Source organism: Sporosarcina sp. ACRSM (genome assembly GCF_022346545.1).
Lineage (GTDB): Bacteria > Bacillota > Bacilli > Bacillales_A > Planococcaceae > Sporosarcina.
The window spans coordinates 115,343-173,013 of record NZ_JAKRNU010000005.1 but is presented as its reverse complement, the minus strand read 5'-3'; the positions used below and the strand labels follow the sequence as shown (position 1 = coordinate 173,013).

Genomic DNA, 57,671 nt, shown 5'->3' with positions numbered 1-57,671 from the left:
AGAGCGCGGAGGGCATCCGGTCGAGCGCCGTCCGATGCGCCAATGGGTATTGCGCATTACTGAATATGCCGATCGTTTGCTAGAAGACCTTGACGAACTGGATTGGCCAGAAAGCTTGAAAGATATGCAACGCAACTGGATCGGTCGTTCAGAAGGGGCGCAATTGACGTTCGACATCGATGGAACAGATTTATCATTCGAAGCATTCACTACACGTCCGGACACGATTTTCGGGGCGACATACGCAGTGCTTGCGCCTGAACACAAGCTCGTTGAAAAAATTACGACAGCCGAACAGAAAGCGGCAGTCGAGAACTATTTGAATGAAGTAAAAATGAAAAGTGATCTTGAACGTACCGATCTTGCCAAAGAGAAGACGGGCGTATTCACAGGTGCCTATGCTATTAACCCGGCGAGCGGCGAGAAAATGCCGATCTGGATTGCAGATTACGTATTGGCTACATACGGAACAGGTGCCATCATGGCGGTTCCAGCTCATGATGAGCGGGACTATGAGTTTGCAAAAGAATTCGACCTGCCGATCATTGAAGTGGTTGCGGGCGGCGATATTTCACAGGAAGCTTATGTAGGAGACGGAGCTCATATCAATTCTGGTTTCTTAGATGGGCTAGGTAAAGAAGAAGCGATCGAAAAAGCGATTGCTTGGTTCGTGGAACAAGGTAAAGGCGAGAAGAAGATCACATATCGCTTGCGTGACTGGTTATTCTCCAGACAACGTTATTGGGGCGAGCCGATTCCAATCATCCATTGGGAAGATGGCACAATGACTCCGCTTGACGAATCTGAACTACCGCTGAAATTGCCGGTCACTGACGATATTAAACCGAGTGGGACAGGCGAATCACCACTTGCAAATATCGAAGAGTGGGTGAATGTTGTACATCCCGAAACGGGCATGAAAGGTCGCCGTGAAACGAATACGATGCCGCAATGGGCGGGTAGCTGCTGGTACTACTTGCGTTATATCGATCCGAACAACGACGATATGATCATTGATCCGGAATTGGCAAAACGTTGGTTACCGGTTGACATTTATGTCGGAGGTGCGGAACACGCGGTGCTCCATCTTCTATACGCACGATTCTGGCATAAAGTGCTTTACGATATCGGTGTCGTTCAAACGAAAGAGCCGTTCCAGAAGTTGTTTAACCAAGGGATGATCCTTGGAGAAGGCAATGAAAAAATGTCGAAGTCGAAAGGCAACGTCATTAACCCAGACGATATTGTTCATTCACACGGCGCAGACTCACTTCGCTTGTATGAAATGTTCATGGGACCGTTGGAAGGCTCGAAAGCATGGACAACGAACGGTCTCGATGGAGCAAGACGCTTCCTCGACCGCATCTGGCGCCTATTTGTCAATGAAGACGGAACATTGAGCGCGAAAATCGGTGGAGAATCAGGCGGGGAACTTGAAAAAGTGTACCATCAAACCGTGAAAAAAGTGACGGAAGACTTTGAAGGTATGCGGAATAACACGGCGATTTCTCAGTTGATGGTATTCATTAACGAAGGTTATAAAGTCGATTCGATTCCGAAAGAATATGTAGAAGGCTTCTTGAAAATGATTTCACCTATCGTTCCGCATTTAGCAGAAGAACTATGGGAGAAACTAGGTCATACGGATACCATTACGTACGAAGCATGGCCGACATATGATGAATCCAAACTGGTCGACGATACTGTTGAAATGGCTGTTCAAATTAATGGTAAAGTACGTGTGAAAATTGTTGTTTCAAAAGACGCAACGAAAGAAGAACTTGAAACAGGTGTCCTGGAGGATGAACGAGTGAAAGAGCTTCTGGAAGGAAAAGACGTGAAAAAAATCATCGCGATTCCTGGAAGATTGATCAACATCGTCGTAGCTGGGTAATTATATAAAATCCGCAGGAGCAATTATCGCTCTTGCGGATTTTTTAAGTGATGGAAGTTGTTTGTTGGTGATTATTAGTATGGTTTTTAAGAGCGTTTTTTTAGGGGTATGATCGCTTGGAGATTTTATAAAGCGCTGTTCAAAATTAATGATCGTTTGCAGGGAATATAGAGCGCGATACAAAAGTAATGATTACTTGTAGCAGTCAGAGGGCGTCATTCCTCACTCCTAGATACTATAAATAGGAATAGGCGCCGACGAATTTAGACAGGCGCCTATTGCATATGTTATAAACCGGTCGCGTATTCGCCGGCGTTCATTCCTGCGATTCTTCCAGTGACGAGGGCGGATGTGATGTTGTAGCCCCCTGTGTAGCCATGGATATCTAAAATTTCTCCGCAGAAATAAAGTCCATCTTTTTTGCGGGAAGCCATTGTTTTCGGGACGATTTCCTTCACGGAAACACCGCCGCCTGTGACGAATGCTTTTTCAATCGGTTGTGTGCCGTTGACTTTCATCGGAAAAGCTTTCAATAATTTAGCGAGTGAACGGATTTTCTCCGTGGACATGGAGGCCCCGGTTTCAGTGGGATCGATAGCTGCCTGTTCAAATAAAAAGAGCAACCATCGTTCAGGGGCGATTCCTTTCAATGCATTTTTCACCGCTTTTTTCGGGTCTTCTTTCAGTGTAGAATGGAGCAGTTGAAAGGCTTTCTCTTCATTCATGGAAGGGAGTGAATCAATGCGCATTTCAACTGGGCCTTTCCCGTTTTTCATCTGCTCTTTGACGACGAACTGACTGCATCGTAATATGGCAGGGCCGCTTAAGCCGAAATGGGTGAACAGCATATCCATTTGATGAGTGATCACTGTTTTTCCTTTGGCGTTCAAAACGGATACTGCCACATCACGAAGTGCCAGTCCTTGTAACTCTTTAGAGACAATGAAGGGTTCGCTTGATAATAAAGGTACTTCCGTCGGGTATAGTTCTGTCACTGTATGACCTGCTTTTTCCGCCCAAGGATAGCCGTCTCCCGTTGAACCGGTTTGAGGGACCGCCTTGCCGCCGACTGCGACGACGACCGCATTTGATCGGATTTCTTCACCTGAGTCGAGCCGAACACCAAGAATGCGCTCGTCGTCCATTAACAGTTTTTTGACACGTGTCTCGAGTTTCACTTCGACTTTCAAACGGGCCATTTCCGTTAGGAGGGCATCGACTACGTCTTTCGCTTTGTTGGATACAGGGAACATCCGACCGTGGTCTTCCTCTTTTAAAGCGACACCAAGACCTTCGAAAAATCGGATGATATCTTCATTGTTGAAGACAGAGAATGGCCCGTATAGAAATCGGCCGTTCCCGGGGATGTTTTTCACGATTTCTTCCTGCGGTAGCCGATTCGTCACGTTACAGCGCCCGCCTCCAGAGATGGCCAATTTATTGCCAAGTTTTTTTCCTTTTTCAAGAAGGAGAACTTTCTTTCCTTTTTCAGCGGCTGCAATCGAAGCCATCAATCCAGATGGACCCCCGCCGATGATAATAACGTCATACATAGTGGAACCACGCTTTCAGTTTTTCTCTCATTATACACAAATAACAGCAATGCATTGTGAAAAATGTCGACTGAGGGTAAACTGTATAAAGTGGATTTAGCCGCATGAACGGACAAAAAGTGCCATCAACTGTTGAAAGGCAAGGGGTATAATCTGTCAATGTCCGATTCACAGATGCCGATTACAGAGGCTTTGCCGTAAGCTATCTTGCTGTTCGTTTAAATAGGTAGGGGACATGTCCTCACGAATTGGAGTTTCACTTTATGAAGATTGGAAGGATTACATATGTCATCGAATCTTGTCAAAGGCAGTGCCATTTTGACGATTGGGCTCTTTTTATCAAAAGCGCTCGGTCTTTTATATCTTATGCCGTTTTATGCAATTGTCGGAGAGGAAAATATCGGTCTTTATCAATATGCCTATATCCCCTATAATATTGCGCTCTCTATTGCCATTTCGGGGGCTCCGCTCGCCATTTCGAAATTTGTTTCAAAATATAATGCGCTTGGAGATTATGCGACGGGGAGGAAAATGCTGAAGTCGGGCATGCTGGTGATGGCCCTTACAGGCATACTCTCTTTTTTAACGCTGTACTTTCTAGCTGAGCCGCTCGCGCATCTTGTGCGGAGAGACGATGAACAACTCTTTACGGTGGAAGAAATCGCGGGTGTTATCCGTTGGGTGAGTTATGCGTTGCTAGTTGTTCCAATCATGAGCATTGTGCGTGGCTTTCTGCAAGGGAATCATAAAATGATGCCGACATCGGTTTCTCAGTTGGTGGAACAGATTGTGCGGATTGTCGTTGTACTCGTAGGGGCTTTCATCGTCGTCAATTTCATGAATGAATCCCCGAGGACTGCAGTGAATTTCGCTGTCTTTGCGGCGTTCATCGGAGCACTTGCCGGTTTGGTCGTCCTCTATAAATATTGGAGAAGTTACAAGCCTGAATTTGATCACCTGCTCGCCAATAGTCCTTCTGCCGGTAAGGTATCCATCACAGATATGTATACGGAAGTATTTGCCTATATTTTACCGTTTGTCCTTGTCGGGGTCATCAATCCACTTTATCAGTTTGTCGATATGATCACCTTTAACAATGCAATGGCATCGATTGGACTGGCAAATGTGACAGACACCTATTTTGCGATGTTAAATCTCCTTACACATAAGTTTGTCATGATTCCTGTTATGGTAGCAACGGGGTTTTCAATGGCGCTCATTCCCGTCATTACGGGTTATTATGCGAAAAATGATCAGAAGGGAATTACGCGTTCACTCGATCAAACCTATCAGATCATGTTGTTTTTGACGGTTCCGATGGTGATCGGCTTGATCGTGTTGTCAGATGAGCTTTATCAATTCCTTTACAGCAAGAGTGAGGCGGGATCTGAGATCTTGGCAAGCTACGCACCTGTGGCCATCCTGTTCGGTTTGTTCACGGTGACGGCGGCGATTTTGCAAGGGATTGACCGCCAAAAATGGATTGTTTTCACTTCGTTGCTCGGCTTGCTGTTCAAATTGGTATTGAACATACCACTTATTAAATTGTTTGAGACGGATGGAGCGATTGCTGCTACTGCAATCGGGTATTCTATCGCAGTCGGTTTGAATATCGCTGTTATTACAAAAACGCTTCATTATCGTTCGAAGATGGTGTTCAGAAGATTGATCCTTATTGGGTTATTAAACCTGATCATGTTCATAACAGTGGCGCTCACGCTGAAAGGTTTAACGGCGATTAGTGAGGCGGATGGGAAAATGCATGCGCTCCTTTATGTTTTACTATGTGCAATGGTGGGAGCAGCTGTCTACGGTTATCTGTCTTTCAAAACCGGTCTTGCACAGAAACTATTTGGAAATCGTTTGACTAGATTGACGAACAAGCTTGGTTTTAGGAGATGATTGGAATGCGCTTGGATAAATTATTGGCTAATATGGGTTATGGTTCACGGAAAGAAGTGCGGCAACTTTTGAAAAAAGGCGTGGTCCGTGTCAATACCGAAACCGTGAAAGATGCAGCCCTCCATATTGACACAGACAAAGATGAGGTAACGATCCTTGGTGAAAAAGTGGTCTATAAAGAATTTATTTATTTGATGATGAACAAACCGCAAGGCGTATTGTCGGCTACGGAAGATTTGAGGGATCGCACCGTGATCGATCTATTGGATGCGGAATTCCGTCATTTTGAACCCTTTCCGGTCGGGCGGTTGGATAAAGATACAGAAGGCTTCCTGTTGCTGACGAATGACGGGAAGCTCGCCCATAATTTATTGTCGCCGAAAAAAGGGGTGCCGAAAACGTATTTCGCCCATATTGAGGGAATCGTCACAGAAGAAGATGTGGAGCGGTTTGCAGAAGGGGTCATCCTAGACGATGGTTATGAAACGAAGCCGGGTCGACTGGTCATTCTCAAATCGGCTCCTGTCTCTGAGATCGAATTGACAATTACAGAAGGGAAGTTCCACCAAGTGAAGCGGATGTTCGAAGCGGTCGGGAAGAAAGTCGTCTATTTAAAACGCTTATCGATGGGACCGCTCTCCTTGGACAAAGGGTTGGACTTAGGCGCTAATCGGGAGTTGACGGCAGAAGAAATAGCATTGCTTGAGGAACTAGCATGAAGAAGGCTGAGCCGCTTTACGCGATTCAGCCTTCTTCTGATAAGGATATGCAGAAATCAAGAGGTTAGTTTCACTTTTTTTGCTGTCGTCGTCCATTTACCGCGGACCGGGCTCGTGATGAGCTCATTGTATTCTAGGACATTCAAGTCCCGTTGAACGGTACGGTGAGTGATGCCAAATTCTTCGGCCAAGCTTTCTGTTGTAACGGTACCGTTATCAAGAATGTACAGATAGACATCCTTGATACGTGTAAGCATACGATCAGTTGCAGGTTTCAAGTGTTGACCCACTCCTTCATCATCATTTTCCAAAAACATGGTCATGAGACTTATGAATGTTGCCTTAGCTGTACTGAAACTACCCCGACCCTGCACATCCTTTCCATTGGCAATCATGCAAATAATATTGTCAGATCAAATCTTCTGACAATAATAGTATAACATATTTTTTGTAAGGATTACATGAAGTTATTGTAAAAAAATCAATGGCGAAGGTAATTCTTTCTTTTGAGCGCTTTCCGTGTGAAAATAGAAAGATGACGAAAGAAGGTGTGTTGAATAATGAATTGGAAACCGGAAGCATTGAAAAGAGAAGCACAATTGATTCAAGACTTACAGCAATTGATTGCCATACCTTCCGTCCTCGATGAGGATGCGGCGACACCGGATGCCCCATTCGGACCAGAGCCAAAACGTGCGCTTGAATGGTTGCTTGAACAAGGACGCCAAGAAGGATTTGTTGTGAAAAACATCGATAATATGGCTGGGCATATTGAAATGGGAGAAGGAGACGATATCATCGGAATCCTTTGCCATGTGGATGTCGTTCCGGCAGGCGGTAATTGGTCGACTTACCCTTTTGAAGGAACCATTTCGGATGGCAAGTTGTTTGGCCGAGGAGCCATAGACGATAAAGGCCCGACAATCGCTGCTTGGCATGCGATGAAAATCGTGAAGGATTCCGGGAGAAAACTTAATAAGCGGGTTCGCCTTATTATTGGAACAGATGAGGAAAGTGGTTTTCGTTGTGTGGACCGGTATTTTGAAAAAGAGGAGATGCCGACAGTCGGGTTTGCACCCGATGCCGACTTTCCGATCATCAACGCTGAAAAAGGAATTGCAACGCTCGTATTCAAACAATGTGCAGAAGCTCCAGACGGTCAATTATTGCGCTTCCAATCTGGAAATCGGACGAATATGGTACCGGACTATGCAGAAGCACATATTACAGTTGGAATCGAGGAGATTGGTGAACAATACCGGACATTCCTGAATGTCCATGATGTGATAGGTGATTTGCAAGAAGTGGATGGGAAAACGATCATTACGCTCCATGGCAAATCGGCGCATGCGATGGAACCCGATGCCGGCGCGAATGCAGCCGTATTACTTGCATCGTTCTTGAATCGAATCTTCGCGGAAGGATCGTCGAAAAACTTTACCCAATTCATGTCGGAAGCGTTTGGGAGTGAAACGCGTGGACATTTTCTAGGGCTGGCGTTCAATGATGAAGTGTCAGGCGATACGACGCTTAATGCGGGTGTTGTTTCCTTTCATCCGGAAATGGGAGGCGAAGTGCATGTCAGCATGCGCTATTCCGTCAACTACCCTTTCGAAGAAAAAATGACGACTTGTATGGAGCGTCTCTCGGATTCATCGTTCACTGTCGATGTGGAGTCCAATTCATCTCCTCATCATGTCGATGCAGCAGACCCGCTGATCCAGACTTTGCAAGCTGTTTATACCGATCATACGGGTGAGGAAGCGACCTTGTTAGCAATCGGTGGGGGGACGTATGCGCGTGTCCTTGAAAAAGGCGTCGCGTTCGGGATGCTTTTTCCGGGCCGGGAGGACGTCGCACACCAAGCGGATGAATATGTTTATATTGAAGATTTATTGAAGGCGACTGCCATGTATGCAGATGCCATCAATCGACTGGTATAAGAGAACTGGGAAGGAGAATGACGAATGGCAATTTACTTTGTTGATGGTCAATTTACAGAAAAAGAAAATCTGAAAATTTCAGTGGAAGACCGGGGTTATTATTTTGGTGATGGTGTCTATGAAGTGATAAAAGTATATGAGGGCGAGCTATTTACCGCGGAAGAGCATTTGAATCGATTAGTTGAAAGTGCAATGAAAATCAAACTGACAATTCCTTTCACGCAACAACAATTATTGGAAATAGCTAAAAAACTCGTGCAAGACAACCAAATCGGGACGGGACATGTCTATATGCAAGTGACAAGAGGCGCTGCTCCGCGTCTCCATCAGTTCCCGGATCCTACGGTTGCACCTGTTGTCGTCGCCTATGCAGTGAATAATCCACGGCCCGAAAAAGCGATTGACAATGGAGTGGCTGTTAAATCCGTTGCAGATGTACGCTGGCTGCGTTGTGATATTAAAAGTTTGAACCTGCTCGGCAATGTGCTGGCAAAACAGGAAGCGTTTGAAGCGGGATGTACCGAAGCGATCCTTCATCGGGACGGGGTGGTGACAGAAGGTTCGTCATCCAATCTGTTTGGCGTGAAAGACGGTAAGGTGTATACACATCCGGCGACCAATTTGATCTTGAACGGTATTACACGTCAAGTCGTCCTGAAGCTATGTCGCGAACAAAGAATTCAGGTGGAGGAAAAGCCATTTACGCTCGACGAAGCGTTTGCGATGGATGAGTTCTTTTTAACATCAACGACTTCGGAAATTACACCGATTACGTCAATTGATGGACGACCGATCGGTACTGGTAAACCAGGTACTTTAACGGTCAACTTACAAAAAGCGTTTGCAATCCAAATCCCGGCATGCGTTGCAGGTGAATGATTGATAACGCACGGTTGTGAGGAGAGTGGTAAAAAATGGCGCAACTCGTTAAAATGTTAGATTATGTCTCGCGTTATGAACAGGATTTATCCCGTTACCCGACGCAATATATTCGCCTGAAGAAATATCAATGGGAGCGGATGAAATTTCAATGGGAAAACGGAGCGGATTTGACGGAGTGGCATCAGCAAGTGGAGGAGGAACCTGAAGAGCGGGGGAACGGAAAATGGTTTTCCCCGATTTTCCGGTTGTTCGGGCAACGGAAAACAGTGGTGGAAGAAGAACTTGAATCGGAAGAGACGGAAAAGGATGAAGAGCCGGACTTAGGATTTAATCCGAACATCATCTACAATCCAACCACGCTGAAACAATTAAGGAAACTGTATATTGATCAATTGTTCCATTTTCAGATCAAATGGGCAAGCTCCACATTGATGGACAGCTCCCGTGTGGATCCCCGGTTCATGCGGGATTCCTTATTGCGCAGTTTTGCCCAACAGCTTCCGGATAATTATTTGCTGTTCTATTACCCGATTCTATTATTGAAAAAAGCGCCTATTGAACTGGATATCATCATTGTCACTCCCGTTGAATGCATGTGCATCACCGTCCTCGAAGAAGAAGATGTAGCAGCATTTGTCGGGGGAGGGGAACGGTTTTGGATAAAAAAATTCGGAGAAAATGAGACAAAGTTGCTCAATCCGTTAATCGCCTTGAACCGGATGGAAAAAATCATCAGCGGGCTTTTCAAGGCGTCGGATATCGACTTTCCTGTCAAGAAATACTTGTTGTCCCGCAATGGCTTTATCGATTATCCAGGAGCGTCTTTCGATGTCAAAATGATTGACAGACGCTCTTATCCTGAATGGTTTGCCGCTCTTCAAAAGTCGGTGGTGCCGATGAAATTTTCCCAGTTTAAGGCGGCCCAAGCGATATTGGATGTCGGTCAGAGCACTTCGATCAGTAGGCTTTTTGAAGCAGATGAAGAACAAAACGACAGTGAAAAACTAAACAATGAAGAATTTTGAATAGAAAAGAGTGTATGATATGCGTCTTCGAAATAAACCGTGGGCAAGGGATTTCATGGCTGAACATCCCGACGTCCTTCTAGCAGAACCTGAAAAATTGAACAATGGGTGGCATACTTTGTTTGGCAATGACAATCCGATCCATATTGAAGTAGGAACGGGGATGGGGCAATTTATCGTCGGGATGGCACTTGCCAATCCGAATGTCAATTATATCGGAATTGAGCATTTCGATAATGTCATCGTGTCAGCTCTTGAAAAAGCGATTGAGGCGGGGAAACCTTCCAATCTTCGACTTTTCCGTGCGAATGGAGTGGACCTTTTGAATATTTTCCATAAAGGGGAAATTGATCGGGTGTATTTGAACTTTTCCGATCCGTGGCCGAAAACAAGGCATGAAAAAAGGAGATTGACACATGAATCCTTTTTGAAGCTCTATGAAACAGTCCTCGTGCCGGGAGGAGAGATCCATTTTAAAACGGATAATCGCTATTTATTCGAATATTCACTTGTTTCCATGTCCGCTTACGGGATGCGTTTAAAAGCTGTATCACTCGATTTGCATGCGGAGATGCCTGAAGATAATATAATGACAGAATACGAAGAGAAGTTTTCCGCAAAAGGACAGCCGATCTATCGACTTGAATCACAATATATGAACATGTAAAAGAGATAGGGATATTAAATGAAAAAAACCGTTACATGCCGAAAAATTCGGGTATGTAACGGTTTTTTGTATGTTAGCGTTTAACGAGTTCAACGACTGTGCCTGTTTTGGCATCCGCCGCAAATTCAAATTGTTCCAGTTCACCGTTTTTGATGCGTGAAATGCCACCGCGGTATACATCCATTGAAATGACATTATTTTGAAAAGGTTCTGTCTTCATGACGATCCATGATCCGTCTATCGGTCCTTCGTTTTTAAACGCTTCTTTTACAGTGTTTAGAACGGTATCGGCTGGGACATTTTTGTTCAGACGATCAATTGTTTCGCTGACGACAATGCCTGCTGCTACACCAGTCAATACGCCTGCTAGGAAATTATTCACTTTCATTGCTGTATCCCTCCACTATCAGACTTTTAACCAGTGTACCATAAATTTGCTTCAGAGCGGTGCCGGCAGGTGATACAATTTGAAGTTCTTTAGACGAAAAAGTCGGGAAGAAAGTATTTCGGAGGAATGAATGGAACGTTGGATACTATCGGCAATATCGACTACAATAAGGATTATACATAAGAAAGTGGAGGTCTTTTCATGCACAAAGAGACGATGGAAATGTTTAGGACGTTGACTGAATTGCCGGGGGCACCGGGTAATGAACACGCTGTCCGGGACTATATGCGAGGGGAGCTGCGAAAATATGCCGATGAAGTGATTCAAGATAATTTAGGGGGTATTTTTGGTGTCCGAAAAGGACCTGAGGATGGCCCGAGAATAATGGTGGCGGGCCATATGGATGAAGTCGGCTTTATGGTGAGTCAAATAACGGATAATGGCATGATCCGTTTTCAACCACTCGGCGGGTGGTGGAGCCAAGTTTTGCTCGCGCAACGTGTGCAAGTGATGACGGATAACGGGCCGGTCATTGGTGTAATCGGTTCCATTCCACCGCATTTGTTAAGTGATCAAGTGCGCAATAAGCCGATGGATATCAAAAACATGCTGATTGATATCGGTGCGGATGATAAAGCTGATGCGAAGAGAATCGGGATTCGTCCTGGTCAACAAATTGTTCCGGTTACGTCATTCACACCGTTGGCAAATGAAAAAAAGATTCTTGCCAAAGCATGGGATAACCGCTATGGTTGCGGCCTTGCCATCGAATTATTGAAAGAAGTGCACGGCGAAACTTTGCCGAATCAGCTATATTCCGGCGCCAATGTATTGGAAGAAGTTGGACTTCGAGGGGCTGCCGCCGCCTCGACAATGATTAACCCGGATTTATTCTTTGCGCTGGATGCTAGCCCAGCCAATGATGCAAATGGCGATAAAAATGAATTTGGGCAACTAGGGAAAGGCACATTATTGCGTATTTTTGATCGCTCGATGGTCACTCATCGTGGAATGCGTGAATTTATCCTCGATATGGCAGAAACACATCAAATTCCTTACCAATACTTCATTTCACCAGGCGGAACCGATGCTGGGCGTGTCCATATGTCCAACGAGGGTGTGCCGAGCGCTGTTATCGGAATCTGTTCACGTTATATTCATACATCGGGCTCCATCATTCACACGGATGATTATGCTGCGGCGAAAGAACTGCTCGTCAAATTGGTAAAAGCATGTGATAAAACGACTTTGGAAACGATAAAAAGCAACGTATAAATGCCTATGACATAACCGTCCTAAACTGTTGTGGGACGGTTTTTAGTAGGTATAAAAATTAATAAAGAGGTGAAAGCATATGGAATTCATTATCGGATCAACAAATTCGGCAAAACTGAGCGCGGCGAGACGTGTCATTGCACTTCATTTTCCACAGGCCAAAATCGAGGCGGCGGAGGTAGGTTCTGGTGTATCGGAGCAACCTTTCGGGGATGAAGAGACAAGACTTGGCGCGCTGAATCGGGCCTTACGGGCGTCAAGCCTGAAAGAAGGGGCGATCGGCATCGGATTGGAAGGAGGGGTTCGAACACTTGAGGGCCAAGTGTACCTTTGTAATTGGGGAGCGCTGAAGTTGCCTGATGGAACAAAATTTACTGCAGGTGGCGCACAAATACCGCTCCCGCCTGCCATTGCGGAAGAGATGCTGAATGGCAAGGAACTTGGACCGGTCGTTGACAATTATTTTAAAATGAATGGCATCCGTCAAAAAGAAGGCGCAATGGGGATGTTCACTGCCCAAGCTGTCAAAAGGGATGCGTTATTTGAACATATTCTGCAATTGTTAATCGGTCAATTCAAGTATCGTCAATTGGAAGAATAAACCCCGATGGTTGCAACTGCTTTGTAACATCTCTAAAATGGGAATTGGAATTCATCTTAAAGGATGGGGGGAAATCGAATGTCCCGGGAGTGGAAATGGATAATCCTTGTGATGTTATCGGTACTAGTACTTGCTGGATGTGGAAAAACGCTCGATGATAGGGCGGTAGCCGGGATCCGGGCGGCTCAAACGGCATTTCAATCAAATGATAAGAACGTCACAGAAGAAATTGAAGATGTTAAACTATATAAGCCTGCAGGTTTTAGTTTAAGTGAAAACTCGGATGCACAAAATATCATTTTCACGAAACAGGATGAAACCTATATTCTTTTCAATAATCCAAATGAAAAGAAGGATAGCAAATTGTTTTACGAATTACTGCTGGCAGACCAAGAAAAAGAAATTGTCGAGCAGGCCACTTTTGAAGAAGAAGGCGTTTTTGGGTTTGCTGCCGTTATCGCAACTGGCAATGATCGCGTAGAACTGATTGCAAGCGTGGGCGGTGCGAAAATGACGACAATGACAAAACAAAAAAATATTGAAGAAGATTTGACTAGAATGATGGAAATCGTGCGCTCCATTAAGCGGGATTCCTGATTGGAGGCATTCGTGATAAATGAATTCTGAACAATTGATTGAAGTATTGAAACAGCATCTTCCTTCCGAACATTTCCAGTGGCAGTTCGACCGGAAGCATGACAAAGTTCGATTGGAACATGCGCTTTTGAAAAAAGGGATGAGCATCTCTTTACCTGAAATTCTGGCTAAGTATGAACAGAAGAAGGAAGTGGCCATCGATGAGGTGGTCTATACGATTCGTGAAACTTTCCGAGCGATGGAAAAAGAAGAAGCTGAAGGATTTTCTAGTGAATCACTCATTTTTCCTGTTATCCGATCGACGTCGTTTCCGCGTGAATCTACTGCCGGTCATCGATTTATCACAAAAGAACATACAGCCGAAACGCGTATTTACTATGCGCTTGATTTGGGGACAACGTATCGTCTGATCGATGAAAGCATGGTAGAATCAATTGGACTGTCCGTACAGGAAATGACGGAGTCGGCGTTATTCAGATTAAGAGCGTTGCCGACAACGATGAAACGAGACGATGTTTCGGGAAATATCTATTATTTCATTAATAATAATGACGGCTATGACGCAAGCCGGATCTTGAATAGTGCGTTCTTGAAGGAAATGGCAGGGAAAATTGAAGGGCATATGACTGTCTCTGTCCCTCATCAAGACGTGTTGATCATTGGAGATATCCGTAATGATACCGGATACGATGTGTTGGCGCAGATGACGATGCATTTCTTTACAACTGGCGTTGTTCCGGTTACTTCGCTATCATTCATCTATGAAGATGGCAAGCTGGAACCTATTTTCATCATGGCAAAAAATCGGTTGGCAAGAAGGGAAGGAAAGAAAAAATGAATTTGTTTTATAACGTGAACGGTGTCGGGGATGTTTTACTTGTTCAGTTGACAGCTGCCCGTTCACACTCGGTGACAACAAAATCTTACGGGGATGTCACGGCGATTCACGATGAAACATCAGACGAGTTGGTTGCACTGAACCTTTTCCATGCATCTAGTTATGTAGATGTAGAAAAACTTAGTGACGAGTTAACGGAAGAAATCGTGAAGCAACTCCAAGAAGCACTTCATAAGAACGGCGCTGACATTCAGTTGGAGGTTGACTTGTCTCCGAAGTTCGTTGTTGGGCATGTAACGAAAAAGGAAAAGCATCCTAATGCAGACAAACTAAGTATTTGTACAGTAGATATCGGTGATGAAACTGTTCAAATCGTTTGTGGTGCTCCGAATGTCGATGCCGGGCAAAAAGTGGTTGTCGCAAAAGTGGGAGCAGTCATGCCTTCCGGGATGGTTATTCGGGATGCCGAATTGCGCGGCGTTGCTTCTGCTGGTATGATTTGTTCAGCGAAAGAACTTGCCTTGCCGGACGCACCAGAAGAAAAAGGAATATTAGTTTTAAATAGCGATGCAGTTATAGGGGCTCCATTTAAAAAATAATCGCGAAAACGTCCCGTTCTCGCATATTTCAGAGTGTAGACAAAGTGTTTTACTTGTCTACACTCTTTTTGGAATAGTAATTGATTATCAGGACATATACAACTTACGTACGTAGACTACAGTCCTTATTGAGGTAGCCCCTACGCATTTCCTATTTTCACGGATTAAATTGATTTCGTCTTGATATTCCTGTTAAAATAGAGTGATTGAGATGAAAAGAGTGATAGTCTTGAGTTGGTTTAAAAAAATTATGAATCGGTTTGTTGGACCGGAAGAAGATACGAGCACGGAAAGTGTAGAACAACATTATGAAGATGATCAAGTGGTCACGGTTGAAAAATATGAACGGAAACAAGGACCTTCCTTTCGATTTCCCATCATTTCGGATGCGGAAATATACGGTTGGGAGGATGAGCCGACAACGAAACGTGCATCTACTAGAAACGATAAGGATCGAAAAGATACTGAAGATGACTATGAAACGAAGCCGCTATTTGAAAACGAAAGATGGCCGGGCGACAATAGACCCGTCAATGTGTATCGGGTAGGGGATATAAAAAAATATCCGATTCCTGATGAGAAAGAAAAGGAAGTCTTCCCGATAAAAGCCGACGCATTGCCTAAGGAAAGTACTGAAAAGAAAAAAACGAATCCCAAATATTTCAGTAAAACGTTTATACCGTCCTCGGTCCCTTCTCCGATATACGGATATACTCGGCCGAAATCCGTGATGTCAAATGAATTAAAATCAGAAGAATCGAAGCCGGCATTTCTCGAAAGTCGGGAACGCATTGTGGAAGAAACGTCTTTCGCAACAATAAAAGAAGAAGAGACCTCGGTTTATAGAAATGAGGAGCTTTCTTTGCCCTCAGAACGAATGGATGCAAAGACTCCGGATGAGATTGAAACGACAGGAATTGTAACGGAAGAAACTGTACACCCTATGGATAAGCTTGCAGAAATTCCGGAACAATCGCATGAAATCGAGTTTCAGGAAGTGGTAGAAGAACAGTCGGAAGAGCAAGCAGTCGGAGCTCCAACAGCTAGTGAGGAACCGGTGGAACTTATGGAAGAACCTCTAGAAGTTCCTGGACAACTGGATCAAGTGGCGTCCTTAGAAGTGGCAGAAGAACAGATGGCAGAGTATCCAGTTGAAACACCAGCAGCGAGTGAGGAACCGGCCGCATTTGTGGAGGCGCCATTCGAAGTTCCCAGACAATTGGATGAAGCCGAGTCCATGGAAATTGCAGAAGAACAGACAGCGGAGTATCCAGTTGAAACACCAGTAGCGAGTGAGGAACCGGCCGCATTTGTGGAGGCGCCATTCGAAGTTCCCGGACAATTGGATGAAGCCGAGTCCATGGAAATTGCAGAAGAACAGACAGCGGAGTATCCAGTTGAAACACCAGCAGCGAGTGAGGAACCGGCGACACTTATGGAAGCGTCACTCGAAGTTCCTGGACAATTGGATGAAGCCGAATCCATGGAAGTGGCAGAAGAACAGACAGCAGAATATCCGGTTGAAACTCCGCCAGTTAGTGAGGAACCATTGGAACTTATAGAAGCGCTTTTAGAAGTTTCGGAACGATTGGAAGAAATCGAGTCCATGGAATTGGTGGAAGATGAAAGCGCAGAGTATGCAATGGAAGTCCCGGCTTCCATTGAGGAAACTTTCCAATCTAAGGAAACATCGACGGAAATTCTGGAGCAATTGCCTGAAATTGATACGGTAGACACGGTTGACGAAATAGTAGAAGAACATGCTGTTGAACCATCTCTATCCACTGTGGAAATTCCAGAGCCAGTGATTGAACCTGTTGTACAAGAGCCGGAAAAGAAGGCGGAGAAAACCGTTCCTTTCAATGTGTTAATGTTGAAATCGGATAAAGAAAAACTGCAGGCTTCGCAACCACCTACTATCCATGCCTGGTTGGGCAGTACCGAAAGCAAAGAAAACATTTTCCGTGCCGATAAAGAGATCGCTGAACGTGAAGCGATTCAGAAGGAGACCGGCAGTTCTTTCCATGCGGCTGCGAGTGAAGTGGAGGCGACAGTAGAGGAAGAGCCTTATTATGCTATGCCTCCGATGGATTTTCTCATTCCTCCTGAACTTCATATCGAAGATTCGGAATGGTTGGAGTCGCAATCGGAAAAGCTGGAAGTGGCCTTATCCCATTTTTCAGTACAAGCCAATGTCATTGAGGCGGTACAAGGGCCGACTGTCACCCGTTTTGAACTGACAGTCGGACAGGGAACAAAGGTGAGCAAAGTCCGAAACCTAACCGATGACCTGAAGCTTGCACTTGCGGCAGAGGATATTCGGATTCAAGCACCGATTCCAGGTCGCAGTTCCATAGGGATTGAAATACCGAATCGAAAGACAAGGGCTGTTCGTATATCGGAAGTGATTTCGACAGAGAAGTTCAGTGCTTCTACATCTCCGATGGAAGCTGTCCTTGGACTTAGCTTGACAGGTGAACCCGTCACGTTGGATTTACGGAAAATGCCTCACGGAATGATTGCAGGGGCAACGGGATCCGGTAAGTCGGTCTGTATAAATTCCATTTTGGTCAGTCTTCTCTATAAGGCTAATCCGGCTGATTTGAAGCTGATGTTAATTGATCCGAAGATGGTTGAACTCGCACCATTCAATGGCATACCCCATCTAATCAGCCCTGTCATTACAGATGTGAAGGCGGCTACTGCAGCATTGAAGTGGGCTGTTGCGGAGATGGAAAGACGTTACGAACTGCTGGCACACGCTGGGGTCAGGGATATTGAACGTTATAATAAGCTTGCGGTGGAGAATCGACAATTTTCATTGAAAATGCCTTATTTGCTCATCGTCATCGATGAACTTGCGGACTTAATGATGATGGCGCCGGCGGATGTTGAAGTGTCGATTAGCCGCATTGCACAGAAAGCGCGCGCTTGCGGGATCCATTTGATCATTGCGACACAACGTCCTTCTGTTGATGTCATTACAGGTACCATTAAAGCGAATATACCGACACGCATTGCATTTTCAGTGTCTTCCCAAATCGATTCCAGAACGATCATCGATACGCCGGGAGCGGAAAGGCTACTCGGAAAAGGGGATATGTTGTATATTGGCAATGGACAGTCATCGGCCGTGCGGCTTCAAGGTACATTTGTCACGGATGATGAAATTGAACGTATAATAGAACACGTTCAAAACGAGGCGGCTCCAAACTATCTATTCGGACAGGAAGAGCTTCTTGCCACCAGTATCGAAGAAGAGGAGACGGACCCTCTGTTTGAGGATGCCTGCATATTCGTCTATGAACAAGGCGGTGCATCCACATCGTTATTACAGCGTAATTTTAGCATCGGTTATAATCGGGCAGCTAAGCTGATGGACCGCATGGAGAAAAAAGGGTTCATCTCTGAACAGCGGGGAAGCAAACCGCGTGATGTCTTTTTGACAGAAAGTGACATAGAAAAATTGACAGAGCGTCCGGATTATTAAGACAATTCATCGTTTCGCAAAAACGATGTTACAATGAAGTAGCTCATGAACGAGCTTGATTAAATTGGGAACAGAAATGATCCCGGGAGGTTGCACTATGACATTGTTCCATTTTACGGGCATCAAGGGAGCCGGGATGAGTTCACTCGCCCAAATTCTCCATGATTCAGCCAATGAAGTACAGGGATCGGATGTGGAAAAGTGGTTCTTCACTGAAGAACCGCTGCACGAAAGAAAAATTCCTATTCTACCCTTTGACGAAAACAATATTAAACCCGGCATGACGATTATCGCGGGAAATGCTTTTCCAGATAGTCATCCGGAACTGATAAAAGCGAGAGAATTGGGGCTTGAAGTGATTCGATACCATGATTTTCTTGGGAATTATATGGGGAATTTCACCTCGATCGCGGTGACCGGTTCACACGGCAAAACGTCGACGACTGGTTTGCTTGCCCATGTTCTATCCGGCCACTCGGCCACCGCCTACTTGATCGGAGATGGTACGGGAAGTGGACCGGAAAATAGTGAATACTTCGTATTTGAAGCATGTGAATACAAAAGACATTTTCTTGCTTATGCACCTGATTATGCAATTATGACGAATATCGATTTCGATCATCCCGATTACTTTAAAGATTTGTCGGATGTATTGAATGCATTTGGCGAAATGGCATTGCGTGTCAAAAAAGCATTGATTGCATGTGGGGATGACATTCATCTTCAAAAAATCCAAGCGAACGTGCCTGTCGTTTACTACGGTTTTGAGGAATCAAATGATTTTGCAGCAAAAAATATAAAGAAAACGGTCACGGGTTCAAGTTTTGACGTGTTTGTTCGTAATGAGTTTTACCATACTTTTACCATTCCGTTGGCCGGTGATCATGCCATCTTGAATTCGCTAGGCATTATTGCACTTTGCCATTATGAAGGTGTAGAAGCCTCTGTTATCCAGAAGAGACTTTCAACGTTTCATGGCGTGAAAAGACGGTTTACCGTAACGGAAATGGACGATCGGGTCATCGTAGATGATTATGCACATCATCCGACTGAAATCCGGGCGACTTTGCAATCGGCAAAACAAAAATATCCTGATCGTGAAATCGTGGCGATCTTTCAGCCGCATACGTTTACGAGGACCGCTGCTCTTCTGGAAGAGTTTGCATCGAGCCTTTCTGCGGCGGATCATGTTTATTTATGTGATATTTTCGGTTCTGCCCGCGAAAAGGCCGGAGATTTGACGGTTGAGGACTTGGTGAATAAGATACCGGGAGCACAACATTTGCTGTTGGAAGAGAGTCATATGCTGAATACGCATAGAAATGCCGTGTACTTATTTATGGGAGCCGGAGACGTGCAGAAATATATGAATGCTTTTAAAGCCTTTCTTGAAAAGGGGAAAACAGCTTGATCCATATGGATTGGCTGTTTTTTCTTTAGTTAACTTGATTCAGCAGAAGTCCCCTACATCAAAAAGTATTGGATGAATGTCAGAAGGCATTTCAATCGGAGATAGTTCAAACGACCTACTGATTCAAGTTAAGCCTCCGGCGGATGTCACAGATTTTCAGAGGAGCTTTTCGAGCGAGCTCGAAAAAATCTGGACACAATCACGCAAAGGCGTGATTGATCGAAAAGTGGAATGTAAGAAAATGATTTTATTTAAGTGCAGGAAAATGAAGATTGTTGTCGAAGTTGTTGTAGAGGTATAACGTTTATTCTTCATTGAAAAAGGGTAGACAATAGTTAGCAAGATGAAGGAGGCATCGCCATGGAGAATTTATTGTACATAGCGGCAATTGTTGCTGCGATTGCATTTTTGATCCTATGTATAGGACTTGCAATGACGCTGTTCTCGTTGAAGAAAACGTTGAAAAGTGTATCTGAAACGATGGATGAAATGACCGAGCAACTGGAAGGTGTGACGAAAGAAACGACAGAGCTTCTACATAAGACGAATACGCTTGCGGAAGATATTCAACAAAAAGTGGTCAAGCTAAATTCTGTCGTCGATGCAGTTAAAGGAGTGGGTGATTCCGTCACAGACTTGAATTCATCCGTCCGACGCGTTTCAAACTCCATTGCAAGTGAGGCGGAGCGGAATAGCGAGAAGATTGCACAGGTCGTACAATGGAGCAATGTCGTCATTGACGTTGTCGAGAAAGTGAAGAGCAAAAAGAAGGGGAGTACAGGATGGACGGTCTACAAACCTTCCACTGGATCCCAAAATTTACTTTCTCCGTCGGATCGTCATTAAGTTTCTTGAAAAAGGACAAATTAAATATAGAAAGCGAAGATAATAGGAGGAAACAGCCATGAGTGAAAATAGTACAGGAAAGCCGAATTTTAACGATCCAAGAATCCATCATGAATTTAATGGGGGCAACAAGTATTACGAAAACTCTTTCGGAGAACCATCTTATTTGCCAGCAAATTATGACGAACGAAACTATAGAAGTTCCTTTTATGAGGAGGAGAATGATAGTCATGCTGGAAGCTTTCTATTTGGAGCGATTGTAGGTGGTGTAATTGGAGCTGCTACAGCCCTTTTTCTCGCACCGAAAACAGGCAGTGAAATGCGGGAAGATTTTTCCTCACAAGCTAACCAGTTAAAGGCGAAAAGTATTGAAATCAGTTCGGTGGCTAAAGATAAAGCGACGGAGCTCACTTCCGTTGCGAAAGAGAAGACCGGTGGCATATCGAAAACGATCCAAGAGCAATCGGGGCAACTTGTTGACAAAGTGAAATCCATGACATCGAAAACTTCTGTACCGATGGACGACGGCACTGTTTCGTCAGAAGGAGAAGAAGCGATTGAATACACTGGAGGAACAGCTTCTGCTCAAACACAGAAGAACGGGGCGGGAGAGGAACCAGCAACTTCCACGGCCGAAGCACTGAAAGAAGCCGTCATCAAACAGTTGGACCAACACGAAAACACTTCACCTGAAAAGCAGAAAACAGGCAACAGCAATGTTTCTTACAATAATGCCGAAAATATCGGGGACGATAAAATCACCAATCAAAATTATGTCTCAGATATTAACGACGATAAATCAAAATAAAATATAAAGCAGAAAAGCCCACCAAATTTGGCGGGCTTTTCTGCTTGTATAGAAGATAAATTGTTGTTATGTAAAAATAATTTCCAATGCGTCCCCTCCGAAAATGGGTTCATTGAAGCCGATTGGGGAAGTGTTCCGCAGTAATTGATAATTCCCCGAAGTGTTTTTCGGTAATTGATAATCCGAAGTGGTGAAAATATCACTGAATCGAATAGGATCGGCTTGCAGCGTTACGAGGTCGAGCTGATCGCCCACTTTTATAAAATCAGTGGCGGATGCCTGATGACCATTTACCGTTATGGCGATTCGCTGCTTTTGGATAAGAAGCGTTTCTCCATTGAATGTGACAGTTATTTCGTCTGCTATCTTTTTGCCAAGGTGATTGATAACCTCGCCTATCGTCAGTTTGTCCTTTTTTTCGCTTGTGATGCTATCGCCATTTCTCAGCAGATAAGAAGTGTCAATTGTTGTCCCGTTAGCTGTGAATTCTACTTGTTTCAGCGTGTGTGCAACTGGTTTTCCATCCAGTGTAATTGTAAAGGTAGTTAGTGTCAATAGATCATTTCGATTGAGTTTTTCCAATGCTGCAGCAAGTGTATGTTGTTCTTGGATGATTATTTTGTCGCGATCTTGGAGCATCGTTTCTAAAGGTTGGATAACTCCATTGATGGTAATTTCAGGTTCTAATGTAAGGGGAACCTCATCAATCGTTACATCAATGGTTCCGCTGCCTTTGACTACATCTGCCAAGGTGGCGGATGCATGACGGCCTTCTTTTCCAGGAAGTAACTCGATACAATCCCCGTCTGCGATACGGTCTTTCGTATTGGCAATCTGTCCGTTTACTCGCATGATCGATGGCGTTCCATGTTCACCGGGAATGATAAGGTCATGATCATTGACTGATATGGACATCCCGAGCCCAGGTCTGCCATATAATTGGCGCGCTTTAACATTGGCCGCTAGCAAGGCATCGCTCACTGTCATTTCCTTCAATTCGAAAAGTCTGATTGTTTTATCGTTGACCGTTACGGACATGTAGTGAATCGGTGCTCTTCTGGCTGCAATGGCGATGCCGATCGGTGTGACAAGTTCCGGAGAGGAAGGGATATCTGTTGCTAACGTGACATTGGTGAGTGCATCCAACCCTCGTATAGCAACACGGTTTTCCGGAAGCTCCAGACAAGCGCTCAACTCTTTCATCAATGTTGGTGTTAAACTTCCGCCACCTACAACCATGACCGCTTTTGGTGATTGACCGCCATTCAACCGTTTGATTTCATTTGAAATCGATTGGGCCAATCGCTGAATCGCCGGTTGGATAATGGAGATCACCTCATTGGACGGGACGATCTGTTCGAAGCCAAGAATATCCGTCACGACAATATCGCTACCAGAAGAAAGACTTCTTTTGGCTTGTTCGGCAAGTGGGAAATCGAGTAAATAATGATTGCTGAGCGCTTCTGTAATTTCATCCCCGGCAATCGGTACCATGCCATAGGCTACAACGGTATTGGAGTCGGTAATGGCAATGTCGGAAGTACCCGCTCCAATATCGACAAGAGCAACGTTGAGACGCCTCATGGAAGGCGGAATGAGTACATTGATGGCGGCGATCGGTTCGAGCGTCAGTGCCTCCATTTCAAGCCCGGCACGTTTTAAAGCGGATAGTAGAGATTCGACAACAACCCGTGGTAAAAAGGTGGCGATGACGTCCACGGAGGCAGTCTGTCCCGTTTGATCGAGCAAATGGCCGATTTCTTCTCCGTCCAGCTTATAGTGCAGAACAGAATATCCGACACAATAATAGTATTCGTCTTTTGACATTGAATCGGATGATAATAGTTTTTGTTGAGCTTGCTGGACAGCTGCCAGCTCCAACCGGTTAATATCTTCAACGTTCATGAGGGCATGTTCGGAAATATCGATGGTCATCGATCCTTCTGCTGTTTTCAATGCCCGTCCGGCCGCGGCTACGCTCACCCGTTTTAAGGGTCCATGCTTTTTTTCGAGTAGTTCTTTAATTTCTGCAATGACATTGGCAACACTTAAAATATTATGTATTTGTCCGTCGATCATTGAGCGTTCTTGATGTTCGATCGAGACGAGGTCGTCGACGGAGTAGGAGCCGTTACTTTCCTTCAGGATGATACCCACGACGGAACGGGTTCCGATGTCAAGTGCAAATAAGGTTGTAGCCAGAACATTTCATCCTTTCTGTCGTAAAATCAACTTTTTTTTGAAATCTTGCAGAAATAACGTGACTTTTCAAACAGTCTTCATTATACTTGGTCTATTATCTAAAAATGTAACATATATTCCTGACTTCGAAAAGGGAATCATATGTGGGGGAGGAGACGGACAAATGAGACAAAATGAACTTGAAGCACTACGCAGCCAAGTAACTGAGCTGAACGACAAAATTTTGGATCTGATTAATGAGAGAACAGCTGTAGTTCAAGAAATTGGCAAAGTTAAAGAAAAGCAAGGTGTCAATCGCTATGACCCGATCCGGGAGCGCGAGATGCTCAATTCCTTAAAAGAGAAAAACAACGGTCCGTTGCCAAACGGCGTTTTAGAACAGATATTTAAGGGCATTTTCATGTCTGCTCTTGAAATACAAGAAGACGAACAACGCAACGCATTGCTCGTTTCACGTAAACGTAAAAAGGAAGATACGATTGTTGACGTCAATGGCCATAAGATTGGTGACGGCGCACCATCATTCATCTACGGTCCATGTGCAGTCGAATCATATGAGCAAGTATCAGCTGTCGCAAAGTCGATTAAAGCGAAAGGCTTGACGATGATCAGAGGCGGTGCTTACAAGCCTCGTACCTCTCCGTATGATTTCCAAGGACTTGGTTTGGAAGGTTTGCAAATTTTAAAGCGTGTTGCAGATGAAACAGGGCTGTCCGTTGTGACAGAAATCATCACGCCGACTCATTTGGAAGAAGCATTGGATTATATCGATGTCATCCAAATTGGTGCACGTAATATGCAGAACTTTGAATTATTGAAGGAAGCGGGTATGGTCAACAAACCGGTTCTTCTGAAACGTGGTCTGGCTGCTACGATCGATGAATTTATCAATGCAGCTGAATACATTATATCTAAAGGAAATAGCCAGATTATCCTATGTGAACGCGGTATCCGGACATACGAACGCGCTACTCGCAATACATTGGACATTTCGGCAGTTCCGATTTTGAAACAAGAGACGCATTTGCCTGTATTTGTTGATGTGACGCATTCGACAGGTCGTAAGGACTTGTTGTTGCCGACAGCAAAAGCTGCAATCGCAGTAGGTGCGGATGGAGTAATGGCAGAAGTGCATCCTGATCCGGCTGTTGCCTTGTCAGATTCTGCACAACAGATGGATCTGCAACAGTTCGATGAATTTTATGAAGCCATTGAACAATTCATGAATACTCATCAAACAATCTCATGATTCGACGCCGGAACTTTCATGGTTCCGGCGTTTTGTTTATAATGGAGTTAAATCCAGTTAGTTGAAAGGAGAAAAGACAATGGCAGTAACAATTTACGACGTAGCCAGGGAGGCAAATGTTTCGATGGCAACGGTCTCCCGCGTCGTTAATGGCAACCAGAATGTAAAGCCGGCAACGAGAAAGAAGGTTCTCGATTGTATTGAGCGGCTTGGTTACCGCCCAAATGCGGTAGCAAGAGGACTTGCCAGTAAGAAGACTACAACGGTTGGGGTCATTGTACCGGATATTTCAATCAGTTTCTATTCTGAGCTTGCCCGCGGGGTGGCAGATATCGCAACGATGTACGAGTATAATATCATTCTCTCTAATTCCGATGAGCGCACGGTGAGGGAAGTCGAATTGATCGAGGACCATCTAGGGAAACAGGTGGATGGGATGATTTTTATGAGTGATTCGGTTTCTGATGAAGTGCGAAAGGAAATGGCTACGGCCAATATCCCAATTGTCCTTGCGGGGACATTGGATGTTGAAAAGCAATTGCCATCCGTGAATATCGATTATGAAGAAGCAGCTTATATGGCAGTCAAGAAATTGATTGACAGCGGACATAAAAGAATTGTCTTTGCATCAGGTCCGTTTACAAGGGATATAAACCGTGCGAGTAAAAAAGTCGGCTATATCCGGGCGCTTGAAGAGGCAGGATTGCCTGTTGAGGAAGAATTGATTATCGAATTGGATAATTCATATGATACTGCCTATCAGAATTGGCACAGGATTGCTGATTTACCTGGAAAGCCGAACGCCATTGTTGCTACAAATGATCGCATTGCTGTAGGCATTTTGAATGGACTCCGGGATAATGGTCTATCGGTGCCAGAGGACTATGAAATCATCTGTTTCGAACATTCCAATATGGCAAGAGTTGTTCGACCGCAATTGACGTCGATTGTTGTGCCGCTTTACGATTTGGGAGCGGTCGCGATGCGGCTGTTAACAAAACTGATGGATGGGGAAGAGGTTTCCGAGGAGCAAGTGATCTTGCCATTCAGACTCGAAGAACGAGACTCTCTGAAAAAATAAGAATAGAAAGCTCGTTAAGGCTTGCTGTACGTAACGGTTGAGAAAAAGGGAGTCAATCCTACTGGAGAAATCCGGTAGTGATTGACTCTTTTTTTGATTAAGGGGAATTATTTGTTTATTTTTTCGTTACGAATGATATAAAGTGCGCGATTTAACATTTGTGCATTTTTCTCTGTTATTTCCTTCTTTCGCGGAATCGCCTCATAGAGCGGATCTGGATCTTCCCAAGTAGGTATAAGGGGAACTGGTGATTCACCTTGCCAAGAGGTAAGCCAATCAGCTGGAAGCGGTCCAGTGGGCGCAGGAAGCTTTTTCATGGCCAGCCAGATCTGTGCCCATGCTCTCGGTACAACACGCCAAATATCATATCCGCCGCCGCCTACCGCAATCCAGCGACCCTCACAGTACTGTTCGGCGATTTCACGTGCAATCCGTGGGATTTCATTGTAAATGGCCATCGTTCCATACAAGTGGGTCAATGGATCGAAGTAATGAGCATCTGCTCCGTTCTGCGTCAGGATGACATCCGGTTGGAAGTATTCGGCCACTTCCTTTATCGATGTACGATAAACTTCCAAAAACGACTCATCTTCTGTGAAGGCATCGATTGGAAAGTTGAATGAAGTGCCATAACCTTTTCCATTTCCCCGTTCTGTAATATGACCGGTACCTGGGAAAAGGTATCGACCTGTCTCGTGGATCGACAATGTACAAACGTTCGGATCATCGTAGAAGCTCCATTGAACCCCGTCTCCGTGATGGGCATCGGTATCAATATACAACACGCGCGCCCCGTATTTCTGCTGTAAATATTTAATGGCTACAGAGCTGTCATTGTAGACGCAGAAACCGGAAGCCTTTCCGTGAAATCCATGATGTAACCCTCCACCGAGGTTCAATGCATAGTTAGCACGACCGTTCATGACCTCATCGACAGCAGTCAATGTACCACCGACTAGCAAGGCGCTTGCTTCATGCATATTTGGAAAAATCGGTGTATCTTCAGTGCCAATTCCGTAAATGGCCCCAACATTTTCCTGCAATTCGCCTTTGCTCGCTTTTTTTACAGTTTCGATGAATTTGACATCGTGGGCAAGGAGTAATTCCTCCTCTGTAGCGATCCGAGGACGAATAATATCCTCGTCAGTGATCGCTTGCATTTTTTTCAATAAATCAAGTGTCAAAATAATTCGCTTTTGGTTAAATGGATGTGTATCTGAAAAAGAGTAATTCAGTTGGTCTTCGGAATAAATAAAGACTGCATCTTTTTTCATACGTCAATTCCTGGCACATTCGGCCATAACACTTCAAATCCGTTTTGTCTAAGTCCTTGGATGAGTGGAAGCGGATTCATGGAATTGATGCGTATGACAATTATTTTATTGGCAACATTCTCTTTATCAGGATACACGAGTACACTTAACACATTCGTTTGATGATCATGAAACACTTTGGACACTTCATATAGAATACCTGGCACGTTTGGTACGCGGACTTCGATTTGCGATCCCGGCTGATGTGCACCCGTCAATTCGATATATTTATACAATAAATCGGTTTCTGTAATAATACCGACTAATTTGTCAGTGGAGACGATTGGTAGCGCCCCGATTTTGTGCTCGTAAAATAGGATGGCTGCCTCCTCGACAAAATCCATCGGATGACCAAGAATCGGGTTGGGCGTCATAATATCGCCAAGAAGGGAATTGGACAAATCGTGATCGGATCCTCCTATTAGCGTAGGAGGGTCGATATTCTTTAAATCACGGTCCGAGACTATGCCGACAACAGTTCCATCCGACTCTACGATAGGCAGATGCCGAATTTTGTTTTCCTGCATTGTCTGAAGGGCATCCTTGGCTGTATTGGTTGGTGAGAGTGTGATGACATCCTTAATCATAACTTCTTCTAGTAGCATGCAAGCTCCTCCTTTCAGTACATGAATCGGTTCATTAATCGAAGATTATCAAACTGTTGAATGGACTCCTGATCGACACGATTCCCAATTTTCGCCATCAAGCAATTAGCCGGGTGCGAACAGATTTCCGGATCATCGGTTGCAAAGTATTCCAATCCGCCTGCATTCATCATTTTCTCCATTATTTTGCGGTATTCCCATACGTTTAAATTTGTGCCTTTCAAGTCCCAGTGCCAGTAATATTCTGTTGTGAGAATAATATAATCTTCCATTGCGTCATCCATCATGGAAACGCGCAACAGCGCTTTTCCGACTCCGCCTTCCCTGAACTTAGGAATAATTTCGATGGCCCCGAGCTCAATTAAGTTTTCCATGTTTCCTTGCGACCATCTCTCCAGTGGATCTGGATATAAAAACGTGACATAGCCGATGATTTCGTTCTGATTCCGTGCAATCAATATGCGACCTTCTGGAAGATCTGCAATTTCGACTAGAGCTTTATGTTGCTGGGCAGGTGGTCTAAATGCGATAAGTTCTTCATGGAAATCGAGACTTGCTAGCACTTTTGAAGAAATGGGTCCTTCAATAATAAGGTCCCCGTTCTTATGTTTTACTTCCATTGCATTGTATGTTTTTACATGGTTCACGATTATCACCGCCTTACAAAATGTACAGACAAGTCTAGTATACAACAAAACTTTTAAAGAAAACGTAATAGTTCTTTACAAAAATGGAACTATTGTAAAAATAAAATTAGTTAGACATTTCCAGGGGGAATGTTGTAGAATATAAGTCATAAAGTTTTGAAAGGGTGAGAAGTATGGTGATGAAAATGTTACCAGTCATTCAAGGGGAATTTCAACTAGAGGACTATGATCGTACCGTCGAGTCGTTCAATTGGACAGACGTAGAAAAAGATTTCAGTTGGTATGAAAGCGGTCTCATCAATATCGCCCATGAAGCGGTGGACCGTCATACTGAAACTTATAGAAAAAATAAGGTTGCACTTTTTTATAAAGACGCAGATCGGGAAGAGTCCTATACGTATAATGAAATGAAAAAGATGTCAAATAAGGCTGCCAACGTATTGCGCAATCATTCCTCACTTGAAAAAGGGGATCGGATTTTCATCTTCATGCCGCGATCTCCGGAACTGTATTTTGCACTGCTGGGCTCATTGAAACTGGGAGCGATTGTAGGCCCGCTTTTTGAAGCGTTCATGGAAGGTGCAGTCTATGACCGATTGTCCGATAGTGAGGCAACAGCGATTGTGACAACACCGGAATTGCTTCATCGTGTACCAATCGACAAATTGCCACATCTAAAAACAGTATTCCTTGTCGGTGAGGATATCGAAGAAAAAGGAATGTACGTCGATTTTACGAAACATTTGCAAGAAGCGTCATCTCATTTCCAAGTGGAATGGTTGCAGCGGGAAGACCCTACTTTGCTGCATTATACATCAGGGTCTACAGGCAAACCGAAAGGCGTCTTGCATGTTCAAGAAGCGATGGTGCAACAGCTTCAGACAACTCGCTGGGTACTCGATTTGAAGGATGAGGACATATTCTGGTGTACCGCTGACCCTGGCTGGGTGACAGGTACAGCTTATGGTATTTTCGGACCGATGCTTGCGGGCGCTACAAGTTTGGTAGTCGGCGGAAGATTCTCGGCAGATAACTGGTACAAAGCTATTGAGGACTATGGAGTAACGGTCTGGTATAGCGCGCCGACCGCGTTCCGGATGTTGATGGGCGTAGGGGAAGGGCCACTGCGTAGCCATGATCTTTCTTCACTTCGACATATCCTTTCGGTCGGTGAGCCGCTAAACCCGGAAGTCATTCGATGGGGGACGGAAGCGTTTAATCTGCGCATTCACGATACATGGTGGATGACAGAGACAGGCGCACAAACGATTTGTAATTTCGGCTGTTTGCCAATTAAGCCGGGATCTATGGGGAAACCGGTTCCAGGAATTGAAGCGGCGATCGTTGATGATCAAGGGAACGTCTTGCCTCCAAATCGTATGGGGAACTTGGCCATCAAAAAAGGCTGGCCGGCAATGATGCGCCAAATTTGGAATAACCCGGAGAAGTATGATTCCTATTTCCTGAATGGGGAATGGTATGTTTCCGGCGATTCGGCTTATATGGATGAGGATGGATACTTCTTCTTCCAAGGGCGCGTGGATGATGTAATCATGACGAGCGGCGAGCGTGTGGGACCGTTTGAAGTAGAGAGTAAGCTGCTGGAGCACCCAGCAATCGTTGAGGCTGGTGTGATCGGGAAACCGGATCCGGTTCGCGGTGAAATCATCAAAGCATTTGTCGCATTGCATGAAGGATATGAGCCGTCTGAGGAGTTGGAAGAGGATATCCGTGCTTTTGTCAAGAAAGGTCTTGCAGCACATGCAGCCCCACGGGAAATCGAATTTAAGGATAAATTACCGAAAACACGAAGTGGGAAAATCATGCGTCGTGTACTAAAAGCTTGGGAGTTGAACTTGCCGACAGGCGATTTGTCAACGATGGAAAATTGATGGAAAGAAAAAGAGCTTGTCCACTGTAAATCTTGTGGACAAGCTCTTTTTTTATTCGGAATCGTCATCCGCTATGTCAATTTCTTCGGCAGGTGGAGTACCGTTACCGCCGTTGCCATTGCCGGGATTACCTGTTTCCTCATTGGTATCGTCTGGTGCAGTTTCATCCGGATTTTCCTCTGGTAAACTGTTCTCCGGCGTGACGACATTGGACATTTCGGATAGTTTGCCCGTAATATCGACTGCTCGGACGGAATAAGAACCGGAACCGACCGCTAAGGATTTTGACATACCATCCCGGATTGTCCCGATTTTCGAGCCACCTTCATAGATGTAATAGCCTATGACATCGTTGGAAGGCGAAGCGGTCCATGTAAGCGTTGATCCATTGATGACCGCTTGCACGGGTGCCGGAGCACTATTATCCGCATTGAACACGGCTCCAGATACAACACGTGATGCGAAAGCGGAATTTGCAGGAAACAGCTTGGATGCATCGCCTTTCCACGGACCGAGCATCCGGTTGATGAAGGCTTCATTCACCCCTGTCCCGCCTGTTTGGACAAATTCGGCCGGTGTTGTAGGATGCGCAAGGTATCTTGTACCTTTTACCATGACATACGAAGACGAGATGATGCTGTCGTCTGCGGCTGTTGGTAACATCGCTTTTGCGTTGAATAAATCTGATCTGACAAGTCCGGCATTTGAACATGCGGCAGACGGTGCAAGACCGGAAATACCACAAAACGATCTTGTAACGACACCTTCTGGACGTTGAAACTTGTCACTTGCTCCGACAATTTCAGGACTCACTTCGTTGGCTGCATTCATAAGTCGGCCAAACAGCATGCTTGTCCGTGTCGATGGATGCAAGGTCTGTCTTTGGAGCCCATAGTAAAGACTTCGGGACTGTTCCTTATAACCGAGCCAGACACCGAGGGAGACATTCGGATTGTATCCGACAATCCACGCGTCACCATATCCTTGTGTGGTTCCTGTCTTCGCTGCAAGGTCGATATTGAAATTCAGATTCTGTTTAATCAAAGTGCCTGTCCCGCCAGGTTTCAGCACATCGCGCATCATATCGGTAATGATATAACTTGTCTCCGGGCTGAAAACGTCAACGGGTTCGGGTTTGTGCTCATAGATGAGATTGCCGTCCATGTCTTCAATCCGTTCGACGATGTACGCATCGATGAACTGCCCGCCATTTGCAAATGTCGCAAATGCATTGGTGTTTTCCTCCACACTCATCCCTCGGGTCATGCCTCCATAAGAAGTGGAGTAGTTGACATAGTCGCCCGGATCAAGTCTGGAAATCCCCATTTTTGCAAGAAATTCAGCTGGACGACGGTCAATGATATCCCGGTATAGTCTTGCTGTAGCCAAGTTTAATGATTTCGCAAGAGCTTCTCTGGCCGGGATGATACCGAGTTCCGATGTTGCATTATAGTTACTTGGTGACCATGTTGAGCCGTTAGGCTGTCGCACGCTAAATTTCACATCGACAACGGGACTGCCGGCTCCAATGACTCCGTATTCGATTGCGGGTGCATAGACGAGCAACGGTTTCATGGAAGAACCATTTTGCCGGTACGCCTGTGTTGCGTGATTAGTAGCTTCTTGTTCATGATCGCGCCCTCCGATGAAGGAAAGGATTTTTCCGGTACTGTTTTCAATAAGAATGGCGCCGACTTGAACGGGATCTTCTTTTAATTCGATTTCCCCGGAGTGCGGATCTTTCACTTCACGTGTATAGGTGAATCCATAGTGCTCAAATGATTTACCGATCTCATTCATTTTATCGTATAAATTTTTATCGATTGTCGAATAGATTCTATAACCGTCATTTTTCATGGAACGTGTAGCCAGAATGGCATATTTCTCGTAAAGTTTCTTTTCGATATCAAGTCGTTCCGGATCGATACCGTCTTGTTCTGCAATGATCTTTGCCAAGATAGCGACAGTTCGGTTTTGAATTTCTTGCGTTAAGTATGGATAACGTTCACTTGCACGCAGGACAGGTTCACGGAAATCTTTTGTAATATCATAAGTGACTGCTTCGTTATATTGCTGTTCAGTGATGTAGCCTGTCTCTTTCATCCGATAGAGGACGGTTTTCATCCGATCGATCCCGGGTGTTAAGTATTCTGGATCCTTCATGCCGCCACCACTTTTAAACGGTGTATAGGCAAAAGGCGCTTGTGGAACTCCGGCGATGAAAGCGGCTTGTGGTAAATTCAAGTCAATCGCTTTTTTGTCGAAAATGCCTTCAGCTGCCGTCTCGATCCCCGCAATATTTTGACCGTTTGCATTTCGGCCGTATGGGATAATATTCAAATAGGCTTGGAGGATTTCATTTTTATCCATAAAGTGTTCCAGTCGCATGGCGAGAAGAATTTCTTTCGCTTTCCGCTCATACGACACTTCGTTCGTTAACACCTGGTTTTTGATCAATTGCTGGGTTAGTGTCGAACCACCCGTTTGGCTGTCCGAGTTTGTCACGTCTTGGAATAGACCACGGAAAATCGCTTTCGGTACAATGCCATTATGCTCATTAAAATATTCATCCTCGGTCGCCAATACTGCATCGATGACGTATGGAGAAACTTGTTCCAGCTTCGTTTCTTTCCGCTCTATATCGGAATTGACTTTACCGATATAGACACCGCCAGCAAGATAGATTTCGGATGTTTCTTCATAGTTGAAGATGGCGTCGCGCATTTCCGTTTTAGAGCGCAATGGCTCTTTGGAGACGAGCGATGCAAAATAACCTGCCCCGACTGAGGCGGCGAAGATGGATAGCGTCATCCCGAAGATGAGAAATAGAAGAAATAGGTTCCAAAAAACACCTGAAGTAATTCGTAAACCTCTCGCCCATTTTGTTTTGTTTAACGTTTCAAGCTTCTCTTCTATAAGATCAAGTCGTTTCTTTTCCTGTTCACTCAAGTACTTCAACCGTTGCCAAAAACCTATAAAAATCTATAGGCCTTGTTTGCTTCCTGCTTCATCGTGCCTGCTTTTGCCGAAGCGTATACCCGATGTGGTATATGACAAGCATAAGATTTGGCTAACGGCTTTCACCTCCCTCATATCTTTATAGATTTCTGTATATACGGATTGGTTCTTCTTAGCTGGTAGTGACTTGCTGAAATCTAACCCATTATAGCATATTTTGTATTCGCCAATCGAAATTATTTGACAAAGTTAAAATATAGGATAGAATGAGTCTTATATATTTTTTCGCATAATGAAAGAACCGCAGTAGTGGTGTGGGATCCGTATTTAGAGAGGTGACGGTTGGTGAAAGTCACTCGGACCACGATCATGAATTACAGTTCTGGAGTGTGACGCATGCGCAGCGATAGGGCGTGTTGAGCGGAGAAAACTTTTCTCAAGCCGGGTGGTACCGCGTTAATGATAGAATTAGCGTCCCTGCATGATTGTGATAATCGTGCAGGGACTTTTTGCTGTCTTTTTTGGAGTGCTAGAACGGATGGGATATGAGCTTGCCGCTAGAGTCTGTGAATTATTTAGGAGGGATTCAGATGAAAAACGCATTGATGGAAGATTTGAAATGGAGAGGTCTATTGTACCAACAAACAGACGAAGAAGGACTTGAGGACTTGCTGAACAAAGAGAAGATTTCTCTATATTGTGGTGTCGATCCTACGGCGGACAGTATGCATATCGGACATATTGTTCCATTGCTAACGCTTAGACGTTTTCAACTGCATGGGCATCGGCCGATTTTACTTGTCGGCGGAGCGACGGGTACAATCGGGGATCCATCTGGCCGTTCTGAAGAAAGACAGCTGCAAACTATGGAACAGATTGCGAAAAACGTGAGCGGTATTAAAAAACAAATGGAACAGATATTTGATTTTAATTCCGAAAACGGGGCACAAATGGTCAATAACAACGATTGGATCGGGTCGATGAGCATCATCGAGTTTTTACGTGATTACGGTAAATTGTTAGGCGTCAACTACATGCTTGCAAAAGATAATGTCGCATCACGTCTGGAAGGCGGCATCTCCTTTACCGAGTTTTCGTACATGCTCATCCAAGGAATCGACTTCAATCATCTATTCAATCACTATGGCTGCCGAGTACAAGTAGGTGGTTCGGATCAGTGGGGCAATATTACAACAGGACTTGAAGTCATTCGGAAAACACACGAAGAAGAAGTAAAAGCGTTCGGAATTACTATTCCGCTCGTCACAAAAGCAGACGGCACGAAATTCGGAAAAACTGCGGGCGGCGCAGTATGGCTGGATGCGGAAAAAACTTCCCCGTATGAGTTTTACCAGTTCTGGATCAATACAGCAGACGCTGATGTGATCAAATACTTGAAGATCTTTACGTTCAAAGAGCGAGAAGAAATCGAAGCGCTAGAAGTTTCTGTACAAGAAGAGCCACACTTGCGTAAAGCACAGCAGACATTGGCAGAAGAAATGACGCGTTTAATTCACGGACAAGAAGCATTGAACCAAGCGATCCGCATTTCAAAAGCGCTGTTTAGCGGCGACTTGAAAGCATTGACAGCTTCTGAAATGAAAGACGCGTTCAAAGATGTCCCGTCATACGAAATGACGAAAGAAGCTAAAAACATTGTCGACTTTATTGTTGAAGCGGGTGTGTCACCATCGAAGCGTCAAGCGCGTGAAGATGTGACCAACGGAGCCATTTCCTTGAATGGGGAACGGATCACGGACACGGCGTATGAAGTAAGTGGTGCAGACCGTTTGGAAGACGCGTTTACGATTGTTCGTCGTGGTAAGAAGAATTATAAAATGGTGAAATTCGTTTGATTTCTTAAGTAACGAAAAGGCTATTTTCCTGATTGTAAAGGAAATAGCCTTTTTCGGTTTATTTGTTTGCAACCCAATCCGGTAGTTCCAAATTACCGTAAATTTCTGGGTGAATCATATTTCCCAATTTTAACGCTCCTTCAAGCAATCGGGGGGAAGGGCGGCAATACAACGCTTCTTCCATAATTGAGAAACGTCCGCTGCGAATCGCTTCAAGTTCTTGCCAACCTGGTCGTTTCAATACCACTTCTTTTTTCACTTTTTCTGGTCGGACGCCAACCCAGGCAAGTAGAATGTAATCAGGATCCCTTTGCAAGACATCCTCCCAATCGGTTTGGACACTGGCGAGTTCGACATCGCTGAATTCGTTGGAGCCACCTGCAATCGCACTAATTTCAGCGAGCCAGTTGGTAGAGCCCGGTGTGAACACCGGTTTTGGCCACCATTCCCAGTAAAGTCGCGGCGATGTTGCTACGCTTGTAGCACGCGCTTTCATTTTGTCGATAAACGACAAGAACTCATCTCGAATTAGTTGGGCCCGTTCTTCAATGCCGCATGCCTGTCCAACTAGTAGGAGATTGGCGGCGATATCATCCAGGCAATGCGGATCGAGGACGATATGGGGGATATTGCGCTTTTGCAGTTCCTCCACATTTTTTTCCATCCCAGGTACACTAAGCGATGCAAGCACTAAATCAGGCTTGTATTGCTCCAACTTATCCATATCGATGGATAAATCCGGTCCGAGTCGGGGAAGGGTTTGAATGCTTGTAGGCCAGTCAGAAAAATCATCAACGGCCACAAGTTGATCGACAAGGCCTAGATAGGCCAGCAATTCTGTATTACTTGGACAAATTGAAATCAGTTTCATATTGCCACCTCATTTATGTAGAATGTCTTCATTGTACACGAAGTGCATGAAAAAAAGAGCCCTGTGAAGGACTCTTTTTGGGTGAAGCGATTAACGAGAGTAGAACTCAACGATAAGTGCTTCGTTAATTTCTGCTGAAAGTTCGCTACGCTCAGGTAGACGGATGAATTGACCAACTTTAGTATCAGCGTTGAAAGAAACGTATTCAGGAACATAGTTGTTCACTTCGATTGCTTCGTTTACGATGTCAAGATTTTGGGATTTCTCGCGAAGAGAAATTTCTTGACCCGGTTTTACGCTGTAAGATGGGATGTCAACGCGTTTGCCATCAACCATAACATGGCCGTGGTTAACAAGTTGGCGAGCTGCACGACGAGTGCGAGCAAGACCCATGCGGTATACGAGGTTGTCCAAGCGAGTTTCAAGAAGGATCATGAAGTTCTCACCGTGTTTACCAGGCATTTTACCAGCTTTGTTGAAGATCGTTTTGAATTGACGTTCGTTTACACCGAACATGAAACGAAGTTTTTGTTTCTCTTGTAATTGCATTCCGTATTCGGAAAGTTTTTTACGTTGGTTAGGACCGTGTTGTCCTGGTGCGTAAGGACGTTTTTCGATTTCTTTCCCAGTGCCTGAAAGTGAAATTCCAAGACGACGGGACAGTTTCCAAGATGGACCTGTATAACGAGCCATGAATGACTCCTCCTCTGTTTTTGGTTTTATTTTGTTGTAAAATAAGAACCAGATGTGTTCAATCCGAATGCCATTCTATCATCTTGCATCTTCGCCTTTGCAGCCAAAAGGTTACACGATACACCTTTGTCAAAAGGAATAGACTGGACGATTCGAAACACACAACTGCTGCAACTATTTTACACAAGATTTATCATAACAAGGACTAAGTAAGGAGTCAAGTATTAACCAACCATTTCCAGAGTTCACAATCTGAGTTGTGAAAATAGATGGATTATCTAGTTCTAATGTATTAGAATGAGGTTAAACCTATACACATTATATAAATTTTCTTATTCACGAAATCGGGGTGATTGCATGATAGATCATCAAATGACAATGTTGCAAATAAAAAGTGAACTGCTGTATTTATGGACGGAAGACATCGCAGTCCAATCTTATGAACAATGGTTTGAAGTGTTGCGGCCGAAGCTGTTCAGGCATTTCGGCATCGAGCATGCAGACTTTTTCATCTTTTCGAACAATAACTTTATACAACTCTCAGGGCGCACATATACATTGATGAGAAATGATGTGATTCCGTATAGTCCTTTGGAAATAGATGAAACCAAAAGTTCAAACGCTTTTCTTACTCCTTTTCATGAAAAGGGATTTGCGTATGCGGATGATTATCTTGCATTCCGGAACGGCAAAGGCGAAATATTAGGTCTTTTGCTTGTGAAATCGACGGGCCATTGGAAAGCGTTTAGGGAAACGTCATTTTTACAGGAGTTGGAGGAAATCGTGAGCAAAGTCATCCAACTGATTAAGAAAATGGTATTCCTTGTCAAGGAAGAGAGAAGTTTCAGACGGCTATTTCGTGTAACAGAGCTGTTCAATTCGACGATGGAAAGAGACGTGATTCTTGATGGGATTATCGAAGTAGTCAAAGAATCCTTTCCGACGTTCGACATTGAACTGTTATTATCTCATGATCAAAATGAGCGAAAGCATACCTATAAGCTATTCGATTATATGAATGAAAGACCGTCTGCGATCGATGCCTATGTTTCCGGAAAAGTGACCATGGAGCGATTGCCTGAAACAGACACTAAACTGATCAATGCGCCGATCAAAGGCAGACAAGGGATTTACGGTGTGCTCCAAATCAATGCGCCTATTGAATTCGAATATTCTTTGAGCGAGAAAAACTTCATACGGATGGTCGCGAATACAGCGGGGAATGCATTGGAAAATGCAAGTCTATATGCACAATCCCACCGGGTGATCGAGGATTTACAGCTTGTGAATGAAACATCGAGAAAATTGAATAGCCATATGCAATTTGATGAAATGCTTTCTTTTTTAAAACAACAATTCATCAAAGCATTCCAGCCGGAAGAAATCGCATTCTGCTTTTACGATGAAAATGGAAATGATGTTATTTCACCATTAAGCTCGGAAGTATTTCATAACGGAGCCGGCCAAACATATCTCACTTTTGCCTCCGCGTATTTGAAGAATGGTAAAGAGGCGCTGTTTGACGCGAGATTCGACAGCATGAAGAACGTGACATCAGTTTATGAATCACTTATTGCGATTCCGATCATGAACCAAGAAAAAATGACAGGGTTTATTCTACTACTGCACGCAGATCCTTATTATTTCTCTTTCGATAGCTTTAAGCTCATGCAAGCTTTGATTAGCCATTCCTCTCTTGCCCTAGCAAACTCCATGTTGCGAGATCAATTACAGGAACTCGTGGATAAGGATCATTTAACAAAATTGTACACTCGAAATTATTTAGATGAGATGATCGAACGTTCCATTTCAAATGAGGAAGCAGGTGCTTTTCTTTTAGTGGATGTTGATGATTTTAAGCAAGTAAATGACACCTACGGGCATTCGACTGGTGATGCTGTGCTGAGGCAAATTTCGACGACCATCTTGGCAGAAGTCGAGGGGAAAGGGATAGCAGCGCGGTGGGGAGGCGAGGAGATAGCAGTCTATTTGCCTTCGAGTACATTGGATGAAGGAATCCACTTTTCCAAGCGGCTTATTCAAGTGATTCCTACGGTGACAGAGCCGAGAGTGACAATATCAGCTGGAATCAGTTGCTGGACTTCTGAAATGCCAATGACCTTTTTGGATATCTTCCAAACCGCCGACAAAGCACTCTATTCGGCTAAAGAAAGCGGGAAAAACCAATTGATGATCCATCAACCCTCGATCTTGAAGCTTTGAAATAGGCATTGAGCCTGTTCCTTCTCCTCCTTTAGGTGTAAAATGAAAGTAAGGGAATCCATTTGTTCTCTGCGCAATGACGTTCAAGTTCTGCAGCGTGTAACTAGCTCAGGACCCAGTAGTAACTAGCAAATAGCCGACACGAGCAGAGGTGGCGGCTATTTGCTGGAATTCCGAGAAAGCGCTTACTAAATAGGAGGGGTGTTCGGTTATGAAAGAACGGGAAAACCATAAGGATACGCTCGTTGTACACGAAGGTTATGAAGAAGCTATGCACCATGGAAGTCTTGCTGTTCCACTCTATCAGACTTCGACTTTTTCATTTGACACGGCGATTCAAGGTGAGAATCGGTTTGCCGGGATGGAAGAAGGGAATATTTACTCGAGGCTCGGTAATCCAACGGTACGCGTTTTGGAAGATCGAATGACGGCGCTTGAGAATGGAGAAGGTACGCTTGCATTCGGATCGGGGATGGCTGCGGTCAGTTCGGTTTTAGTTCACTTAACAAAGGCAGGCGATCATATTCTTTGTTCCCGAGGAATTTATGGTTGCACATTCGGTCTACTCGGCATTATGCAACGGAAGTATGACATTAGTCACGATTTGATCAAAATGGAAACCGAAGAGGACATCGAATCGTTCATTAAACCAGAGACCGTTTGTATCTATGTCGAAACACCGATCAACCCGACGATGGAGCTTGTGAATTTGCATGCGGTCGTCAATGTAGCGAGGCGGCATGGGATCCGTGTAGTTGTGGATAATACATTCTGCTCCCCTTATTTGCAAAATCCGATCGATATCGGTGCCGATTTCGTCGTCCATAGTGCTACCAAGTATATAAATGGACATGGTGATGTCATTGCAGGGCTATTGGTCGGCAATGATAAAGAAGAGATGGAATCGATCCGCCTGACGATTCAAAAGGATTATGGGGGGATCATGTCCCCGTTTGATGCATGGTTATTGCTTCGGGGGTTAAAAACATTATCGGTCCGAATGGAACGCCATACAGCGAATGCAGAAAAATTGATCCGCTATTTAAAAGGGCAGAAACTGGTAGAGGAAGTTTTTTATCCATTCGATCCGGAAAATCCACAATATGACATTGCGAAGCATCAGATGAGGGCCGGTGGAGGACTTATTTCGTTTACGGTGAAGGGCGGGAAAAAAGAAGCTCAATTGTTTATGGACCACCTTGCACTTATTAAAATTGCGGTGAGTCTAGGTGATGCGGAAACGTTGATTCAACACCCGGCAACGATGACCCATTCCAGTGTTCCAGAGGATGAAAGGCTCCACATGGGTATCTCAGATTCCTTATTGCGCTTATCGGTCGGTCTTGAACACGCGGATGATTTAATCCAAGATATGGAGTCGGCATTCATGAAGTTGGAACAACAGTTGGCAAAAATAGAAAAGTAAAATACGCCGGAGGCTTGGGCCAACAGGTTGTTGGTCACCCAGGCACTTTCTGGACGCGGCGATCTTAGCCTGAGTACCTCTAATTCTAATCGGCTGGGGTTTGAGCCCCCACTGAATTGCATGCATGTCCAGCATTCATCTCACCACTTAGAGAAGTAGGAACTTCTGTAGCTAACGCTTCGCTCTCAGTACAAACAGATTTGCTGAAGCAAGTTAAACAGTCCAGGAAGTCTTATCTCACTAGACTTCCTGGACTGTTTTCATTCAATCTCTATCGAATGTCAAATATGTTTGACAAGAACTTCTATAAAGTGTTCGAGACCGGCACGATCTTCTTCGGTGAATCGATCGAGTTCTGGACTGTCGATGTCGAGTACACCGAGGAGTACATCGTCTTTTAGTATTGGCACAACGATTTCGGACTGCGAGGCTGCATCGCAGGCGATATGGCCTGGAAATGCATTGACATCCGGTACGATGATTGTTTCTTTACGCGTTGCTGCTGTTCCGCAGACGCCTCTTCCAAGCGGAATCCGGATACAGGCAGGCAAACCTTGAAATGGTCCGAGCACTAGTTCTCCTTCATCCATCAAATAAAATCCGACCCAATTGATGCGATCGAAAAACTGGTTAAGCAATGCAGAAGCGTTGCTTAAGTTTGCATATCTATTTTTCTCGCCATCCAGCAATGCGTCCAGTTGACTGGCAAGTTGTTCATATTTTACTTTTCCATCAGTAGCATATTCGAATCCAACGAACAAATCGAACACTCCTAACTATCTTGAAATGAATTAATTATTAATTATACACATTCGGGCTTTGTTTAACAATTTTTCCGGACCATATGGCGGAAAAACAGATTTTTCCCTATAAATCATTCATTTTCGCAACCAAAAATCTTTAAACGTGGTACTATATAGGATAATACTATGGTACAGTGATTTGGAATAGGGGGACCACGATGAAAACCTTCATCATTGCAATAATAGTGCTCATTATATTGACAACAATCGCCTTCTTATTCAGGCGCAAACATATACAGGAAATTAGCCGTTTAGAAAAAGAGAAACTACAGATTCAGCATAAGCCGATATTAGAAGAGATGACGAAAGTGAAACAGTTGAATATGACTGGCGAAACTGAAGAGAAATTCGAACGCTGGCGAAATGATTGGGCAGAAGTGATGGACGTACATATGCCGAAAATTGATTCATTGTTATTCGATGTAGAGGATATGGTTGACCGTTTCCGATTTAGAAAAGCAACGGAAACGGAAAAAGCGATCCAAGAGAAAATTCGTTCCTGCGATCAGAAAATGAATGAAATCCTTAAAGAGCTGAACGAGCTTGTCGGTAGCGAAGAGAAAAACCGGATTGAAATCGAAAAGTTGAAAGAACAACATCGTGCTGCCCGGAAAACGGTATTAGCCCATCAACATTCTTTCGGAATGACAGCGAGACCATTGGAAAAAGAACTCGAATCGTTCCATCCGAAGTTTCAGGAGTACGACGAGTTGACCGCGAACGGCAACTACTTGCAAGCAAGGGAAATCGTCATTTCGCTAGCTACCAAGGGAGAAAGGGTGTTCAGGCTTATCCATGAAACCCCTTCATTACTGACGGAATTACAAAACAAAATTCCTGCATCATTGCGCGAGTTGAAAATGGGTACGATGGAGATGGAAGAACAATCCTATTTCTTACAGCATCTTGAGTTGCCAAAGCAGTTGGGCCATATTGAGGAAGAAATTCAAGAACTGTTGGAGAAAATGGCGGAACTTCAAATTGAAGACGTGCAACAACGTACAATGGAGATCAATGATCGCATCGATTCCTTTTACGATGCGCTGGAACACGAAGTGAATGCGAAGCATTACGTCGACGAACATTACGAATATGTGGCGGAAAGCCTTTTGGAGATGACGATACAGGCAAGGGAAACATCGGCGGAGGCTACATATGTTCAACAAAGTTACAGACTCGATGAAAAAGAAGCGCAAATCCCACAACAAAGTCTCAAGAAATTGAATGTCCTTGAAAAACGTTTTGAAGTGCTTACTACTCGCCTTAATAGCCAAGGATCTGCCTATTCAAGTTTGTGGGAAGAATTGCAAAGCATTTCTGAGGAGCTTGAAGAAATTGCGGAGGAACAAGAAAGTTTTATGAACCGCATGAAAAATTTACGGATAGACGAAAATAATGTCCGTACGAAACTGGACGAGCTTTCCCGTAAATTACAGCATGCCGACCGGTTATTGCATAGAGGGAATATCCCGGGGATTCCGGATGAGATGGAAGCGCGGCTTGAGGAAGCTGATGAACAAATTTACATAGTAAAGCAAAGCTTGCAAGAAGTTCCATTGAATATGCAACTTGTGGATTCATACTTGGGCAATGCTGCAAAGGTGGTTCAAGAGGTAAGTGAAAAAGTTGAAGAACTGCTTGAAAATGTAATGCTCATTGAATGGATCATTCAATATGGCAATCGTTACCGTGCGTCGAATCCTGAAATGAATGCCCGCTTGCTTGACGCGGAAGAGTCGTTCAGGCAATTTAGATATGCGAAAGCTTTGGAAGAGGCTGCAACTGCAGTAGAAGAAGTGGAACCCGGTGCGATGAAAAGGATTGAAGAACTTGTGAAAGAGCAGGTATAAAAATTTTCGATGGGATTTACCGGATGAATATCAACGGCGAATGTCAGCCACCAGCACATCTTGTGCAGGTGGCTTTGTCACGCTTATTCATGTGAGAAACGAAAGGAAGAGTTGAATGATTTATTTGGATAATAGTGCTACGACTTTGCCGGATGACAGCGTTCTAGCTTCATTTACAGAAGTGAATCGACGCTTTTTTGCAAATCCCGCTTCGCTTCACCTTGCTGGAAAGGAAGCGGAATTATTATTGGAAAGATCCCGTGAGCAGATTAAATCGATTCTAGGTGTGTCGGAAGGTGAGGTTATTTTCACTTCTGGAGGGACCGAAGCGAATAATTTAGCGGTCATCGGTTTTGCACATGCATACCGTTCAAGAGGAAACCATATTATTACGACTTCGATTGAACATCCATCGGTGCTTCGCTCGATGGAATACTTGGAAACGCAAGGCTTTGAAGTGGATTATTTACAAGTGAATGCGCAAGGTGTCATCTCAATTGAAGAGTTGAAAAGTAAGCTACGACAAGAGACGATTTTAGTAAGCATCATGCATGTCAATAATGAAATAGGTGCAATCCAGCCCATTGCGGAATGTGCACGAATGATTAAAGGACAATCAAGGGCGGTCTTTCATAGCGATGCTGTTCAGAGTTTCGGGAAACTCCCTATTATGCTAACGGGAGACGGACCGGATGCCTTGACGATTTCTGCCCATAAAATCCATGGACTGAAAGGTTCAGGGATACTCGCGATGCGAAAAGGAATAATCCCCCAAGCGATCAATTTTGGCGGTGGACAGGAAAAAGAACTGCGTAGCGGCACTGTATCCGTGGCGGATGCAGTAGCTATGGCAAAAGCGATGAGACTACATGTGGTGAATCAAGAACGGGAAAATTTCAGGGCATGGAGAAATCGGTTCATGACGGTTGTGGAACAATATGAAGATGTTCGCATACTCGCACGGGATTCAGCTGCACCTCATATCCTTTCCCTTGCGTTCCCGAAAATAAAAGGGGAAGTTGCCGTGAATTACTTTCAGGAAAACGGCATAACGGTTTCAACATCCAGTGCCTGCTCATCGAAAAGTGTTAAAACGAGTCACGTCATCGAAGCGATTGGCGTGCCCGAAAAATATAAAAATGGTGTCATCCGGATCAGTTTCGGACAAAATAATTCAGAACAGCATGTCAGTGAATTAGAGCGTGTCTTTAAAGGATTCATGGAATTGCTTGGAAGGGGAAAACAATGATGGAATGGAACGAGCTGTTAATTCGCTATGGCGAATTATCATTAAAAGGACGAAATCGGAATACGTTCGTCCGAAAGCTGCGAAATAATATAAAAGAGGCATTGCGTGACTTGAAGACAGTCGTCATTAAGCCTGAGCGTGACCGCATGTTTTTGATTGCGGAAGACCAGCAGGATATGAAAGAAGCCATCGCGCGATTGCCATATATTTTCGGGATTCAATCGTTTAGTCCGGTCGCTAAATGTGAAGCGTCACTGGACGCGATTAAAGAAAAGGCGTTGGAGGTCATCGGTGCAGATGAAACGGAAGGAAAAACGTTCAAAGTTGAAATTCGACGGACAGACAAGTCCTTTCCACTTGTGACGGGTGAGTTGCAACAGGAAATTGGGGGTCATGTGCTACGTCATTTTCCTGAGCTTATTGTTAAGATGAAGAAACCGGATATTTTATTGCATGTGGAGATCCGTGAGGAAGGTGCGTTCCTGACAGCGAAAGTATATGAAGGTGCAGGTGGGATGCCCGTCGGCTCGAATGGCCACTCCATGCTGATGCTATCAGGGGGCATTGATAGTCCAGTTGCGGGATACTTAATGATGAAACGCGGGGTTTCCATCGACGCGATCCACTTTGCAAGCCCGCCTTTTACAAGCGAATTGGCAAAAAAGAAAGTGATGGATCTTGCAGAAAAATTAAGTACGTTCGGTGCTGCGGTACGTCTTCACATCATTCCATTTACGGAGATCCAGCAAATGATCGTCACTCAGGTGCCTGATAATGTATCGATGACTACAACGCGGAGACTGATGTTGCAAATTGCGGATAAAGTACGGCAAGAAGAAGGTGCGCTGGCCATCGTGACGGGGGAAAGTTTAGGACAAGTTGCGAGTCAGACACTTGAGAGCCTAACAGCGATTAATGCCGTAACAGAGACCCCTATTTTGCGCCCGCTCATCGCGGCAGACAAACTCGAGATTATCCAGATTGCGCAGAAAATCGGTACGTATGATATTTCCATTCAACCATATGAAGATTGTTGCACAATCTTCTCGCCATCAAATCCAAAAACGAAACCACGGCTTGAAAAGGTCGTTTACTATGAAAGCTTTTCTGATTTCGCACCGCTCGTTGAAGAAGCGGTGAAAAACAGAGAAACAGTGCAATTGCCCCTTCAACAGGAAGATGCGTTTGAAGACTTGTTGTGAGTATAGAATAAATTACCAATAAACCTCCTGTATGAATTTTTTGAAGCGGTGCATTCTAAATGCACAAGGAGGTGGTAAACATGGCTAGCAACAACAACGGAAATTCAAATCAGCTTCTAGTGCCAGGTGTACGACAAGCACTTGACCAAATGAAGTACGAAATTGCCAGCGAATTTGGTGTGAATCTTGGACCGGATAGTACATCGCGTGCCAACGGATCCGTAGGCGGAGAAATTACGAAGCGATTAGTACGCCAGGCCCAACAACAAATGAAGGGTTTTGAACAATAATCGCATCCTTTAAAAAGCTGTTCCGAATTTTTCGGAACAGCTTTTCTAATTTTTTATAGGGCAGGCAAAGTGAAAGAGCGCTATTCGATAATTCGTTGAATCAGTGTAGGCAAAATATATACTGTCTAAACCGACTTCAGTAGGATGGATAAAATTGTGATTTTAAAAATGCATGAAATTTTACATGTGGTGCATTCTAACTGCACAAGGAGGTGACCAACATGGCGAGTAATAACAACGGAAATTCAAATCAGCTTGTCGTTCCGGGTGTACGACAAGCACTTGATCAAATGAAAAATGAAATTGCAAACGAATTTGGAGTCAACATGGGACCCGACTCTACATCGCGTTCCAATGGATCTGTGGGCGGAGAAATTACGAAGCGATTAGTGCGTCAAGCTCAGCAGCAGATGAAAGGTTTTACGCAAGAATAAATGATCATCTAGACTGTCCATCATCAATTGATCGGTACAGGTTCCACATCATCAAGTGTGGACAAAAAAACAGGCGTTTAAACCGCCAACAAAGAATGATTTTAAAATTCCTTCCTAAAAAATGCATGAAATTTCGTTAAAGGTACATTCTATACGTACAAGGAGGTGATCATCATGGCTAGTAACAACAACGGAAATTCAAATCAGCTACTTGTTCCAGGTGTTAGACAAGCACTTGATCAAATGAAGAACGAAATTGCTAATGAATTTGGCGTACAACTTGGACCGGATAGTACATCGCGTGCCAACGGATCCGTAGGCGGAGAAATTACGAAGCGATTAGTACGTCAGGCTCAACAGCAAATGAAGGGCTTCGAGCAATAATATAGCACACTGGAAAAGCTGTTCTGGAATGCCTCCGGAACAGCTTTTTCGATTGTATGAAGAGTATGTACATTTCTAAAAGGAACTAAACCACACTGATAGACAGAGTTTCTTTTTGAATTGATGTTTAACGGCATGTATAATAAGCCTATTGAGATGGAGGGGACGTTTATGAAACGTGAAGAACTAATTGCGCCAGAGCAATACAATATCGTGGATGAATTTGAAAAACATGCAATCGATCAAGATAAGAAAGCATTGATTTATATTGATGCGAATGGTGAAAAGAAAGAGATTACATACGATAAATTACTGAAAGAGGCAAATCGGGCAGCCCATGTATTCACGCAAAATGGATTGAAAAAGGGTGATGTTGTCCTTGTTATGATGCCTAGAATGATTGAGGCTTATGTGACGTACATCGGAGCACTAAAAGCGGGGCTTGTCGTCATTCCAAGTTCGGAAATGTTACGTGCATCTGATATTGAATACCGGTTGGCGCATAGTGAGGCAAAAGCCATCGTTGCCTATGAAGCATTTACAGATCAGTTTAACGAAGTGGAAAATTTGAAAGATGTTCAGCTGTTTGTTGTCGGACAAGCCGAGAAGGGACAGCTTTCCCTCTCTGAATTGATGCAGACGATGCCTACTGAGTTCGAGACACCGCCTACACGTCGAACTGATATGGCATTTCTATCCTATACTTCTGGGACAACCGGTAATCCGAAGGGCGTTGTTCATACACATGCTTGGGGTTATGCACATCTTCGGACCGCTGGTGCTTGGCTTGGCATTGAAGAAAATGATATCGTCTGGGCTACTGCAGCGCCCGGTTGGCAAAAATGGATTTGGACTCCATTCCTTTCCGTTTTAGGAAGCGGTGCTGTCGGCTTGGTGTATAACGGGAAGTTTGATGTTCAAACTTATTTGGAACATATCAAGACTTACAATGTCAATGTGCTTTGTTGTACACCGACGGAATATCGCTTCATGGCGAAAGCGGATCATTTGAAGGATTATGATCTGTCTTCCATTCGAAGTGCGGTTTCGGCGGGGGAACCACTTAACCGTGAAGTCATTGATATTTTTGATCGTACGTTTGGACTCAATGTGCGAGATGGGTATGGGCAGACCGAAAATACATTATTGATCGGATCTTTACTCGATGTGGAGGCCCGACCAGGATCGATGGGGAAATCGACACCGGGCAACAAAGTTGAAATCATAGACGATGAAGGGAATCCGGTACAACCTGGAGAAGTCGGGGATATTGCCGTACATATTTCGACCCCTGCATTGTTCAAAGAGTATTTGAAAGACCCTGAGCGGACACATATGCAATTCCGTGGAGATTATTATGTAACGGGCGATCGGGCGAAAATGGATGAGGACGGTTATTTCTGGTTTGAAGGAAGGGGCGATGATATAATTATTAGCTCCGGCTACACAATCGGGCCGTTCGAAGTGGAAGATGCTTTAACGAAGCATCCGGCTGTACGGGAATGTGCCGTTGTTGCAAGCCCTGATGAAGTGCGGGGGAATATCGTCAAAGCTTATGTCGTCCTCCGTGAGCCTGAACGCAAAGATGAGGATGGCTTGATCGGTGAGTTGCAGAATCATGTAAAGAATTTGACAGCGCCTTATAAATATCCTCGAAAAATTGAATTCATTGAAGAATTGCCGAAAACTGTTTCTGGAAAAATCAAACGTGTTGACTTACGAAAACTGGAACAACAAATTTAACATGATTCAGCAGAAGTCCCCCACTTCCATAAGTGGCGGGATGAATGTCAGAAAGCATTTCGATCAGTGGGAGTCCAAACTCCCTGCTGATTCATGTTACGCCGAGGCGTAATTGATCATTTGTCATCACTGCTTTTGTCTAACGGGAAATTCCGTTTAGGCAAAAGCAGTTTTCATTTAGAAGAAATTTCCCCATGATTATAGGGCTGATACGGATGCGAAAAGAACGCGTTGAATATGTCGAAAGTTGAACTTTACGTTTTGCGTAAAGAGGTCTATAATTAACTATTATTTCGGGACTCAAAATAAAAAGGGGGCGTCGTGATGCAAACAGAGAGAAGCGGTGTCCTATGGGCAATCGGTTCATTCCTCATATGGGGAATTATGCCGATCTATTGGAAAAGTCTTGAGCATGTTGTCAGCATGGAAATTTTAGTTAGCCGAATCGTCTGGGCATTCATTTTGACATTTCTTGTTGTCATCTTATTGAAAAATGGTCAACACTTGAAAGAGGATTTTAAAAGGCTTTGGAGTACTCCGCGGGATTTTTGGGCATTGTGTGCCGCCTCTGGAATTGTTTCAAGCAATTGGTTTATTTACATATGGGCAGTCAATCATAATTATATCGTTCAGACAAGCCTTGGTTATTATATGAATCCGCTTGTTTCTGTCCTTTTAGGCATCATCGTTTTAAAAGAAAGACTGTCGGGGGCGCAAAAAATTGCATTTGGATTGGCTGTGATTGGCGTTGTCATCTTAACGATTTCTTATGGAACGTTTCCTTGGATCGCTTTTTCACTGGCAGTGACGTTTGCTGTCTATGGACTGATCAAGAAGCGCGTCAAACTGGATGCCCTTCGCGGATTGACGATTGAAACATTTTTCATCGTGCCGTTTGCGGTCCTTTATTATATATGGCTGTTCATGGACGGCCAAGCCGTATTTTTACAGATTGATGTGAAGACCGATCTATTGCTTATTTTCACGGGAGTAGTCACAGCGCTCCCTCTGGTGATGTATGCAAAAGCTGTGCAGCGGATCCCGCTCTACATGGCAGGATTCCTCCAGTATATCGCGCCGACGATGATGTTATTTATCGGCGTCGTTGTTTTTAACGAAACCTTTGGAAAAATCGAATTCCTGTCTTTCTCGTTTATTTGGTTTGCATTAGTCATATTTACGGCATCGACGGTATTGGAAGTGTTAAAAGTAAAAAGAAGCCAACCTCAGTGAGGCGGCTTCTTTTTACTTTTTGTTATAAATAGATGCGTTGTACTTTTTCCCAGAATGAATTATCTTTTAGCTTGACAGTTTTGATCACTTTATCGCTTAATCGGATTTCTACATTTTCTACTTGACGAATGCCGATTGCTTCATTGTCAGCGGCCATTGAAGGGAAATCGTTCCCATCTTGGTGGACTTTCAGTTTTAAGTTGCGATTTCCGCTCATGATGAAGGGTGAGCCGAGCGTTCTGTATGTATTGTTATTGACAGACGCAAGTTCTGTTACTTGGAAACAAGGCAATAATGGATCGACGACAGCGCCTCTTACAGATTTGTTGTAGGCCGTACTACCAGTTGGAGTGGAGATGATCAACCCGTCACCGAGAAATGTTTCAAACAATGTATCGTCGATGATAACATCGAGGATGAACGTCCGAATGATGTTCGAACGGATACTGAACTCGTTTAAACAATAGAAAGGCTGTTGATTGTCGACAGCTACCTCGATGAGTGGATATTTTCTCACTTTTAGTTTTGCTCCACGTATAGCCTGTGTCATTTCGTAAAGATTGTTATAATGGAAGTCACAATACAAAGCGTGCTTGCCTGTCAGCGATATGCCGGCATATAGGCAGTCCTGACGGAATCCGGTTTTGCGAACGGCCTGTAAGAACGACCCGTCACTGCCGATGCTAATAATGATATTCGCTTTGGCATCATCTTCCGTTATTGTGAATCCTTCATGAATAAAAGCATCTTCGACTTTCGATTTCTTTTCGAGAGAGTCTTTGTCATGTTTACTATAAATGTAAATATTCATTCGATCTTCCAATACGTTGTCTCCTTTCGAATGAGGTATTTCCATTTTAACATGACGTGAAACATTTGGGGGATTGAAACGTATACAATGGTGTAGAGAAAAAAGGAGGAATTTAGAAATGACAATGAAACGATGGATCGCAATCATCGTAGCAGCAGCGCTTATTTTCGTTTCGATAGGCGTCAACTCTTTATCGTACATATTTACAAGGGATTTTAGCGGTCTCTTTGAAGAAATGAGGGCTACCTCTTCTTCGGGCTATCAGGAAAATATTTTAGAGCAAGGGACAGGGAGAGATAAAATTGCTGTTCTGACAGTTGATGGAATCATTCAAGATTTGGGGAATTCAACGTCCATTTTCCAGCCTTCAGGCTATAACCATCAATATTTCATGAATCAACTGAATGGGATTCTGGAAGATGAGCAGGTCAAAGGTGTCGTCTTGAAGGTGAATACACCTGGCGGAGGCGTTGTTGAATCGGCGGATATCTATGACACGATACGGACGATCCAAGAAGAAAGAGGCATCCCGTTTTACGTTTCCATGGGTGGCATGGCGGCTTCTGGTGGATACTATATTTCCGCGCCGGCCGATAAGATCTTCGTCAACCATGAGACGATTACAGGTTCAATCGGTGTCATTATGGAAAGTGTCAATTATGCGAAGCTTGCCGAAAAATATGGCATCGACTTTAATACGATCAAAACGGGTCCGTACAAAGACATCATGAGTGGCTCGCGTGCGATGACAGACGAAGAGCGGGCGATGTTGCAGGAAATGATCAATGATTCGTATGAGCGTTTTGTCAACATTATTGAAGAAGGCCGGAATATGACAGAAGCGGAAGTGAAGAAAATAGCCGATGGGCGGATCATGAATGGCCGTCAAGCAATCGAGTCAGGATTGGCGGATGAGTACGGGAAGACTTCGGACGTTATTGCCGCAATGAAGGAAGACTATGATCTGCAAAAGGCAACTGTTTTCGAATATTCGACGCTCGATAGCTGGAGTTCAATTTTTGGCGTGAAAGCAAGCAAATTATTTGGAAGCAATATCGAGTCTGAACTGATCGGTAAATTGCTATCGGATTACAATGCGCCACGGATGATGTACTTGTATGGTGAAAGATAAGGAGGTATTCGCAATGACAGAACAGATTGGACCACAAGAAGAGCAAGTAGAAGAAACGGTTGCTACAAGACCGATTGCTAATGCTGAGCCTGTCCGGATCGAACACTTCCGGGCGAAAGCTGCAGGTTTTTGGATACGGTTCTGGGCCTATACGATTGACTTGCTCGTTGTAAGTGCGTTAAGTGGAATACTTGTCAAGCCGATTTTCAGAGCTGCGGATATCGAAATCACCAATCCTTCGTTTCTATTATTCAGCCCTTATAAAGTGACGGCACTGCTTCTATTTCTTGTCTATTTCATATTGATGACGAAGTATTTGCAGCAAACCGTAGGGAAGATGATTATGGGCATAAAGGTCATGCCGAAAGAGGGGGAGAAATTGACGTGGTCAACGGTCATTTTCCGCGAAGGGTTCGGACGCTTCATTTCAAAAATGCTCTTGATTCCGTATTTGCTCGTTTTGTTCATGCCGAGAAAAGAGGCTTTACATGACTTGTTTGCAGATACAATCGTAATCCATGAAAATGCTTATGAAAAAGAGCTGCGTATCAATGATCGTAGTATATCTGGTAGTCAACAGTTGCCAGAAGGGACTGTCATTTAGTAAGATGTAAAGAGAAAGGGAGGCGTTTTCGTGGCAAATGTTACATTTAAGAACAATCCTGTTACATTACTTGGCAAAGAGGTAGCTGTAGGAGATACGGCACCGGATTTCACAGTACTTGCAAACGATTTGAGCCCTGTTACACTTGCAGACTCGAAAGGGAAAATCAGACTGATCAGCGTGGTACCTTCCGTTGATACGGGAGTTTGCGCTGTACAAACCCGTAAGTTCAATGAGGAAGCGGCATCTCTTGGAGATAATGTTGAAATCTTGACCATTTCTGTCGATTTACCATTTGCGCAGGCAAGATGGTGTGCGGCAGAAGGAATCGAAAATGTGAAAACTCTCTCCGATCATCGTGATCTTTCTTTTGGTGAAGCGTATGGAGTTGTCATTCAAGAACTTCGCTTACTATCACGTTCAATCTTCGTCGTCGATCAAAATGATAAAGTGACGTATGTCGAGTACGTGAGTGAAAACACGAACCATCCGAACTATGAACAAGCCATCGAAGCAGTTAAACAATTACTAAACTAATTTTGGAAACCCACTCGGAAACGGGTGGGTTTTCTCGCGATAGAGGGATAATTATGGAGACAAATACTGAGAAAATTTTTGCGTTTATCGATACATATGCAGAATCATCGGACTCGCTTTACTTGGAGTCGGTCATTGAAGCATGCCAGAAATGGGTGAAAGGTGAGCAGCAACCGGATTTAGAGGCAATGGCCACAAAAGAGGAAATTCGAAGAGGAATCCAGCTTGCTGTGTTGAAAGGGATGAACCGACACGCACAACCAAATCATCAAATGACACCGGATGCGATCGGGATGCTTATCGGTCATATTGCAGGGAGAGTGGCTCAAAATAAGCAAAACTTAACATTGCTTGACCCGGCCGCCGGAACAGGGAATTTATTATATACCGTGATGAATGCCATCGGTAATGGGGCAACAGCGACCGCGGTTGAAATTGATGAATTGCTCGTTCGGCTGTCTGCCGTGATGGCAGATTTGCTTGAGCAACCTGTTACATTTTATATACAAGATTCCCTGAGACCTTTGCTGGTCGATCCGGTCGATATGACGATTAGTGATTTGCCAGTCGGCTATTACCCGGATGATGACAATGCGCTCAATTATGAATTGATGCCGACGGAAGGTCATGCTTATGCGCATCATTTGTTTATCGAACAATCGATGAAGCATACGAAAGCGGGCGGCTACGCTCTATTCCTTGTGCCGGCCAATTTGTTTGATTCGGAACAATCCAGTTTTCTACATCCCTATTTAAAGAATCGGACATTGATTCGAGCGGTGATTCAGTTGCCAGACTCGTTATTTAAAAATGCGATCCATGCCAAAAGCTTGCTCATCCTGCAAAAGCCATATCCGGAAAAGACAGCAGCATCGGACGTACTACTGGCAAAAGTACCAGATATGACGGACAAGCATGCCATGGCGTTATTTCTTCAAAAGATAGACAGCTGGGCTTCAGAGTGATCCATTGTAATTTAAGTGAATAGGAGGCCAAAGCCATGCGGAATATTTTAGCAATCAATGCAGGGAGTTCATCCTTGAAGTTTCAGCTTCTTCAAATGCCGGAAGAGGACGTCACGGCAATCGGGCAAATTGAACGGATCGGACTTCCGGGATCTTTTATTAAATTAAAATCCGAAGCGGTGAATACGAAAAAAGAACAGGCTATAAACAACCATGCGGATGCGGTAGCTCTATTATTGGAGATGCTCATCAGCGAGGGGGTTGTCCTTTCGTACGATGAAATTGACGGGATCGGTCATCGGGTCGTGCACGGGGGAGAAGTATTCAGTGATTCCGTATTGATCACCGATGATATTCTTGAAAAGCTGGAAGAACTTTCAAGCTTGGCGCCGCTGCATAATCCGGCGAATATTGTTGGAATCAAGGAATTCCAAAAGGCTTTGCCAGGCGTTCCAGCGGTTGCGACTTTTGATACGGCTTTTCATCAGACGATGACGGAAAGTTCCTTCTTGTACCCGTTACCCTATGGGTACTATGAAAAATACGGTATCCGTAAATATGGTTTCCATGGTACAAGCCATAAATATGTAACCGAGCGGGCTGCAGTGCTGTTAAACCGCCCATTAGAAGATACACGTCTCATTTCTTGCCATCTTGGAAATGGCGCGAGTATAGCAGCGGTCAAAGGAGGGAAATCCATCGACACGTCCATGGGCTTCACGCCACTTGCCGGCGTGACGATGGGAACTCGTTCGGGCAATATTGATCCGGCATTGATCCCTTACATAATGGAACGGACAGGGAAAACCGTTGAAGAAGTGCTAGAGATTCTCAATAAAGAGTCAGGGATGCTTGCATTATCCGGTTTTTCAAGTGATTTACGCGATATCGAGATTCAGGCTTCAGAAGGTAATGAGCGCGCACAGCTTGCCTTGGAAGTTTTTGCTGGGCGTATCCATAAATACATCGGCTCTTATGCCGCAAAAATGGGCGGTGTCGATGCGATCATCTTTACAGCAGGTATTGGTGAGAACAGTGACGTCATCCGTGAGAAAGTATTACATGGTCTGGAATTTATGGGGGTTTACTTTGACCCGGATCTGAATAATATCCGCGGAAAAGAAGTCTATATCAGTTTCCCGCATTCACCGGTAAAAGTGTTAGTCATCCCGACGAACGAGGAAATCATGATTGCTCGTGATACGATGCGTGTCGCGGGATTGTAGAAGATCCTTGAAAAAAAACTCGGTTATGAACATGCAACAAATGTTCATAACCGAGTTTTTGCATTACATATCGTCCAAAAAATTTGCGTCTCTTTTCAGTATCTTTGTCATGATGAATAAGAATGTAATCCCTATGAATACCCAAATCAGGCCGATTGTTTTTCCGAGCGGGGAAATCCCGATCGTGATATAACCGCATACGAATAAACCTAAAATGGGACCCAGTAAATTCGGGATAAAATGTTTTAACGAACGTTCATGTCGGCGTCCAAAAAACTCGATGATCACGGAAAGGTTGACAGCAAGGAATCCGATTAAAGCGCCAAATACAATCAGTTGAAACAAAACGCTTAATGGAATTAGAATTGCTCCCATATACCCTACAACGGCCAAAATAAGAATGCTGCAGTAAGGGGTTTTATGCTTAGGATGCAATCGGGCGAAGAGGCTAGGCAATAGTTTGTCCCCACCCATACTATATAAAATTCGTGAGGCAGAGGCTTGGCCCGCTAATGCAGTTGAAATTCCTGAAACGGCAATGATCAATGTACAAATCGTTGCTAACCCCATCCCTCCAATGGTTACAGCAATTTCAAAGAATGCAGTATCTTGGGAGATGAACGATGTGAAATCTGTGACAACAATTGTAGCGAAATATACTTGTAAAATGTAAAAGAAAGAACTGATCAAGAGAGCAAGTATAGCTGCACGACCGACTGTTTTACCTGCTACCTTTGAATCTTCCGCCATTGTTGTCACAGCGTCAAATCCTAAGTACGAAAGAACAGCTAGCGAAGTTCCCGCGAGTAAAGCATCAAAAGAAAAAGTGGATGAATTATAAATGCCTTGGAAGGAAAATATACTGCCTATCCCGCCGGTCTGTATTAAGTGATGAATGGCGAAACTAATAAATAACACCAAGCTGAATAGCATGAATAAAGTCATGATAATATTGAGACGCGAGCTCACATGGGCTCCGAGATAATTACTTACAGTAACAGGAACAAGGAAAAAAAGTAATGTTAACCACAATGGGAGAGCCGGAAAGAGTTCCATTAGAAAAATTGCGCTTATTTTATACAGCAGCATGGGGATTAATAAATAATCCAATAAGATCGCCCATCCGGCGACAAAACCGACTTTGGGAGAGATGGCTTGAGATGTGTAACTATACGTAGAGCCTGCTTTTGGAAAAGCACCGGCCATTTTCCCGTACGAAGAAGCTGTAAACACCATGGCAATGAGACCGACTAAATAAGAGAGCACAGCATGACCCTGTGAGGTGAGAGTAAGTTCGCCAAATAGTGTTTGTGCTGATACAGGAGCCATAAATACCATTCCGAAAATCACTAAATCCCTTGTCTTTAAAACTTTCTTTAACGAATGTTCATTCGTTTCGTTGTAAGCGTTTGCAAAAGTGGTGGTCGTTGCTGTGGTGACCGTGTCATTTGAATCTTTATAAATTCCCATTCTATCTACTCCTTCGTCCACTGTTTTTGAAAAAGGATAAGTCATTATGAAGACGGGTTACAGCAATGCAGTCAAAGAAGGCTATCCCACCCAGCTCACTCTTGTTTGGAGGTTGCGGGATAGCCTGGATTGTCACGGATTATCTTCATTCAGCAGAAGGCTCCCACCTCTCTAGGTGGTGAGATGAATGCAGTTTTGTTTTCCTGTTCAGTGGGTGTCCAAACGCCTGCTGAACGAAGAGTAGAAGGCAACCTAAGTTCGCTGCGTCCTGCAGCAACGGTTGCATGACCTACCTCCTGTAGGCCCGCGGATGTCACAGATTTTTTAGAGGAGCTTTTCGAGCGAGCTCGAAAAAATCTGGACGCAATTACGCCGAGGCGTAATTGATTGTCCTTGCAGATTATAAAACTTGTTTTTCATATGCGCTGATTGAATCTGATAAAATGTCAATCATTTTTTCAATATCTTGCTTCGTTGAAATGAGAGGAGGCGCAATGGCGACAGCGTTCATTCCTCCAAAAGTAAGCGGTCTTACAATCAAATTCCGTTTTGCACATTCTTCGACGACCGCGAGAGCTGCAAATTCAGTTGGGGCAAATGGAATATTGTTCTCAGGGTCTCTAAATAACTCGATGGCCCCCATCAGACCGATTGCCCTAGGCTTTGCAGTAATTTTATGTTTTTGCTCTAAATGGTTGAGACCTTTTAGTAATTCTTCACCGACTACGCGAGCATTGTCCACGAGACCTTCATTTTCGATAATTTCAATCGTTTTTAAAGCGACTGCACATGCTGTCGGATGCCCACTATAAGTGAAGCCGTGATAGAAAACATCGTCCGACATCTTGTTCAGTTCATCTCTTAACTTTTCCGTCATCATGACTGCGCCGAGCTGAATATAACCGCTCGTAATTCCTTTAGCCACACACATAATGTCAGGCACAACATTCCAATGATTGACCCCGAACATTTTGCCTGTTCTTCCAAATCCGGTAATGACTTCATCCGTTATCATGAAAATCCCGTATTCATCACATAAGTCACGAAGGGCCTTCAGATAGCCTTCTGGTGGAATGTTGACGCCGCCTACACCTTGTACAGGTTCAAGAATAATCGCCGCGATATTTTCCGGACCTTCCTTCTCGATGATTCCTCTAAAACTACGGTCGTAATCTGGATCAGTTTTATCTCCAAGTTCGCAATTGGTTTTATAGGGGATTGCATGTAGAAAATCAGGCGCGATAGCTGTGATCATCTTTTTAAATTCCGGAACGCCGGTTGCAC

At 44.2% G+C, this 57,671-nt stretch carries 49 protein-coding genes (2 of these 49 running past the window's edge); 35 read left to right on the top strand and 14 right to left on the bottom strand.

The window, feature by feature from the left end; genetic code table 11:
• Positions 1-1,894, top strand: the 3' portion of a protein-coding gene (gene leuS, locus MHZ95_RS09770) for a leucine--tRNA ligase (protein ID WP_239390435.1). The gene continues 524 nt to the left of window position 1, outside the view; the window shows 1,894 of its 2,418 coding nt (coding positions 525-2,418); the start codon falls outside the window, past its left edge; the stop codon is at positions 1,892-1,894.
• Positions 1,895-2,181: 287 nt separating this feature from the next.
• Here the strand turns inward: leuS and MHZ95_RS09765 are convergent, their stop codons facing one another.
• A complete protein-coding gene (locus MHZ95_RS09765) occupies positions 2,182-3,447 on the bottom strand; it encodes a BaiN/RdsA family NAD(P)/FAD-dependent oxidoreductase (protein WP_239390434.1) in 1,266 nt (421 codons plus the stop codon).
• A gap of 285 nt (positions 3,448-3,732) precedes the next feature.
• Here MHZ95_RS09765 and MHZ95_RS09760 point away from each other — a divergent pair, with 285 nt between their 5' ends.
• Both MHZ95_RS09760 and MHZ95_RS09755 read left to right on the top strand, forming a co-directional pair.
• Positions 3,733-5,349: a putative polysaccharide biosynthesis protein gene (locus MHZ95_RS09760; RefSeq protein ID WP_239390433.1), complete on the top strand. Its 1,617-nt coding sequence runs from the start codon at positions 3,733-3,735 to the stop codon at positions 5,347-5,349.
• A 5-nt stretch (positions 5,350-5,354) separates the two neighbouring features.
• Positions 5,355-6,068, top strand: a complete 714-nt coding sequence (locus MHZ95_RS09755) for a pseudouridine synthase (RefSeq protein ID WP_239390432.1) — start codon at positions 5,355-5,357, stop codon at positions 6,066-6,068.
• 56 nt (positions 6,069-6,124) lie between these two features.
• Here the strand turns inward: MHZ95_RS09755 and MHZ95_RS09750 are convergent, their stop codons facing one another.
• Complete coding sequence (locus tag MHZ95_RS09750) at positions 6,125-6,346, bottom strand: DeoR family transcriptional regulator (protein WP_239390431.1); 222 nt, start codon at positions 6,344-6,346, stop codon at positions 6,125-6,127.
• A gap of 282 nt (positions 6,347-6,628) precedes the next feature.
• Between MHZ95_RS09750 and pepV the strand changes: the two genes are divergently transcribed.
• From pepV to trmB, 4 genes are read left to right on the top strand one after another with little or no spacing between them, the layout of a single operon-like run.
• Complete coding sequence (pepV, locus tag MHZ95_RS09745) at positions 6,629-8,011, top strand: dipeptidase PepV (RefSeq protein ID WP_239390430.1); 1,383 nt, start codon at positions 6,629-6,631, stop codon at positions 8,009-8,011.
• A gap of 24 nt (positions 8,012-8,035) precedes the next feature.
• A complete protein-coding gene (gene dat, locus MHZ95_RS09740; RefSeq protein WP_239390429.1) occupies positions 8,036-8,890 on the top strand; it encodes a D-amino-acid transaminase in 855 nt (284 codons plus the stop codon).
• A gap of 35 nt (positions 8,891-8,925) precedes the next feature.
• Positions 8,926-9,918: a nuclease-related domain-containing protein gene (locus tag MHZ95_RS09735; protein WP_239390428.1), complete on the top strand. Its 993-nt coding sequence runs from the start codon at positions 8,926-8,928 to the stop codon at positions 9,916-9,918.
• Between the two features lie 19 nt (positions 9,919-9,937).
• The gene (gene trmB / locus MHZ95_RS09730; protein ID WP_239390427.1) at positions 9,938-10,585 is read left to right on the top strand and encodes a tRNA (guanosine(46)-N7)-methyltransferase TrmB; all 648 of its coding nucleotides are present in this window, start codon (positions 9,938-9,940) and stop codon (positions 10,583-10,585) included.
• Between the two features lie 73 nt (positions 10,586-10,658).
• Here the strand turns inward: trmB and MHZ95_RS09725 are convergent, their stop codons facing one another.
• Positions 10,659-10,973 (bottom strand): hypothetical protein, encoded by a 315-nt coding sequence (locus MHZ95_RS09725; RefSeq protein WP_239390426.1) that lies wholly within the window; start codon positions 10,971-10,973, stop codon positions 10,659-10,661.
• Positions 10,974-11,174: 201 nt separating this feature from the next.
• Here MHZ95_RS09725 and MHZ95_RS09720 point away from each other — a divergent pair, with 201 nt between their 5' ends.
• The 9 genes from MHZ95_RS09720 to MHZ95_RS09680 all read left to right on the top strand — a co-directional run bounded on the left by MHZ95_RS09720 (position 11,175) and on the right by MHZ95_RS09680 (position 21,438).
• On the top strand, positions 11,175-12,248 hold the full coding sequence (locus MHZ95_RS09720) for a M42 family metallopeptidase (protein ID WP_239390425.1): 1,074 nt from the start codon (positions 11,175-11,177) through the stop codon (positions 12,246-12,248).
• Between the two features lie 79 nt (positions 12,249-12,327).
• On the top strand, positions 12,328-12,849 hold the full coding sequence (locus MHZ95_RS09715; protein ID WP_239390424.1) for a DUF84 family protein: 522 nt from the start codon (positions 12,328-12,330) through the stop codon (positions 12,847-12,849).
• A gap of 78 nt (positions 12,850-12,927) precedes the next feature.
• Positions 12,928-13,446, top strand: a complete 519-nt coding sequence (locus tag MHZ95_RS09710; protein WP_239390423.1) for a hypothetical protein — start codon at positions 12,928-12,930, stop codon at positions 13,444-13,446.
• 19 nt (positions 13,447-13,465) lie between these two features.
• A complete protein-coding gene (locus MHZ95_RS09705; protein WP_239390422.1) occupies positions 13,466-14,284 on the top strand; it encodes a DUF1444 domain-containing protein in 819 nt (272 codons plus the stop codon).
• On the top strand, positions 14,281-14,883 hold the full coding sequence (gene ytpR, locus MHZ95_RS09700; protein ID WP_239390421.1) for a YtpR family tRNA-binding protein: 603 nt from the start codon (positions 14,281-14,283) through the stop codon (positions 14,881-14,883). The genes MHZ95_RS09705 and ytpR overlap by 4 nt, the downstream gene beginning before the upstream one ends.
• 211 nt (positions 14,884-15,094) lie before the next feature.
• A complete protein-coding gene (locus MHZ95_RS09695) occupies positions 15,095-18,373 on the top strand; it encodes a DNA translocase FtsK (RefSeq protein ID WP_239390420.1) in 3,279 nt (1,092 codons plus the stop codon).
• A gap of 97 nt (positions 18,374-18,470) precedes the next feature.
• Entirely contained in the window at positions 18,471-19,784 is a 1,314-nt protein-coding gene (gene murC / locus MHZ95_RS09690; protein WP_239390419.1) for a UDP-N-acetylmuramate--L-alanine ligase, read from the top strand.
• Between the two features lie 360 nt (positions 19,785-20,144).
• Entirely contained in the window at positions 20,145-20,630 is a 486-nt protein-coding gene (locus MHZ95_RS09685) for a DUF948 domain-containing protein (RefSeq protein ID WP_239390418.1), read from the top strand.
• A 58-nt stretch (positions 20,631-20,688) separates the two neighbouring features.
• On the top strand, positions 20,689-21,438 hold the full coding sequence (locus MHZ95_RS09680; protein ID WP_239390417.1) for a YtxH domain-containing protein: 750 nt from the start codon (positions 20,689-20,691) through the stop codon (positions 21,436-21,438).
• 66 nt (positions 21,439-21,504) lie between these two features.
• Here the strand turns inward: MHZ95_RS09680 and MHZ95_RS09675 are convergent, their stop codons facing one another.
• The gene (locus tag MHZ95_RS09675; protein ID WP_239390416.1) at positions 21,505-23,595 is read right to left on the bottom strand and encodes a cell division protein FtsA; all 2,091 of its coding nucleotides are present in this window, start codon (positions 23,593-23,595) and stop codon (positions 21,505-21,507) included.
• A 208-nt stretch (positions 23,596-23,803) separates the two neighbouring features.
• On the opposite strand from MHZ95_RS09675, the gene MHZ95_RS09670 reads away from it, so the two are divergent.
• Positions 23,804-24,889 carry a bifunctional 3-deoxy-7-phosphoheptulonate synthase/chorismate mutase gene (locus tag MHZ95_RS09670; RefSeq protein WP_239390415.1) on the top strand — a complete coding sequence of 362 codons (1,086 nt, stop codon included), beginning with the start codon at positions 23,804-23,806 and terminating at the stop codon, positions 24,887-24,889.
• 79 nt (positions 24,890-24,968) lie between these two features.
• Complete coding sequence (gene ccpA, locus MHZ95_RS09665; protein ID WP_239390414.1) at positions 24,969-25,970, top strand: catabolite control protein A; 1,002 nt, start codon at positions 24,969-24,971, stop codon at positions 25,968-25,970.
• Between the two features lie 107 nt (positions 25,971-26,077).
• Here ccpA and MHZ95_RS09660 read toward each other — a convergent pair whose 3' ends face one another.
• From MHZ95_RS09660 to MHZ95_RS09650, 3 genes are read right to left on the bottom strand one after another with little or no spacing between them, the layout of a single operon-like run.
• Positions 26,078-27,244, bottom strand: a complete 1,167-nt coding sequence (locus MHZ95_RS09660; protein ID WP_239390413.1) for an acetoin utilization protein AcuC — start codon at positions 27,242-27,244, stop codon at positions 26,078-26,080.
• Positions 27,241-27,888, bottom strand: a complete 648-nt coding sequence (locus MHZ95_RS09655) for an acetoin utilization AcuB family protein (RefSeq protein ID WP_239390412.1) — start codon at positions 27,886-27,888, stop codon at positions 27,241-27,243. The genes MHZ95_RS09660 and MHZ95_RS09655 overlap by 4 nt, the downstream gene beginning before the upstream one ends.
• A gap of 14 nt (positions 27,889-27,902) precedes the next feature.
• The gene (locus MHZ95_RS09650) at positions 27,903-28,535 is read right to left on the bottom strand and encodes a GNAT family N-acetyltransferase (protein ID WP_239390411.1); all 633 of its coding nucleotides are present in this window, start codon (positions 28,533-28,535) and stop codon (positions 27,903-27,905) included.
• 173 nt (positions 28,536-28,708) lie between these two features.
• Here MHZ95_RS09650 and acsA point away from each other — a divergent pair, with 173 nt between their 5' ends.
• On the top strand, positions 28,709-30,427 hold the full coding sequence (acsA, locus tag MHZ95_RS09645; protein WP_239390410.1) for an acetate--CoA ligase: 1,719 nt from the start codon (positions 28,709-28,711) through the stop codon (positions 30,425-30,427).
• Positions 30,428-30,478: 51 nt separating this feature from the next.
• Here acsA and MHZ95_RS09640 read toward each other — a convergent pair whose 3' ends face one another.
• Entirely contained in the window at positions 30,479-33,376 is a 2,898-nt protein-coding gene (locus MHZ95_RS09640; protein ID WP_239390409.1) for a transglycosylase domain-containing protein, read from the bottom strand.
• Between the two features lie 599 nt (positions 33,377-33,975).
• Here MHZ95_RS09640 and tyrS point away from each other — a divergent pair.
• Positions 33,976-35,241: a tyrosine--tRNA ligase gene (gene tyrS, locus MHZ95_RS09635; protein ID WP_239390408.1), complete on the top strand. Its 1,266-nt coding sequence runs from the start codon at positions 33,976-33,978 to the stop codon at positions 35,239-35,241.
• A 58-nt stretch (positions 35,242-35,299) separates the two neighbouring features.
• On the opposite strand, the gene MHZ95_RS09630 is transcribed toward tyrS, so the two are convergent.
• Together MHZ95_RS09630 and rpsD are read right to left on the bottom strand one after the other, a co-directional pair.
• Positions 35,300-36,112, bottom strand: coding sequence for a cobalamin-binding protein (locus MHZ95_RS09630; RefSeq protein WP_239390407.1), 813 nt, complete (start codon positions 36,110-36,112; stop codon positions 35,300-35,302).
• A 90-nt stretch (positions 36,113-36,202) separates the two neighbouring features.
• Positions 36,203-36,805 carry a 30S ribosomal protein S4 gene (gene rpsD / locus MHZ95_RS09625; RefSeq protein ID WP_239390406.1) on the bottom strand — a complete coding sequence of 201 codons (603 nt, stop codon included), beginning with the start codon at positions 36,803-36,805 and terminating at the stop codon, positions 36,203-36,205.
• Positions 36,806-37,162: 357 nt separating this feature from the next.
• Between rpsD and MHZ95_RS09620 the strand changes: the two genes are divergently transcribed.
• Entirely contained in the window at positions 37,163-39,028 is a 1,866-nt protein-coding gene (locus tag MHZ95_RS09620; protein ID WP_239390405.1) for a sensor domain-containing diguanylate cyclase, read from the top strand.
• Positions 39,029-39,239: 211 nt separating this feature from the next.
• The gene (gene megL, locus MHZ95_RS09615; RefSeq protein ID WP_239390404.1) at positions 39,240-40,454 is read left to right on the top strand and encodes a methionine gamma-lyase; all 1,215 of its coding nucleotides are present in this window, start codon (positions 39,240-39,242) and stop codon (positions 40,452-40,454) included.
• Positions 40,455-40,735: 281 nt separating this feature from the next.
• Here megL and MHZ95_RS09610 read toward each other — a convergent pair whose 3' ends face one another.
• On the bottom strand, positions 40,736-41,215 hold the full coding sequence (locus tag MHZ95_RS09610) for a GAF domain-containing protein (RefSeq protein ID WP_239390403.1): 480 nt from the start codon (positions 41,213-41,215) through the stop codon (positions 40,736-40,738).
• A gap of 200 nt (positions 41,216-41,415) precedes the next feature.
• Between MHZ95_RS09610 and ezrA the strand changes: the two genes are divergently transcribed.
• The 8 genes from ezrA (at position 41,416) to rarD (ending at position 49,642) form a co-directional block, all read left to right on the top strand.
• Complete coding sequence (gene ezrA, locus MHZ95_RS09605) at positions 41,416-43,107, top strand: septation ring formation regulator EzrA (protein ID WP_239390402.1); 1,692 nt, start codon at positions 41,416-41,418, stop codon at positions 43,105-43,107.
• 115 nt (positions 43,108-43,222) lie between these two features.
• Entirely contained in the window at positions 43,223-44,356 is a 1,134-nt protein-coding gene (locus MHZ95_RS09600; protein ID WP_239390401.1) for a cysteine desulfurase family protein, read from the top strand.
• On the top strand, positions 44,356-45,558 hold the full coding sequence (gene thiI, locus MHZ95_RS09595; RefSeq protein ID WP_239390400.1) for a tRNA uracil 4-sulfurtransferase ThiI: 1,203 nt from the start codon (positions 44,356-44,358) through the stop codon (positions 45,556-45,558). The genes MHZ95_RS09600 and thiI overlap by 1 nt, the downstream gene beginning before the upstream one ends.
• Before the next feature lie 80 nt (positions 45,559-45,638).
• On the top strand, positions 45,639-45,848 hold the full coding sequence (locus MHZ95_RS09590; RefSeq protein ID WP_239390399.1) for an alpha/beta-type small acid-soluble spore protein: 210 nt from the start codon (positions 45,639-45,641) through the stop codon (positions 45,846-45,848).
• A 221-nt stretch (positions 45,849-46,069) separates the two neighbouring features.
• The gene (locus MHZ95_RS09585; protein WP_239390398.1) at positions 46,070-46,282 is read left to right on the top strand and encodes an alpha/beta-type small acid-soluble spore protein; all 213 of its coding nucleotides are present in this window, start codon (positions 46,070-46,072) and stop codon (positions 46,280-46,282) included.
• Positions 46,283-46,456: 174 nt separating this feature from the next.
• Entirely contained in the window at positions 46,457-46,666 is a 210-nt protein-coding gene (locus MHZ95_RS09580) for an alpha/beta-type small acid-soluble spore protein (RefSeq protein WP_239390397.1), read from the top strand.
• A gap of 171 nt (positions 46,667-46,837) precedes the next feature.
• The gene (gene mbcS / locus MHZ95_RS09575) at positions 46,838-48,409 is read left to right on the top strand and encodes an acyl-CoA synthetase MbcS (RefSeq protein ID WP_239390396.1); all 1,572 of its coding nucleotides are present in this window, start codon (positions 46,838-46,840) and stop codon (positions 48,407-48,409) included.
• Positions 48,410-48,733: 324 nt separating this feature from the next.
• On the top strand, positions 48,734-49,642 hold the full coding sequence (gene rarD, locus MHZ95_RS09570) for an EamA family transporter RarD (RefSeq protein ID WP_239390395.1): 909 nt from the start codon (positions 48,734-48,736) through the stop codon (positions 49,640-49,642).
• A gap of 22 nt (positions 49,643-49,664) precedes the next feature.
• On the opposite strand, the gene MHZ95_RS09565 is transcribed toward rarD, so the two are convergent.
• Positions 49,665-50,465: an NAD kinase gene (locus MHZ95_RS09565; RefSeq protein WP_239390394.1), complete on the bottom strand. Its 801-nt coding sequence runs from the start codon at positions 50,463-50,465 to the stop codon at positions 49,665-49,667.
• 106 nt (positions 50,466-50,571) lie between these two features.
• On the opposite strand from MHZ95_RS09565, the gene sppA reads away from it, so the two are divergent.
• The 5 genes from sppA to MHZ95_RS09540 are packed head-to-tail and all read left to right on the top strand — an operon-like array spanning position 50,572 to position 54,917.
• Positions 50,572-51,585: a signal peptide peptidase SppA gene (sppA, locus tag MHZ95_RS09560; RefSeq protein WP_239390393.1), complete on the top strand. Its 1,014-nt coding sequence runs from the start codon at positions 50,572-50,574 to the stop codon at positions 51,583-51,585.
• 13 nt (positions 51,586-51,598) lie between these two features.
• A complete protein-coding gene (locus MHZ95_RS09555) occupies positions 51,599-52,189 on the top strand; it encodes an RDD family protein (protein ID WP_239390392.1) in 591 nt (196 codons plus the stop codon).
• 30 nt (positions 52,190-52,219) lie between these two features.
• Entirely contained in the window at positions 52,220-52,726 is a 507-nt protein-coding gene (gene tpx / locus MHZ95_RS09550; RefSeq protein WP_239390391.1) for a thiol peroxidase, read from the top strand.
• A gap of 53 nt (positions 52,727-52,779) precedes the next feature.
• A complete protein-coding gene (locus tag MHZ95_RS09545; RefSeq protein ID WP_239390390.1) occupies positions 52,780-53,691 on the top strand; it encodes a class I SAM-dependent methyltransferase in 912 nt (303 codons plus the stop codon).
• Positions 53,692-53,726: 35 nt separating this feature from the next.
• Positions 53,727-54,917, top strand: a complete 1,191-nt coding sequence (locus MHZ95_RS09540) for an acetate kinase (RefSeq protein ID WP_239390389.1) — start codon at positions 53,727-53,729, stop codon at positions 54,915-54,917.
• A gap of 63 nt (positions 54,918-54,980) precedes the next feature.
• Here MHZ95_RS09540 and MHZ95_RS09535 read toward each other — a convergent pair whose 3' ends face one another.
• Positions 54,981-56,387, bottom strand: a complete 1,407-nt coding sequence (locus MHZ95_RS09535) for an APC family permease (protein WP_239390388.1) — start codon at positions 56,385-56,387, stop codon at positions 54,981-54,983.
• Positions 56,388-56,787: 400 nt separating this feature from the next.
• Positions 56,788-57,671, bottom strand: the 3' portion of a protein-coding gene (locus MHZ95_RS09530) for an aminotransferase family protein (RefSeq protein WP_239390387.1). Its footprint extends 502 nt past the window's final position; 884 of the gene's 1,386 nt are visible here — the last part of the coding sequence; the start codon falls outside the window, past its right edge — the gene reads right to left on this strand; it ends in the stop codon at positions 56,788-56,790.

Excerpts from the sequence above, each read along its gene's own strand:
- ytpR (WP_239390421.1), top strand. The coding sequence starts at position 14,281 with ATGAATTTGTTTTATAACGTGAACGGTGTCGGGGATGTTTTACTTGTT.
- trmB (WP_239390427.1), top strand. The coding sequence starts at position 9,938 with ATGCGTCTTCGAAATAAACCGTGGGCAAGGGATTTCATGGCTGAACAT.
- MHZ95_RS09585 (WP_239390398.1), top strand. The coding sequence starts at position 46,070 with ATGGCGAGTAATAACAACGGAAATTCAAATCAGCTTGTCGTTCCGGGT.
- MHZ95_RS09545 (WP_239390390.1), top strand. The coding sequence starts at position 52,780 with ATGGAGACAAATACTGAGAAAATTTTTGCGTTTATCGATACATATGCA.
- MHZ95_RS09535 (WP_239390388.1), bottom strand. The coding sequence starts at position 56,387 with ATGGGAATTTATAAAGATTCAAATGACACGGTCACCACAGCAACGACC.
- MHZ95_RS09630 (WP_239390407.1), bottom strand. The coding sequence starts at position 36,112 with ATGAAACTGATTTCAATTTGTCCAAGTAATACAGAATTGCTGGCCTAT.
- pepV (WP_239390430.1), top strand. The coding sequence starts at position 6,629 with ATGAATTGGAAACCGGAAGCATTGAAAAGAGAAGCACAATTGATTCAA.
- tyrS (WP_239390408.1), top strand. The coding sequence starts at position 33,976 with ATGAAAAACGCATTGATGGAAGATTTGAAATGGAGAGGTCTATTGTAC.
- ezrA (WP_239390402.1), top strand. The coding sequence starts at position 41,416 with ATGAAAACCTTCATCATTGCAATAATAGTGCTCATTATATTGACAACA.
- MHZ95_RS09755 (WP_239390432.1), top strand. The coding sequence starts at position 5,355 with ATGCGCTTGGATAAATTATTGGCTAATATGGGTTATGGTTCACGGAAA.
- MHZ95_RS09735 (WP_239390428.1), top strand. The coding sequence starts at position 8,926 with ATGGCGCAACTCGTTAAAATGTTAGATTATGTCTCGCGTTATGAACAG.
- rarD (WP_239390395.1), top strand. The coding sequence starts at position 48,734 with ATGCAAACAGAGAGAAGCGGTGTCCTATGGGCAATCGGTTCATTCCTC.
- MHZ95_RS09655 (WP_239390412.1), bottom strand. The coding sequence starts at position 27,888 with ATGCTACTAGAAGAAGTTATGATTAAGGATGTCATCACACTCTCACCA.
- MHZ95_RS09715 (WP_239390424.1), top strand. The coding sequence starts at position 12,328 with ATGGAATTCATTATCGGATCAACAAATTCGGCAAAACTGAGCGCGGCG.
- MHZ95_RS09600 (WP_239390401.1), top strand. The coding sequence starts at position 43,223 with ATGATTTATTTGGATAATAGTGCTACGACTTTGCCGGATGACAGCGTT.
- MHZ95_RS09590 (WP_239390399.1), top strand. The coding sequence starts at position 45,639 with ATGGCTAGCAACAACAACGGAAATTCAAATCAGCTTCTAGTGCCAGGT.
- mbcS (WP_239390396.1), top strand. The coding sequence starts at position 46,838 with ATGAAACGTGAAGAACTAATTGCGCCAGAGCAATACAATATCGTGGAT.
- MHZ95_RS09555 (WP_239390392.1), top strand. The coding sequence starts at position 51,599 with ATGACAGAACAGATTGGACCACAAGAAGAGCAAGTAGAAGAAACGGTT.
- dat (WP_239390429.1), top strand. The coding sequence starts at position 8,036 with ATGGCAATTTACTTTGTTGATGGTCAATTTACAGAAAAAGAAAATCTG.
- MHZ95_RS09660 (WP_239390413.1), bottom strand. The coding sequence starts at position 27,244 with ATGAAAAAAGATGCAGTCTTTATTTATTCCGAAGACCAACTGAATTAC.
- MHZ95_RS09705 (WP_239390422.1), top strand. The coding sequence starts at position 13,466 with ATGAATTCTGAACAATTGATTGAAGTATTGAAACAGCATCTTCCTTCC.
- ccpA (WP_239390414.1), top strand. The coding sequence starts at position 24,969 with ATGGCAGTAACAATTTACGACGTAGCCAGGGAGGCAAATGTTTCGATG.
- rpsD (WP_239390406.1), bottom strand. The coding sequence starts at position 36,805 with ATGGCTCGTTATACAGGTCCATCTTGGAAACTGTCCCGTCGTCTTGGA.
- MHZ95_RS09725 (WP_239390426.1), bottom strand. The coding sequence starts at position 10,973 with ATGAAAGTGAATAATTTCCTAGCAGGCGTATTGACTGGTGTAGCAGCA.
- MHZ95_RS09720 (WP_239390425.1), top strand. The coding sequence starts at position 11,175 with ATGCACAAAGAGACGATGGAAATGTTTAGGACGTTGACTGAATTGCCG.
- MHZ95_RS09580 (WP_239390397.1), top strand. The coding sequence starts at position 46,457 with ATGGCTAGTAACAACAACGGAAATTCAAATCAGCTACTTGTTCCAGGT.
- acsA (WP_239390410.1), top strand. The coding sequence starts at position 28,709 with ATGGTGATGAAAATGTTACCAGTCATTCAAGGGGAATTTCAACTAGAG.
- murC (WP_239390419.1), top strand. The coding sequence starts at position 18,471 with ATGACATTGTTCCATTTTACGGGCATCAAGGGAGCCGGGATGAGTTCA.
- thiI (WP_239390400.1), top strand. The coding sequence starts at position 44,356 with ATGGAATGGAACGAGCTGTTAATTCGCTATGGCGAATTATCATTAAAA.
- MHZ95_RS09710 (WP_239390423.1), top strand. The coding sequence starts at position 12,928 with ATGTCCCGGGAGTGGAAATGGATAATCCTTGTGATGTTATCGGTACTA.
- MHZ95_RS09765 (WP_239390434.1), bottom strand. The coding sequence starts at position 3,447 with ATGTATGACGTTATTATCATCGGCGGGGGTCCATCTGGATTGATGGCT.
- MHZ95_RS09685 (WP_239390418.1), top strand. The coding sequence starts at position 20,145 with ATGGAGAATTTATTGTACATAGCGGCAATTGTTGCTGCGATTGCATTT.
- MHZ95_RS09760 (WP_239390433.1), top strand. The coding sequence starts at position 3,733 with ATGTCATCGAATCTTGTCAAAGGCAGTGCCATTTTGACGATTGGGCTC.
- sppA (WP_239390393.1), top strand. The coding sequence starts at position 50,572 with ATGACAATGAAACGATGGATCGCAATCATCGTAGCAGCAGCGCTTATT.
- megL (WP_239390404.1), top strand. The coding sequence starts at position 39,240 with ATGAAAGAACGGGAAAACCATAAGGATACGCTCGTTGTACACGAAGGT.
- MHZ95_RS09620 (WP_239390405.1), top strand. The coding sequence starts at position 37,163 with ATGATAGATCATCAAATGACAATGTTGCAAATAAAAAGTGAACTGCTG.
- MHZ95_RS09695 (WP_239390420.1), top strand. The coding sequence starts at position 15,095 with ATGAAAAGAGTGATAGTCTTGAGTTGGTTTAAAAAAATTATGAATCGG.
- MHZ95_RS09540 (WP_239390389.1), top strand. The coding sequence starts at position 53,727 with ATGCGGAATATTTTAGCAATCAATGCAGGGAGTTCATCCTTGAAGTTT.
- MHZ95_RS09670 (WP_239390415.1), top strand. The coding sequence starts at position 23,804 with ATGAGACAAAATGAACTTGAAGCACTACGCAGCCAAGTAACTGAGCTG.
- MHZ95_RS09680 (WP_239390417.1), top strand. The coding sequence starts at position 20,689 with ATGAGTGAAAATAGTACAGGAAAGCCGAATTTTAACGATCCAAGAATC.